Annotated in this window: 47 protein-coding genes and 1 tRNA gene; 19 read left to right on the forward strand and 29 right to left on the reverse strand. The window is 72.2% G+C overall.

Going from position 1 to position 55,829, the window contains the following annotated elements:
- The first annotated feature begins 381 nt into the window (after positions 1–381).
- Positions 382–2,406 carry a M23 family metallopeptidase gene (locus ACLBXO_RS15795; protein ID WP_331318290.1) on the forward strand — a complete coding sequence of 675 codons (2,025 nt, stop codon included), beginning with the start codon at positions 382–384 and terminating at the stop codon, positions 2,404–2,406.
- A 16-nt stretch (positions 2,407–2,422) separates the two neighbouring features.
- Here the strand turns inward: ACLBXO_RS15795 and gluQRS are convergent, their stop codons facing one another.
- Genes gluQRS through ACLBXO_RS15810 form a run of 3 tightly spaced genes read right to left on the reverse strand, consistent with a single transcriptional unit; the run spans position 2,423 to position 5,661 of the window.
- Positions 2,423–3,286 (reverse strand): tRNA glutamyl-Q(34) synthetase GluQRS, encoded by an 864-nt coding sequence (gluQRS, locus tag ACLBXO_RS15800; protein WP_447685928.1) that lies wholly within the window; start codon positions 3,284–3,286, stop codon positions 2,423–2,425.
- Between the two features lie 16 nt (positions 3,287–3,302).
- A complete protein-coding gene (locus tag ACLBXO_RS15805; protein ID WP_447685929.1) occupies positions 3,303–3,584 on the reverse strand; it encodes a hypothetical protein in 282 nt (93 codons plus the stop codon).
- Positions 3,585–3,630: 46 nt separating this feature from the next.
- Entirely contained in the window at positions 3,631–5,661 is a 2,031-nt protein-coding gene (locus ACLBXO_RS15810) for an ATP-binding protein (RefSeq protein WP_447685930.1), read from the reverse strand.
- A gap of 209 nt (positions 5,662–5,870) precedes the next feature.
- Between ACLBXO_RS15810 and ACLBXO_RS15815 the strand changes: the two genes are divergently transcribed.
- Entirely contained in the window at positions 5,871–7,514 is a 1,644-nt protein-coding gene (locus ACLBXO_RS15815) for a GMC oxidoreductase (protein ID WP_447685931.1), read from the forward strand.
- Positions 7,515–7,728: 214 nt separating this feature from the next.
- Positions 7,729–8,667, forward strand: a complete 939-nt coding sequence (locus ACLBXO_RS15820) for a LysR family transcriptional regulator (protein ID WP_331318285.1) — start codon at positions 7,729–7,731, stop codon at positions 8,665–8,667.
- A 9-nt stretch (positions 8,668–8,676) separates the two neighbouring features.
- On the opposite strand, the gene ACLBXO_RS15825 is transcribed toward ACLBXO_RS15820, so the two are convergent.
- Positions 8,677–10,164 carry a DUF2252 domain-containing protein gene (locus tag ACLBXO_RS15825; RefSeq protein ID WP_447685932.1) on the reverse strand — a complete coding sequence of 496 codons (1,488 nt, stop codon included), beginning with the start codon at positions 10,162–10,164 and terminating at the stop codon, positions 8,677–8,679.
- Between the two features lie 228 nt (positions 10,165–10,392).
- Here ACLBXO_RS15825 and ACLBXO_RS15830 point away from each other — a divergent pair, with 228 nt between their 5' ends.
- From ACLBXO_RS15830 to ACLBXO_RS15855, 6 genes are all read left to right on the forward strand, one after another.
- Positions 10,393–12,045 carry an acetolactate synthase large subunit gene (locus ACLBXO_RS15830; protein WP_331318283.1) on the forward strand — a complete coding sequence of 551 codons (1,653 nt, stop codon included), beginning with the start codon at positions 10,393–10,395 and terminating at the stop codon, positions 12,043–12,045.
- A 43-nt stretch (positions 12,046–12,088) separates the two neighbouring features.
- Positions 12,089–13,264: an iron-containing alcohol dehydrogenase gene (locus ACLBXO_RS15835; RefSeq protein WP_447685933.1), complete on the forward strand. Its 1,176-nt coding sequence runs from the start codon at positions 12,089–12,091 to the stop codon at positions 13,262–13,264.
- 154 nt (positions 13,265–13,418) lie between these two features.
- A complete protein-coding gene (locus ACLBXO_RS15840) occupies positions 13,419–14,243 on the forward strand; it encodes a poly(R)-hydroxyalkanoic acid synthase subunit PhaE (protein WP_447685934.1) in 825 nt (274 codons plus the stop codon).
- Entirely contained in the window at positions 14,236–15,366 is a 1,131-nt protein-coding gene (gene phaC / locus ACLBXO_RS15845) for a class III poly(R)-hydroxyalkanoic acid synthase subunit PhaC (protein WP_331318279.1), read from the forward strand. Before ACLBXO_RS15840 ends, phaC begins: the two co-directional genes overlap by 8 nt.
- 24 nt (positions 15,367–15,390) lie before the next feature.
- Positions 15,391–17,403, forward strand: a complete 2,013-nt coding sequence (locus ACLBXO_RS15850; protein ID WP_447685935.1) for an acyl CoA:acetate/3-ketoacid CoA transferase — start codon at positions 15,391–15,393, stop codon at positions 17,401–17,403.
- A complete protein-coding gene (locus ACLBXO_RS15855; RefSeq protein WP_447685936.1) occupies positions 17,396–18,868 on the forward strand; it encodes an NAD-dependent succinate-semialdehyde dehydrogenase in 1,473 nt (490 codons plus the stop codon). The genes ACLBXO_RS15850 and ACLBXO_RS15855 overlap by 8 nt, the downstream gene beginning before the upstream one ends.
- Before the next feature lie 82 nt (positions 18,869–18,950).
- On the opposite strand, the gene ACLBXO_RS15860 is transcribed toward ACLBXO_RS15855, so the two are convergent.
- The 9 genes from ACLBXO_RS15860 to pedF all read right to left on the reverse strand — a co-directional run bounded on the left by ACLBXO_RS15860 (position 18,951) and on the right by pedF (position 27,513).
- Complete coding sequence (locus ACLBXO_RS15860) at positions 18,951–19,241, reverse strand: hypothetical protein (RefSeq protein ID WP_331318276.1); 291 nt, start codon at positions 19,239–19,241, stop codon at positions 18,951–18,953.
- Positions 19,242–19,316: 75 nt separating this feature from the next.
- Positions 19,317–20,243, reverse strand: coding sequence for an HlyD family secretion protein (locus tag ACLBXO_RS15865; protein WP_331318275.1), 927 nt, complete (start codon positions 20,241–20,243; stop codon positions 19,317–19,319).
- A complete protein-coding gene (locus ACLBXO_RS15870; protein ID WP_210033710.1) occupies positions 20,240–20,449 on the reverse strand; it encodes a DUF1656 domain-containing protein in 210 nt (69 codons plus the stop codon). Before ACLBXO_RS15870 ends, ACLBXO_RS15865 begins: the two co-directional genes overlap by 4 nt.
- Complete coding sequence (locus ACLBXO_RS15875) at positions 20,446–22,506, reverse strand: FUSC family protein (protein ID WP_447685937.1); 2,061 nt, start codon at positions 22,504–22,506, stop codon at positions 20,446–20,448. Before ACLBXO_RS15875 ends, ACLBXO_RS15870 begins: the two co-directional genes overlap by 4 nt.
- Positions 22,503–23,006, reverse strand: coding sequence for a MarR family winged helix-turn-helix transcriptional regulator (locus ACLBXO_RS15880; protein WP_331318270.1), 504 nt, complete (start codon positions 23,004–23,006; stop codon positions 22,503–22,505). The genes ACLBXO_RS15875 and ACLBXO_RS15880 overlap by 4 nt, the downstream gene beginning before the upstream one ends.
- Before the next feature lie 275 nt (positions 23,007–23,281).
- On the reverse strand, positions 23,282–23,941 hold the full coding sequence (locus ACLBXO_RS15885) for a response regulator (protein ID WP_447685938.1): 660 nt from the start codon (positions 23,939–23,941) through the stop codon (positions 23,282–23,284).
- A 175-nt stretch (positions 23,942–24,116) separates the two neighbouring features.
- On the reverse strand, positions 24,117–25,886 hold the full coding sequence (locus ACLBXO_RS15890) for a PQQ-dependent methanol/ethanol family dehydrogenase (protein WP_447685939.1): 1,770 nt from the start codon (positions 25,884–25,886) through the stop codon (positions 24,117–24,119).
- A 348-nt stretch (positions 25,887–26,234) separates the two neighbouring features.
- Entirely contained in the window at positions 26,235–27,095 is an 861-nt protein-coding gene (locus tag ACLBXO_RS15895) for a substrate-binding periplasmic protein (RefSeq protein ID WP_447685940.1), read from the reverse strand.
- Complete coding sequence (gene pedF, locus ACLBXO_RS15900) at positions 27,085–27,513, reverse strand: cytochrome c-550 PedF (RefSeq protein ID WP_447685941.1); 429 nt, start codon at positions 27,511–27,513, stop codon at positions 27,085–27,087. The genes ACLBXO_RS15895 and pedF overlap by 11 nt, the downstream gene beginning before the upstream one ends.
- Positions 27,514–27,730: 217 nt before the next feature.
- Here pedF and ACLBXO_RS15905 point away from each other — a divergent pair, with 217 nt between their 5' ends.
- The 4 genes from ACLBXO_RS15905 to ACLBXO_RS15920 all read left to right on the forward strand — a co-directional run bounded on the left by ACLBXO_RS15905 (position 27,731) and on the right by ACLBXO_RS15920 (position 33,385).
- Positions 27,731–28,975, forward strand: coding sequence for an ABC transporter substrate-binding protein (locus ACLBXO_RS15905; RefSeq protein WP_331318262.1), 1,245 nt, complete (start codon positions 27,731–27,733; stop codon positions 28,973–28,975).
- Positions 28,972–29,979 (forward strand): YVTN family beta-propeller repeat protein, encoded by a 1,008-nt coding sequence (locus tag ACLBXO_RS15910; RefSeq protein ID WP_447685942.1) that lies wholly within the window; start codon positions 28,972–28,974, stop codon positions 29,977–29,979. The genes ACLBXO_RS15905 and ACLBXO_RS15910 overlap by 4 nt, the downstream gene beginning before the upstream one ends.
- Before the next feature lie 299 nt (positions 29,980–30,278).
- Entirely contained in the window at positions 30,279–32,396 is a 2,118-nt protein-coding gene (locus ACLBXO_RS15915; protein ID WP_447685943.1) for a 4Fe-4S binding protein, read from the forward strand.
- Positions 32,393–33,385, forward strand: coding sequence for an FAD:protein FMN transferase (locus ACLBXO_RS15920; protein ID WP_447685944.1), 993 nt, complete (start codon positions 32,393–32,395; stop codon positions 33,383–33,385). The genes ACLBXO_RS15915 and ACLBXO_RS15920 overlap by 4 nt, the downstream gene beginning before the upstream one ends.
- Here the strand turns inward: ACLBXO_RS15920 and ACLBXO_RS15925 are convergent, their stop codons facing one another.
- Positions 33,386–34,852, reverse strand: a complete 1,467-nt coding sequence (locus ACLBXO_RS15925) for a methyl-accepting chemotaxis protein (protein WP_447685945.1) — start codon at positions 34,850–34,852, stop codon at positions 33,386–33,388.
- Positions 34,849–35,253 carry a hypothetical protein gene (locus tag ACLBXO_RS15930; RefSeq protein WP_447685946.1) on the reverse strand — a complete coding sequence of 135 codons (405 nt, stop codon included), beginning with the start codon at positions 35,251–35,253 and terminating at the stop codon, positions 34,849–34,851. The genes ACLBXO_RS15925 and ACLBXO_RS15930 overlap by 4 nt, the downstream gene beginning before the upstream one ends.
- A 426-nt stretch (positions 35,254–35,679) precedes the next feature.
- Here ACLBXO_RS15930 and ACLBXO_RS15935 point away from each other — a divergent pair, with 426 nt between their 5' ends.
- Positions 35,680–36,810, forward strand: coding sequence for a serine hydrolase domain-containing protein (locus tag ACLBXO_RS15935; protein ID WP_447685947.1), 1,131 nt, complete (start codon positions 35,680–35,682; stop codon positions 36,808–36,810).
- A gap of 153 nt (positions 36,811–36,963) precedes the next feature.
- Here the strand turns inward: ACLBXO_RS15935 and ACLBXO_RS15940 are convergent, their stop codons facing one another.
- From ACLBXO_RS15940 to rpoN, 4 genes are all read right to left on the reverse strand, one after another.
- On the reverse strand, positions 36,964–38,115 hold the full coding sequence (locus ACLBXO_RS15940) for a M20 family metallopeptidase (RefSeq protein WP_331318256.1): 1,152 nt from the start codon (positions 38,113–38,115) through the stop codon (positions 36,964–36,966).
- A 168-nt stretch (positions 38,116–38,283) separates the two neighbouring features.
- On the reverse strand, positions 38,284–40,110 hold the full coding sequence (gene glmS / locus ACLBXO_RS15945) for a glutamine--fructose-6-phosphate transaminase (isomerizing) (RefSeq protein ID WP_447685948.1): 1,827 nt from the start codon (positions 40,108–40,110) through the stop codon (positions 38,284–38,286).
- Positions 40,111–40,256: 146 nt separating this feature from the next.
- Positions 40,257–41,633, reverse strand: a complete 1,377-nt coding sequence (gene glmU, locus ACLBXO_RS15950) for a bifunctional UDP-N-acetylglucosamine diphosphorylase/glucosamine-1-phosphate N-acetyltransferase GlmU (RefSeq protein WP_447685949.1) — start codon at positions 41,631–41,633, stop codon at positions 40,257–40,259.
- 75 nt (positions 41,634–41,708) lie between these two features.
- Complete coding sequence (gene rpoN / locus ACLBXO_RS15955) at positions 41,709–43,283, reverse strand: RNA polymerase factor sigma-54 (protein WP_447685950.1); 1,575 nt, start codon at positions 43,281–43,283, stop codon at positions 41,709–41,711.
- A gap of 424 nt (positions 43,284–43,707) precedes the next feature.
- On the opposite strand from rpoN, the gene ACLBXO_RS15960 reads away from it, so the two are divergent.
- A complete protein-coding gene (locus tag ACLBXO_RS15960; protein WP_331318252.1) occupies positions 43,708–44,427 on the forward strand; it encodes a Crp/Fnr family transcriptional regulator in 720 nt (239 codons plus the stop codon).
- Here the strand turns inward: ACLBXO_RS15960 and ACLBXO_RS15965 are convergent.
- Positions 44,355–44,696, reverse strand: coding sequence for a DUF6894 family protein (locus tag ACLBXO_RS15965; RefSeq protein ID WP_331318250.1), 342 nt, complete (start codon positions 44,694–44,696; stop codon positions 44,355–44,357). The genes ACLBXO_RS15960 and ACLBXO_RS15965 overlap by 73 nt on opposite strands.
- Positions 44,697–45,127: 431 nt before the next feature.
- Here ACLBXO_RS15965 and ACLBXO_RS15970 point away from each other — a divergent pair, with 431 nt between their 5' ends.
- The gene (locus ACLBXO_RS15970) at positions 45,128–45,394 is read left to right on the forward strand and encodes a DUF6894 family protein (protein WP_447685951.1); all 267 of its coding nucleotides are present in this window, start codon (positions 45,128–45,130) and stop codon (positions 45,392–45,394) included.
- Positions 45,395–45,403: 9 nt separating this feature from the next.
- Here the strand turns inward: ACLBXO_RS15970 and ACLBXO_RS15975 are convergent, their stop codons facing one another.
- From ACLBXO_RS15975 to ACLBXO_RS15990, 4 genes are all read right to left on the reverse strand, one after another.
- Entirely contained in the window at positions 45,404–45,787 is a 384-nt protein-coding gene (locus tag ACLBXO_RS15975; RefSeq protein WP_331318248.1) for a hypothetical protein, read from the reverse strand.
- 4 nt (positions 45,788–45,791) lie between these two features.
- Positions 45,792–46,022, reverse strand: a complete 231-nt coding sequence (locus tag ACLBXO_RS15980; RefSeq protein ID WP_331318247.1) for a hypothetical protein — start codon at positions 46,020–46,022, stop codon at positions 45,792–45,794.
- A 94-nt stretch (positions 46,023–46,116) separates the two neighbouring features.
- Positions 46,117–47,706, reverse strand: coding sequence for a glucan biosynthesis protein (locus ACLBXO_RS15985; protein ID WP_447685952.1), 1,590 nt, complete (start codon positions 47,704–47,706; stop codon positions 46,117–46,119).
- Positions 47,707–47,794: 88 nt separating this feature from the next.
- Complete coding sequence (locus ACLBXO_RS15990) at positions 47,795–48,460, reverse strand: SCO family protein (protein ID WP_447685953.1); 666 nt, start codon at positions 48,458–48,460, stop codon at positions 47,795–47,797.
- Between the two features lie 297 nt (positions 48,461–48,757).
- Between ACLBXO_RS15990 and ACLBXO_RS15995 the strand changes: the two genes are divergently transcribed.
- Complete coding sequence (locus ACLBXO_RS15995) at positions 48,758–49,660, forward strand: MBL fold metallo-hydrolase (RefSeq protein WP_447685954.1); 903 nt, start codon at positions 48,758–48,760, stop codon at positions 49,658–49,660.
- A 23-nt stretch (positions 49,661–49,683) separates the two neighbouring features.
- Here the strand turns inward: ACLBXO_RS15995 and ACLBXO_RS16000 are convergent, their stop codons facing one another.
- Both ACLBXO_RS16000 and ACLBXO_RS16005 read right to left on the reverse strand, forming a co-directional pair.
- Positions 49,684–51,291: a putative bifunctional diguanylate cyclase/phosphodiesterase gene (locus tag ACLBXO_RS16000; protein ID WP_447685955.1), complete on the reverse strand. Its 1,608-nt coding sequence runs from the start codon at positions 51,289–51,291 to the stop codon at positions 49,684–49,686.
- Between the two features lie 207 nt (positions 51,292–51,498).
- On the reverse strand, positions 51,499–51,930 hold the full coding sequence (locus ACLBXO_RS16005; protein WP_447685956.1) for a helix-turn-helix domain-containing protein: 432 nt from the start codon (positions 51,928–51,930) through the stop codon (positions 51,499–51,501).
- Between the two features lie 569 nt (positions 51,931–52,499).
- Here ACLBXO_RS16005 and ACLBXO_RS16010 point away from each other — a divergent pair.
- Entirely contained in the window at positions 52,500–52,646 is a 147-nt protein-coding gene (locus ACLBXO_RS16010; protein ID WP_331318239.1) for a hypothetical protein, read from the forward strand.
- A gap of 215 nt (positions 52,647–52,861) precedes the next feature.
- Here ACLBXO_RS16010 and ACLBXO_RS16015 read toward each other — a convergent pair whose 3' ends face one another.
- Positions 52,862–53,944: a Gfo/Idh/MocA family protein gene (locus tag ACLBXO_RS16015; RefSeq protein WP_447685957.1), complete on the reverse strand. Its 1,083-nt coding sequence runs from the start codon at positions 53,942–53,944 to the stop codon at positions 52,862–52,864.
- 2 nt (positions 53,945–53,946) lie between these two features.
- Positions 53,947–55,074: a Gfo/Idh/MocA family protein gene (locus tag ACLBXO_RS16020; RefSeq protein ID WP_447685958.1), complete on the reverse strand. Its 1,128-nt coding sequence runs from the start codon at positions 55,072–55,074 to the stop codon at positions 53,947–53,949.
- A gap of 259 nt (positions 55,075–55,333) precedes the next feature.
- Between ACLBXO_RS16020 and ACLBXO_RS16025 the strand changes: the two genes are divergently transcribed.
- Positions 55,334–55,498, forward strand: a complete 165-nt coding sequence (locus ACLBXO_RS16025; protein ID WP_447685959.1) for a hypothetical protein — start codon at positions 55,334–55,336, stop codon at positions 55,496–55,498.
- A 160-nt stretch (positions 55,499–55,658) separates the two neighbouring features.
- On the opposite strand, the gene ACLBXO_RS16030 is transcribed toward ACLBXO_RS16025, so the two are convergent.
- A tRNA-Pro gene (locus ACLBXO_RS16030) sits at positions 55,659–55,736 on the reverse strand.
- Positions 55,737–55,829: the final 93 nt, after the last annotated feature.

Consider the following 55,829-nt stretch of genomic DNA (forward strand, 5'->3'; position numbering starts at 1 on the left):
CCCGAGGCTCATCAGAGGCAAACAGAAGACCGCCCGGCAATCCCGCCGGCCAATCCCGCCGCTTGTCAGAAGATGGCTCAGCGCCCGGTCCACTTCCGCGGCCGGCGCCGATGAGCCGGGGTATAGAGCCCGCCGATTCCCACGTCAACACCCTTTTTGCCGGCCGGCGCGGCGGGACTGTCCGGAAGCTTGGCGTGGATGATCGCGGTCTCTACCGTCCCGGGGCTGGCGCTCGAGAGCGGCACGCCTCAATCTCGACACGCTGGGTCGTGAGATGAGACCGCCGGGCGCGGATGTCGCCTCCGGTATGGTCGAGCCCGGCCTCAGCGCCGCGGGTCCCGCGGGAATGCCCGTTCGCCATCGTCTTCTCAGGGCCTTCGAGTGAAGCGCGAGCGACTCAAGATCGGCGACGTGGCCGCCCTCCCCCCGGCTCAGGGGGTGCACGAGCCGCTCGACCATCTCGGCGCGACCGCGACCCAGATCGACCGGCGCGCTGTCAATCTCCGCTGGCTCTGCGCCAGCAGCCTCACCGGCCTGACCGGTGCCGGCCTGATCGCGGCGGCGCTTCACGTCTCCCTCCAGGGCGACGTCTCCTTCGCGGCCATTCCCGAGAAGGCGACGATCATGCCCCGCCCCCAGCCGAGCGAGAGCGGTGCCAACATCGCCCGCAAGGGCGACCGGCTGGTGCGCAACCTCATGATCGCCTCGGCCAAGCAGAGCTTCAAGGCGCCGGTCACGGTCCGCCTCGGCGACCGCGAGATCATCAAGGCCAAGGCCTTCGTGCGGCTGACCACGCCCCTGTCGATGACGACGGGCGTCTACGCCGCGGAGCCGCCGCGCTTCGACCCCATGAAGTTCGTCTCCGACGAACCGCTGGAGCGCGCGCCCGATGCGTCCGCCGACGCGCCGAGCGCCGAAGTCACCGTGGTCAAGCGGGATCTGGCCGACGCCGCCGTCGACGCCGGCGCGCCCGCCCTCACCGACGACGACGTCACCGCGCAGGTCGAGGAGGAGCGCCGCATCGCCGCCGAGGCGGGGCGCCGCGCCGCCATCCCGATCGCGCCGCAGATCATGCTGTCGCGGACGCTCCAGCAGGGTGCCGCCGGGGACGGCGACGGCGCGGCGCCGAAGGACGCGAACCCGTTCAAGTCCATCGAGGTGCTGGTCGTCCCCGAGAACGTCACCAAGGTTGCCAAGGTCGAGCTGAAGGCCAACGAGGCGCCCCTCGTGGAGGAGCGCGATCTCGCGCTGAAGCGCGGCGAGACCCTGGAGACCACGCTGAAGGCGACCGGTCTCGCGAGCGACGACGCCATCCGCGGCATCGTCGCCGCGCTCGGGGGCAAGACCCGCACGGCCGCCCTCAACGAGGGTCAGCCGCTGCGCGTCCAGGTCGCCCCCGGGCCCCGGCCCGGCGATCCCCGCCAGGTCACGCGCGTGGTGCTCTACGGCGAGAACGGCATCGAGGGCATCGCGGCCCTGAACGACCGCGGCGCCTTCGTCTCGGTGGCGCCCCCCGCCGAGGAGGCCCCCTCCCCCAAGGCGCAGCCCCAGGCAGAGGCCGGCGAGGACGAGGACGAGGATTCCGGCTCCGGGCCGCGCCTGTATCAGAGCCTCTACGAGACGGCCGCGCGGCACGACCTTCCGCGGGCCACCGTCGAGGACATCGTCCGCGTCTTCAGCTACGACCTCGACTTCCAGCGCCGCATCGGCAGCGGCGACGGGCTCGACGTCTTCTACAGCACCGACGACGAGGCCAGCGCCGATCGCCCGGACCTGCTCTACGCGGCGCTGACGCTCGGCGGCGAGACCCGCAAGGTCTACCGCTTCCAGTCCCCGGACGACGGCACGATCGACTACCTCGACGAGCAGGGCCGGTCGCTGAAGAAGTTCCTGCTGCGCAAGCCGATCGCCGACGGGATCATGCGCTCCGGCTTCGGCTACCGCCGCCACCCGGTTCTGGGCTACGCCAAGCTGCACACGGGCGTCGACTGGTCGAACCCGATCGGCACCCCGATCATGGCGGCCGGAAACGGCGTGGTGATCCGCGCGGAGATGACCTCGGGATACGGCAACCGGGTCGAACTCCAGCACGTCAACGGCTACGTGACGACCTACAACCACATGTCGCGGTTCGGCCGCGGCATCCGCGAGGGCGTCAAAGTCCGTCAGGGTCAGATCGTCGGCTATGTCGGCTCGACCGGCCTGTCGACCGGCGCGCACCTCCACTACGAGGTGATCATCAACGGCCACTTCGTCGACCCGATGAAGATCCGCGTCCCCCGTGGCCGGGAGCTCGACGGCCGCCTGCTCGCCGAGTTCAAGCGCCAGCGCGAGCAGATCGACGCCACCATGCAGAAGTCGAAGAGCGCCACCGCCCTCGCCCAGCGCGACGCTGCGGTTCGCTGAGAGCGCGCGCGGCCGCTCAGGCGAAGCCGAGCCGGGCGCGGACAGCCCCGGGTGTCTCGCCGGCCTGCCGGAGGTCGGCGAGGGATCGCGAGCCGCGCGACTTGGCCAGCTTCTCGCCCCCGGCGTCGAGCAGCAGCGGGTGGTGGCGGTAGCGCGGGACCGGAAGGCCGAGCAGGGCCTGCAGGAGCACGTGCAGGTCGGTGGCCGTCTCAAGGTCGCGGCCGCGCACCACGTGGGTGATTCCCTCCACCGCGTCGTCGTGGACCACGGCGAGATGGTAGCTCGTCGGCACGTCGCGCCGAGCGATCACGGCGTCCCCCCAGCGTGCCGGCGCGGCCGCGACCCGGCGCGCGCCGGCCTCGTCGAACGCGACGTAGCCGTGCGTCGGCCCCGCGCACCGCATCGCGGCCGCCATGGCGAGCCGCCAGGTGTGCGGGTCGCCGCGGGCGATCCGGTCCGCCGCCGCCGCCGGGTCCAGGCGGCGGCAGGTGCCGGGATAGAGCGGCACGCCGTCCGGATCGCGGGGGCTGTCGCCGCCGGACGCGACGCGCGCCCGGATCTGGCCGCGCGAGCAGAAGCACGGATAGGCGAGGCCGCGGTCGATCAGCCCGTCGAGGGCGACCCGGTAGGCCGCCATGTGCCGGGACTGGTGCCGCACCGGTTCGGGATAAGTCAGCCCGAGCCAAGCGAGGTCGGTGACGATGCCCTCGACGAACTCCGGTTTCGAGCGCGCGGGATCGATGTCCTCGATCCGCAGGCGGCACAGGCCGCCCATCCGGGCGGCGAGGTCCGCGTTGAGCAGCGCCGAGTAGGCGTGGCCGAGGTGCAGCCGCCCGTTCGGGCTCGGTGCGAAGCGCAGCACCGGTGCCCCGGCGGTCACGGGCCGGACCGCCGGATCAGCCGTCGCGGCGGTGCAGGCACTGCAGCGCGCCGGGCTGGCAGGCGATCCCGGGCAGCGAGCAGGCCGGCCCCTCGGCGAGGCGCTGGCAGACCTTGCACCCGTCGGTCCACTCGAGGCAGCCCGGGTCGTCGGCCGCCGAGACCGCCGGCGCCGCGTGCCGCGCGGGCGCGAGCGCGCCGATCAGCACGGTGGCGATCACGAGGAATGCGGTGCCCCAGGCGGCGAGCGCGCCGCTCGACGAGCGCTGTGCGGGCGACGGAGGGCTGGCTGTCGACATGGGGCTCCTGTTGGCGCGGGACCCGCCCGCGTGTCAACGCGCGCCCTCAGGCGGCCCGCGCGGACCGGCGCTCCAGGAGCGGCGGGAGCAGCTTCAGATTGAGCGGCTTGGCCAGGAACCCGTCGAAGCCGGCCGCCCGGGCGGCGGCCTCGTCGTCCCGGCCGGCATTCGCGGTCAGCGCCACGAGGTGGAGCCGGTGCGCGCCGCCCGCCTCGGCGGCCCGGATCCGACGGGCGGTCTCGTGCCCGTCGAGGCGGGGCATCCGCACGTCGATCAGCGCGAGATCGAAGGGACCGTCCGCCTCCAGCCGCGCGAGGGCCTCGACGCCGTCGACGGCATGGATCACCGTGGCGCCGAGCCGCTCCAGGGCCCGGGTCGCCAGCAGGGCGTTGATCGGATTGTCCTCGGCCAGCAGGATCCGCAGGCCGGGGCTGACGCGCGTCGGCGCCGCCGGTGGCGCAATCGCGGCCTCGACCGGGCCCGACGGCGCGAGCAGGCGCTCGAACAGGGAGCGCGGCCGGACCGGTTTGATCAGGTAGCCGTCGAAGCCCGCCGCGCCGGGGGACCCGAAGCCGCGCCTGTCGAACGGCGAGAGCAGCACGAGGCTGGTGCGGACGCCGCAGGCGCGGGCCGCGTCGGCGATCTGCCGCACCGCCGCGTCGCCCAGCGCCCGGTCGGCCAGCACCGCGTCGAAGGCCGCGCCCGACAGGGCGTCGAGGCCCGATTCCAGGCTGTCGACGATCACGGTGGCGGCCCCCGCCCGCGACAGGCTGCGGGCGAGGTACGGGGCCTGGAACGGCGAGTCGGCGACGATCAGGCAGCGCCGCGGAGAGAGCGTCGGCAGCGGCGCGCGCCCGCCGCCCGCGGCCCCGGCGACCTCGGCGAGCGGCAGCAGGACCCGGAAGGTCGAGCCCCGGCCGACGCGCGAATCCGCCTCGATCCGCCCGCCCATGCGGGTCACCAGCCGCCGCGTGATGGCGAGTCCCAGGCCGGTGCCCTCGTGGCTGCGGCTCGCGCTGCCGTCGCCCTGCTCGAACTCCTCGAACAGGATGGGCAGCCGCTCCTCCGGGATGCCGGGCCCGGTATCCGCCACGGCGAGCGCGACCTCGCCGCCGGTCCCGGCCCGCGCGAAGCTCAGGCTGACGCCGACGCCGCCGCGCTCGGTGAACTTGATGGCGTTGCCGGCGAGGTTGAGCAGGATCTGCCGCACCCGGTCGGCGTCGCCCAGGATCGCGGCCGGGAAGTCCTCGGCCACGTCGAGGGCGATCTCGATGCCCTTGTCCTGGGCGCGGGGCGCCAGCAGCTCGACGACCCCCTCGGAGAGGGCCGGCAGGTCGAAGGGCTCGACCGCGAGGTCGAGGCGGCCGGCCTCGATCCGCGAGAAGTCGAGGACCCCGTCGATCAGGCCGAGCAGCGCCTGACCGCTGGTGCGCACCGCCTCCACGTAGGTGCGCTGCTCGGGGTTCAATTCGGTCCCGAGCACGAGGTCGGCCATGCCCAGGATGCCGTTGAGCGGCGTCCGCATCTCGTGGCTCACCGTCGCCAGGAAGCGGGATTTCGCGACGCTCGCCGCCTCGGCGCGCTCCAGGGCCGCGTCGCGGCTGCGGATCGCCTCGACGCGCGCGGTCACGTCCCGGCCCGCGCGCAGCCAGTGCGTCGCGTCGCCGTGCGCCACCGGCATCTCCACGAAGGCGAACCAGCGCGCCCGCCCGTCCGCCGTCCGGACCTGCGCCTCCAGGCGGCGGACCCCGTCCGGCCCGATCTCCACGGCGTTCCGGTCGAGGATCTCGAGATCGTCCTGGGAGCCGATCAGCGCGATCGGCTCGCGGCCGAGCAGGCGGGCGAAATCCTCGTTGGCGTAGGTGATGCGCCCGCGGGCATCCCGCTGGACGATGATCTCGGTGGTGGCGGCGACCAGGGCGCGGTAGCGGTCCTCGCTCTCGCTGATCCGCCAGATGCGGTCCTGCAGCCGCTCGGCCTCGCGCTCGGCGCGCCGCGCTCCGAGCCGGCGCCAGAGGCCGAAGGCCAGTGCGGCCGCGGTCAGGAGCGCCAGGACAGGCGCCATCGTGTCGATCATTCCGGCCTCCCCGGCGTCGGGCCGGTTCGCCGCAGGATCGCAGCCGAAGCTGAAGGCGGCGTTGGGAAAGGCCCTTAACCGCCGGTTGCGAACTTCGCGGATTACTGGGCGGAGTCCGCGACGCGGCAGGGCTTAACGGAACCGTGCGGTGATCCGAAAAGCGGCTCGCGAGTTGCCTGCCAGGACGCAGGTCCGGACGGAGACGGCACATGCCCGGTGAGCACTACGACGTCATCATTGTCGGGTCCGGTCCCGGCGGCGGCACGGTGGCGTGGCGCCTCGCCCAGACGGGCAAGCGCATCCTCCTGATCGAGCGCGGCGACTACCTGCTGCGCGAGCCGCGGAACTGGGACAGTCAGGCGGTGATCGTCGACGGCTACTACCAGGCCAAGGAGACGTGGTACTCGTCCGACGGCAAGAGTTTCCACCCGGGCCTGCACTATTACGTCGGCGGGAACTCGAAGTTCTACGGCTCGGTCCTGTTCCGCCTCCGCGAGAAGGACTTCCTCGAGATCCGCCACCAGGACGGCGTCGCGCCGGCCTGGCCGGTCGGCTACGACGTCTTCGAGCCGTACTACCAAGCGGCCGAGGAGCTGTTTCACGTCCACGGCCTGCGCGGCGAGGACCCGACCGAGCCCTGGTCGAGCAGGCCCTACGCCCATCCGCCGGTGGCGCACGAGCCGCGTATCCAGGAGCTGTTCGACAACCTGAAGCGGGCGGGCCACCACCCGTTCCACCTGCCGGTGGGCGTGCGGCTGGTGGAGAAGGACGGCCGCGCCGTGCCGACCTCGCCCTGCATCAAGTGCGAATCGTTCGACGGATTCCCCTGCCCCACCAACGGCAAGTCCGACGCGCAGACCATGGTGGTGGATCCCGCCCTGCGCGACTGCCCGAACCTGACGCTGCTCACCCGCACCTACGTCGAGCGCCTCGTCACCGACGCCTCCGGCCGGACCGTCACGGGCGTCGTCGGGACCCGCGACGGCGCGCCGTTCGAGGCCTCGGCCGACCTCGTGGTGGTGGCCTGCGGCGCCCTCTCGTCGGCGCTGCTGCTGCTGCGCTCGGCCAGCGACCGGCACCCGAACGGCCTCGCCAACGGGTCGGACCAGGTCGGGCGCAACTACATGCGCCACAACAACTCGACGGTTCTGGCGATCTCGAAGGTCCCGAACCCGACCCGGTTCCAGAAGACGCTCGGCCTCAACGACTTCTACTTCGGCGATCCGGACCCCGAGGACGGCTGGGACTTCCCCCTCGGCCACATCCAGATGGTCGGCAAGTCGGACGGGGCTCAGATCCACGGCGAGGGGCTGCCGGGCTTCCTGCAATGGTTCCCCGACAAGCCCTTCGAATGGATCGCCAAGCACTCCGTCGACTTCTGGCTGACCTCCGAGGACGTGCCGCTGCCGCAGAACCGGATCTTCTACAGGGACGGCAAGGTCCATCTCGACCTCACCGAGACCAACGTCGAGGCGCACAAGCGGCTCCGGCACAAGCTGCGCGAGATCTGCAGCTTCACCGACATCCACCCGCACCTGTTCGACCGGTCGCTCTACCTCGGCAAGAACGTCCCGATCGGCGGGACGGCCCACCAGGCGGGGACCCTGCGGTTCGGCACGGATCCGAGGACGTCGGTGCTCGACCCGGACTGCAAGGCGCACGAGCTGGACAACCTCTACGTGACCGACGCCAGCTTCTTCCCGTCGATCGGCGCCGTGAACCCGACGCTGACGATCATCGCCAACGCCTTGCGGGTCGCGGACCATCTCGCGGCGCGGATGGGCGCCAAGGACTCGATCGCGCCGCCCCGGCTCTTCGACCACACCGAGCCGCGGGAGCCGCTGCCGGCCTGAGGAGCGGCGCGTCCCAGAGTGCCGGCGCCGGCGCGCCATCGTCCCCGCGCACCTCTGGGCGGTGCGCCGTGAGTTTGTCTCGACCCGCGCGGGCGTCCCGACCGACGCCGTCTGAGCGGGATCCTGGCCCATCGGCGCGCGGATCCCCGGGATGACGGGCACGCCGTCGCGTCTGCTATGTCGGGCGTCCGAATCCCCATCGAACGCGGCGCCCGTGGCCATTGACCATATCGATCTCAGCCGGATCGACCTGAATCTGCTGGTCGCGCTCGACGCGCTGCTCGACGAGCGCAGCGTCACGCGGGCCGCCGCGCGGGTCGGGATCGGCCAGTCGGCGATGAGCTCGAGCCTCGCCCGCCTGCGCCGCCTGTTCGACGACGAGCTCCTGACCCGGGCTCCCGACGGGATGCGGCCGACGCCACGCGCCCTGAAGATCGCCGAGCCGCTGCGCGCCACCCTCCGGCAGGTGCAGGCGCTGGTGCACCGGGAGGAGCGGTTCGACCCGGCCACCGTCGAGCGCACCTTCACGGTGAGCCTGCCCGACAGCGTCGAGGCGCTCCTCGGGCCGCGGCTGATCGCGCAGCTCCGGCGGGACGCGCCCGGCATCCGGCTGCTGCTGCGCTCGGTCGACCGGACCCGGATCCTGGACGAGCTCGACGCCGACCGGGTCGACCTCGCCATCGGCCTGTTCTCGGAGGGACAGCTCCACCACAAGCAGCGCCTCCTCTACCGGGACAGCTACGTGGTGCTGTTCAACGCCGCGCTGATCGGCCTGGAGCCGCCGATCGGGCTCGACGATTACCTGCGCTTCCCACACGTGCTGACGTCCCTGCGCGAGACCGCCCACGGGGTCGTCGACGACGCCCTCGCGCTGATCGGGCGCTCGCGCATCCTGGCGGTGACGACCCCGCGCTTCCTCGTGGTCCCGTTCATGGTCCGGGCGGCGCCGGTGATCGCGACGATGCACGCCCGGCTCGCCACCTCCTTCGCCAGCGCCCTGGCGCTCAGCGTCAGCCCGGTGCCGGTGCCCCTCGACGACGTGCCCGTGTCGATGCTGTGGCACGCCTCCTACGACCACGACCCGGCCCACCGCTGGCTGCGGGACCTCCTGGTCCGGCTGGCCCACGAGCCGCCGGCGCCGGGCATCATCTGAGCCCGGGGCTCAGAGGCAGGGATCGTCCGCGGCCTCCAGGCGGCCGCGCGCGATCGCCGCGCGGAACAGGGCGAAGTCGGCCGCATTGCGCTCCGCGTAGGCCGCGGCCCAGTCGGCGATCGCCACGCTCAGGTCGTGGTGCTTGCCGCTGCCGCAGTAGCCGGCGATCGCCGCCGCGTCGCCGGTCCGCGCGTGGGCACGCGCCAGCAGCGTCCCGTAGGCGTACGAGAAGGTCAGGAGCGGCGCTCCGGTCATCCGCGCCAGCGGGATCGCGCCCTTCAGGTTCTTCATCTGGCGGACGTAGAACGGACGGCCCGCGATGCTGGTCCAGCCGAGCAGCGGGTCGCCCACCGCCTGGAGCAGGCGCTGGCCGTAGATCACCCGCTCGCCCTCGTGCCCGGAGAACGGCGCCGGCACGCTCGGCAGGTACGGCGCGTGCGCCGGGCGGACCGCCTCCTTGACCTGGAGGAAGAGCGCGTCGGCGTCGGAATTGCCGAACAGCAGCGCGAGGTAGGCGCGGGTCCCGACGCTGCCGACGCCGACGACCCGGTGGGCGACGTCGACCACGTGGTAGCGGTCGAGCATGAAGCGCCGCTCCCGCGGCAGGGTCTCGGCGTAGTGCTCCAGGCCGGTGACGACGCCCTCGCGGGTCGCCGCGTCCACGGGCGTCAGGATCGGCGGATCGGTCTGCAACTGCCAGGTCCCGTCGGTGCGCCGCTCGGCCACCTGGTCGAGGAGGCTGCGGTTATTCCGCCGCCGGGCCTTGTCGACCGCCCGCCGCACCACGGCCCGGGCCTCCGCGTCCATGTGCAGCCCGGCGATGTGCGGGCCGTCGGCGCGCGTGGTCTGGTACCAGACGTCGAGGGAGCCCTGCGGCGCGAGGCGGCGCATCGTGTGCTGGTAGCCGGAGACCGCCTCCATGACGGCCGCGCGCCGCTCGGCGGCCGGCACGCCTGCGTCGTCGGTGGCGACCGCCAGCCCGGCCGCGAGGCGCTTGAGGTCCCATTCCCACGGGCCGATCGTGACCTCGTCGAAATCGTTGAGGTCGAGGACGATGTCCCGCTGCGGCGTGCCGAACAGGCCGAAATTGTCGGTGTGCGCGTCGCCGTTCATCACGACGTCGACGCCGCTGCGCGGCCCGCGCGACAGGTCCCAGGCCATGACGTGCGCGGCGCCGCGCAGGAACGCGAAGGGCGAGCTCGCCATCCGGGCGACCCGGAGCGGGATCAGGTGCGGCTGGCGGCCTTCGTGGGCGGCCTCGATCAGGGCGACCGGGTCGGGCCGGTCGGGATCGTGGGCCAGCGTCGCCTGGGCCGCGTGGGGCACCTCGGCGCGCAGCCGCTTGCCGGCCTTGCGGCGCTTGTCCCAGGCCTCGACGCCCGCGCGGAGGTCGATCCGCGGGAACTCCGCGACCGGCGCCAGCACCGAGTCCACGCCGGGGGCGTCGGCCGCCCGGTCCTCGGGCGGCGCCGTCTTGTCGGTCTCGATGCGATCCATCGCTGTCCCATCGCGGAAGGCGGGGTGGTCCCGTCCGCACGTTAGCATCCGGCCGGCTCTGTGACGTCGCGGGCCCGGCCGGCCCTTGACCACTCTACAGGGGGGCCCTCTAACGAACCGAATATTCGGGGGGTGTTCCTCCGTCTCGTGTCGTTCACGGCCTCGCGATCAAAGTGCCGGGAGCGACCTGGACGGCCGGGGGACACCGTTGCTTCAGCGAGACGTCGCATGCCCAAGGGTTCAGATCTCCTCGTCGCCGCTCTCGAGAACGAGGGTGTCGACCGCATCTTCGGAATTCCCGGGGAGGAGAATCTCGACGTCGTTGAATCCCTGCGGAACTCCAAGATCGAGCTGGTCCTGACCCGCCACGAGCAGGCGGCGAGCTTCATGGCCGCAACCCACGGCCGCCTCACCGGCCGGCCGGGCGTCTGCCTCTCGACGCTGGGCCCGGGCGCCCTGAACTTCTCCACCGGCGCGGCCTACGCGCATCTCGGCGCGATGCCGATGATCATCATCACCGGCCAGAAGGGCATCCTGTCCTCCCGGCAGGCGAAGTTCCAGATCGTCGACGTGATCAGCTCCATGAAGCCGATCACCAAGATGGCCCGGCAGATCGTCTCGGCCTCCTCGATCCCCACCATCGTGCGCGACGCTTTCCGGGTCGCCACAGAGGAGCGGCCCGGCCCGGTGCTGCTGGAACTGCCGGAGGACATCGCCGCCGAGGAAGCCGAGGCCGACCTCGTGCCCTCGCACCCGATCGACATCCCGGTCGCCCACCCGGCCGCGATCGACCGCGCCGCCGCCATGATCCTGGGGGCCAAGCGCCCGCTGGTCATGCTGGGCGCCGCCGCGAGCCGGCCCCGCGCCACGGGCGAGCTCGGCGGCTTCGTGCAGCGCACCGGCATCCCGTTCTTCACCACCCAGATGGGCAAGGGCACGGTGGCGGGCGGGACCGACCTCTACATGGGGACCGCGGCGCTCTCGGAGCGCGACTACGTCCACGAGGCGATCGACAAGGCCGACCTGATCATCGCCATCGGCCACGACACGATCGAGAAGCCGCCCTTCTTCATGGGTCAGGCCGACCAGAAGGTGCTGCACATCAGCTACATGCCGGCCAACGTCGAGCAGGTCTACTACCCCGACGCCGAGGTGGTCGGCGATCTCGGCCCGACGCTCAAGCTCCTGGCCGACAAGCTCGACGGCAAGCTCCCGAACGCCGGCGCGCTGCTGCACCTGCGCGAGCACATCCTCAGCCATATCGGCGACCGGGCCGGCGAGGACCGCTTCCCGGTGACGCCGCAGCGCCTCGTGCGCGACGTGCGCCGGGTGATCCCGGAGGACGGGATCGTCTGCCTCGACAACGGCATGTACAAGATCTGGTTCGCCCGGAACTACCGCACCTACGTCGCCAACACGCTGCTCCTCGACAACGCGCTGGCCACGATGGGCGCCGGCCTGCCCTCGGCCATGATGGCGGCGATGCTCTACCCGAAGCGGCGCGTCATGGCCGTGTGCGGCGACGGCGGCTTCATGATGAACAGCCAGGAGATGGAGACCGCCGTCCGGCTGAAGCTCAACCTCGTGGTGCTGGTGCTCGACGACTCGGCCTACGGGATGATCCGCTGGAAGCAGGCGGTCGACAAGTTCGCCGATTACGGCATGACCTTCAGCAACCCGGACTTCGTGCTCTACGCCAAGTCGTACGGGGCGACCGGCCACCGGGTCGAGTCGGTCAACGACCTCGTGCCTACCCTGGACCGCGCCTTCGCGGCGGGCGGGGTGCACCTCGTGGCGGTGCCGATCGACTACTCGGAGAACACCCGCGTGCTGGTCGACGAGCTGCGCGCCAAGGTGAAGGATTTCGAGCCGGCCGAGTGATCTCGGCCCCGCAGACGAATCGGCACGACAACAGGGCAGCGCGATGAACCCGTTCACCTTCCAGACCACGCCGAACGTGCTGTTCGAGGCCGGCGCCGCGAAGAAGCTGCCGGAGATTGTCGGCAGCTTCGGCGCCAAGCGCGTCCTGCTGGTCACCGACAAGGGCGTGCGCAGCGCCGGCCTCACCAGATCCGCCGAGGCGGCTCTGGCCGCCGCGGGCGTCACCCTCGACGTCTACGAGGACGTGGTCGCCGACCCGCCCTCGACGGTGATCGAGGCGGCGGCCAAGCGCGCTCGCGAGCTCGGGACCGACCTCGTCCTGTCGATCGGCGGCGGCTCGGCGCTCGATACCGCCAAGCTCGTGGCCTACCTCGCCAAGTCCGACGAGCCGCTCGACGCGATCTACGGCGTCGGCCTCGCCAAGGGCGACCGCCTGCCGCTGATCCTGGTGCCGACCACCGCCGGCACCGGCTCGGAGGTGACGCCGATCTCGATCGTCACGACGCCGACCACCGAGAAGAAGGGCGTAGTCGCCCCGAAGCTCCTGCCCGACTGGGCGGTGCTCGACCCGGAGCTGACGCTGGGGCTCCCGTCCCACGTGACGGCCGCCACCGGCATCGACGCCATGGTCCACGCCATCGAGGCCTTCACCAGCAAGAACAAGAAGAACCCGATCTCCGACCAGCTCGCCAAGCAGGCGCTGGCGCTGCTCTCGGCCAACATCCGCACCGCCTGCACGGACGGGACGAATCTCGAGGCGCGCTCCGGCATGCTGCTCGGCTCGATGCTGGCCGGCATGGCCTTCGCCAACGCGCCGGTGGCGGCGGTGCACGCCCTGGCCTACCCGGTCGGCGCGATCTTCCACGTGCCGCACGGGCTCTCGAACGCGCTCGTGCTGATGGGGGTGATGCGCTTCAACCTCTCGCACGCGGAAGGGCTCTACGCGGAGCTCGCGCCGATCCTCGACCCCGCGGCCGCGGACCTGCCGCAGCCCGAGGCCGCCAAGCGCTTCGTCGAGAGCCTCGACGCGATCTGCCGCGACTGCAAGGTCCCGGCCTCGCTCGCCGAGGTCGGCGTCGCCCGGCAGGACCTGGAGCGCATGGCCTCCGACGCGATGAAGCAGACGCGGCTCCTCGTGAACAACCCGCGCGAGGTCACCTACGACGACGCCTTCGCGATCTACGCCGAGGCGCTGGGCGAGGCGCGGCCGGCGGCGTGAACACCAGCCGCCGGCTCCGTCATCGCGAGCGCAGCGCAGCGACCCAGGGCGGCGCGCCCTCGCCGAGCATGGCGCTGCTGGATCGCTCCGCTTCGCTCGCGAAGACGGCGGGTTCGAAGTCTTCAGCCCGGGGGCTGTGAAGAGGAACGCCAGCATGGACCAGTTCGACGCGTTCCGGGCGATGAGCGAGTTCTGGACCCGGGCCGGCGCGGGCTTCCTCACCCCGGGCGCCGGGCAGGCCGCGCCCGGCTTCGGCTGGCCGACCTTTCCGACGGCCGACCTCGCCGGCATGGCCGCCGCGCAGGCCAAGCTCGCGGAGGCCTGGACCGCCGCCACCGCCCTCTCGCAGACGCTGACGCGGTCGCTCCAGGGCGGCCCCGGCGCGCCGGACCCGACCGCCGGCGCGGTGCTGGCCCGGATCCTCGATCCGCAGGCCTGGCTCGGCGGCTCGGCCGAGTTCGACGCGGCGCTGACCCGCATGGCGGAGGGGCCGCAGCTCGCCGACCTGTGGCAGACCGAGCGGCGCTACGCCGCGCTGTTCACCGCCTGGGCCACGCTCCGGCGGGCGCAGAGCGAGCATCAGGCCGTGATGCTCGACGCCTGGACCCGCGCCGCCGGGACCTTCGCCCAGGAGGCCAACGCCCGCGCCGAGCGCGGCGAGAGCTTCGCCTCGGCCCGCGCGATGATGACGAGCTGGATCGAGACCGCCAACGCGGTCCTGCTGGAGGTCCAGCGCTCTGACAAATTCCTGGCCTCGCAGCGCGCGGTGCTCCGGGCCTCGACCGATCTCCGCCTCGCCCAGCAGGACGTCGCGGCCTTCCTGTCGGAGTTCTACGGCCAGCCGACCCGGGCCGAGCTCGACGACGTCCACAAGAGCCTGACCGAGCTTCGCCGCGAGGTCCGGGCGCTCCGCCGCGAGCGCCGCGCGGCCCGGGCGAAGGCGGAGGGCGCCCGCGCCGCGGAGGAAGCCCATGGCTGACCAGGAGAGTCCCAGAACACCGGCCGCGCCGCTCGCCCTCACCCCGGCGGAGATCCTGGCCGAGGTCGGCACGCTCGGCCAGCGCATCAGCGCCGGCGCCAAGCTGTTCGCGGAGGTGAGCGACGCGGACGTCGAGATCGCCACCACGCCGAAGGATCTGGTCTGGAGCCAGGACAAGGTCCGCCTCTACCGCTACCGGCCGCTCGCCGAGAGCAAGGGCCTGCCGCCGGTGCTGATCGTCTACGGGCTGATCGGCCGCTACACGATGGCCGACCTGCAGGAGGACCGCTCGCTGGTCCGCAACCTGCTGAATCTCGGCCTCGACCTCTACGTGGTCGACTGGGGCAATCCGGGCCGGGCCGACCGCTACGTCACCATCGACGACTACGTGGACGGCTACCTCGCCGAGTGCGTCGCCTTCATCCAGGAGGCGGCCGGGCGCGAGAAGGTCAGCCTGCTCGGCATCTGCGAGGGCGGCGTCTTCACCACCTGCTACGCGGCGCTCTACCCCGAGACCGTCAACGCGATGGTGCTGACCATCACGCCGATCGACTTTCACGCCGACACCCGGGAGAACCGGGCCGGCCACGGCTTCATCAATGTCTGGACGCGCTCGCTCACGCCGGAGGATGTCGACCGCCTGATCGACGCGCAGGGCTCGCTGCCCGGCGCCTTCATGGGCTCGGTGTTCTCGATGATGACGCCGATGCGCACCATGACGAAGTACAACCTCGACCTGCTCGACGCCCTCGACGACAAGAAGAAGTTCCTGAACTTCCTCCGCATGGAGAAGTGGATCGCCGACCGGCCGGACCATCCCGGCGAGGCCGCCAAGCAGTGGTTGAAGGACCTCTACCAGGACAACAAGCTGGTCGAGAGCGCCTTCGAGCTCGGCGGCCGGCGGGTCGACCTGAAGGCCATCACCTGCCCGGTGCTGAACGTCTTCGCGCAGGACGATCACATCATCCCGCCGGCCACCTCGCAGGCGCTGAAGGACAGGATCGGCACCACCGACTACACCGAGATGGGCCTGCCCGGCGGCCACGTGGGCGTGTTCGTCGGCGGCAAGGCACAGAAGCTGCTGGGCTCCGGCATCGCCGACTGGCTCGGCAAGCGGGGATAGCGTGCAGGCTCGGGGGAGTGCCGCATGGGCAGCCTGAAGAACAAGATCGTCAGCGCCGACGAGGCCGCCGCCATCCTGCAGGACGGCGACATGGTCGCGGTCTCGGGCTTCGTCGGGATCGGCACGCCGGACGAGCTGATCCTGGCGCTCGCCCGCCGCTTCGAGGCCGGCAACGGCCCGCACGGGATCGGCCTGATGTTCGCGGCCGCCCCCGGCGACGGCAAGGAGCGCGGCCTCAACAAGCTCGCGATCCCGGGCCTCGTCCGGCGCGTCGTCGGCGGCCACTGGGCGCTCGTGCCGAAGCTCGGCGCCATGGCGGTGGCGGGCGCGATCGAGGCCTACAACCTGCCGCTCGGCGTGGTCTCCCATCTCTACCGGGAGATCGCCGCCCACACGCCGGGCCACATCACCAAGGTCGGGCTCAACACCTTCGTCGACCCGCGCCTGGAGGGCGGCAAGCTGAACGCCGTCACGACGGAAGACCTCGTCAGCGTGGTCGAGCTCGGCGGCGAATCCTGGCTCCACTACAAGGCCTTCCCGGTCAACGTCGCGCTGATCCGCGGCACGACGGCCGACCCCGCCGGCAACATCACCATGGAGCGCGAGGCGCTCACCCTCGACAACCTCGCCGCCGCCATGGCGGCGAAGAATTCCGGCGGCTTCGTCATCGCCCAGGTGGAGCGGCTCGCCGAGGCCGGCTCGCTCAACCCGCGCGAGGTGCAGGTGCCCGGCGTGCTGGTGGATTGCGTGGTGCTCAGCAGCCCCGAGAACCACCGCCAGACCTACGGCACGCCCTACAACCACGCCTTCACGGGCCGCCAGCGGGTGCCGCTCGACCGGATCGCCCCGATGGCGCTCGACACCCGCAAGGTCATCGCCCGGCGCTGCGCCTTCGAGCTGCCGCCGGGCGGCGTGGTCAATCTCGGCATCGGCATGCCCGAGGGCGTCGCGGCGGTCGCCGCCGAGGAGCGGGTGCTCAAGTACCTGACGCTGACCGCCGAGCCGGGCGTGATCGGCGGCCTGCCGCAGGGCGGGCTGGATTTCGGTGCCGCCCTGAACCCGGCCGCGGTGCTGCACCAGAACCAGCAGTTCGACTTCTACGACGGCGGCGGCCTCGATCTCGCCTGCCTGGGCCTCGCTCAGTGCGACGCCGAGGGCAACGTCAACGTCAGCCGCTTCGGCACGCGGCTCGCGGGCGCGGGCGGGTTCATCAACATCTCGCAGAACGCCAAGAGCCTCGTCTTCGCCGGGACCTTCACGGCCGACGGTCTGAAGGTCGCGGTCGAGGACGGCGGCATCCGGATCCTCAGCGAGGGCCGCTCGCGGAAGTTCATCGCCGCGGTGGAGCAGGTGACCTTCTCGGGGGCCTACGCGGCCGAGCGCGGCCAGCCGGTGCTCTACGTGACCGAGCGCTGCGTGTTCCGGCGGACGCGGGCCGGCATGGAGCTGGTCGAGGTCGCGCCGGGAATCGACATCGCGCGCGACATTCTCGGGCAGATGGGCTTCACCCCGATCGTGCAGGACCCGAAGCCGATGGATCCGCGCCTGTTCCGCGAGGCCGTGATGGCCCTGGAGCCCTGGCTTCTAGGCCTCTCTCTCGCGGAGCGGATCAGCTACGACCCGGAGCGCAACATCCTGTTCTCGAACCTCGAAGGGTTCCAGGTGCGCACCATCGACGACGTCGAGCTGGTGCGCCGCGAGTACGAGCGCGCCTGCCAGGAGATCGGTCGCAAGGTCCACCTGATCGCCAACTACGACGGGTTCGAGATCGACCCGACGGTGAGCGACGCCTACTTCTCGGCGATCGCCTATCTCGAAAACCGCTATTACGAGACCGCGTCCCGGTATACCACGAGCGCGTTCTTGCGATTGAAACTCGGCGCCTCGTTGGCGAGCCGCGACCTGGCTCCCCATGTCTTCGAGACAAAAGCCGAGGCGCAGGCGAGGAATACGGCCCAGAGCGTGCCTCTCAAGCCGCGGCCCGGCATGTCCCAGCCCGACATGCCGCGGCCGCCGAAGGAACCGTTGGATGCCTGAGTTCGAGACCCCCGCCCTGAAGGACCGGGCCCTGCTGGTCGATGCCTGCCTGATCGGCGGCGCATGGTCGAAGGCCGGTTCCGGCAGCATCGACGTCACCAACCCGGCGACCGGCGCGCTGATCGCCAAGGTGCCGAATGCCGGCGCCGAGGAGACGCGGGCTGCGATCAAGGCGGCGCATGAGGCCTACCCGGCCTGGCGCGCCAAGACCGCCAACGAGCGTGCCGTTCTTCTGCGCAAGCTCGCGGCGCTGGTGACGGAGCATCAGGAGGATCTCGCGCAGATCCTCACCGCCGAGCAGGGCAAGTCGCTGACGGAGTCCCGCGGCGAGGTCGCCATGTCGGCGGCCTACGTGCTGTGGTTCGCGGAAGAGGCGCGCCGCGTCTACGGCGACGTGGTCCCCTCCCCCTGGGGCGACCGCAAGATCCTCGTCACCAAGGAGCCGGTCGGCGTGGTGGCGGCGATCACGCCGTGGAACTTCCCGTCCTCGATGATCGCCCGCAAGATCGCCCCGGCGCTCGCCGCCGGCTGCCCGATCGTGATCAAGCCTGCCTCGCAGACCCCGCTCTCGGGCCTCGCCTGGGGCGTGCTGTGCGAGCGCGCCGGCTTCCCGGCCGGCACGGTCTCGATCCTCACCGGCTCGGCCCGCGCCATCGGCGCCGAGATGACCGGCAACCCGCTCGTCAAGAAGATCACCTTCACCGGCTCCACCGAGGTCGGCAAGGTGCTGCTGGAGCAGGCGGCAGGCACTGTGAAGAAGGTCTCGATGGAGCTCGGCGGCAACGCGCCGTTCATCGTGTTCGACGACGCCGATCTCGACCGGGCGGTGGCCGGCGCGATGCTCGCCAAGTACCGCAATTCCGGCCAGACCTGCATCTGCACCAACCGCTTCCTGGTGCAGGACGGGATCTACGACGCCTTCGCGGAGAAGATGGCGGAAGCCGCCAACCGCCTGAAGGTCGGCAACGGCGTCGAGGACGGCGTCGCCCAGGGGCCGCTGATCGACATGGCCGCCGTGGAGAAGACCGAGGCGCATATCCGCGACGCCGTCGAGAAGGGCGGCCGGGTGGTGGCGGGCGGCCACCGCCACGCGCTGGGCGGCCAGTTCTTCGAGCCGACGGTGATCACCGGCGCCACCTCCGCCATGGCGGTGGCCCGGGAGGAGACCTTCGGGCCGCTGGCACCGCTGTTCCGCTTCCGCGACGAGGCGGAGGCGATCCGCATGGCCAACGACACGGAGTACGGGCTCGCCTGCTACTTCTACACCCGCGACCTCGGCCGGACCTTCCGGGTCGCCGAGGCGCTGGAATACGGCATGGTCGGGATCAACGAGGGGATCATCACCACCGAGGTGGCGCCCTTCGGCGGCGTGAAGGAATCCGGCCTCGGCCGCGAGGGCTCGTACCAGGGCATCGAGGATTACCTGAACACCAAGTACCTGTGCGTGGGCGGCCTCAGCGCGTAGGGCCGGGGCAGAAGCCGGTCCGGATCGGGACCCGACGGGTTCTCCCTCCCCCCGAGGAGGCGGGAGGGAGAACCGGCGGGGGCTACTTCCCGCTCGGCGCCGCGCCGCTGCCCGTCGTCCCGTTGCCGGAGCTGCTGCCGGCGGGGGCACCCGGGGTGCTGACGCGCGGGCCACCGCTGGTGCCGGGCGCCATGCCGGCGCCGGTGGAGCCGGTGCTGTCCGCGGAGCCGGCCCCCGTCCCGGTCCCGCCCACCGCGCCGGACTTGTTGACGTTGCCCTGGTTGGCGCCGCCGGTCTGCGGCGCCTGGGCCAGCGCCGCTCCGGACGTGGCGAGGACGACGGACGCGGTGAGGGCGAGGAGCGTCTTCGACATGGGGCCTCCTGACAGGACGTTCGGCTGCAGTGTCAGGCCAACCCCGGTGCGCCGGGATGGTTCGGTGTCGCGCCTTCAGCGGGCTAGCGCCTCGCGCCACGCCGTCCAGGGCCAGCGCAGGGCCTCCCCGCCGGCCGCCGGGGCGATCGAGACCGTCGCGGTCCGGCCGCTGACCAGCCGCGGATCCGCCGTGCCGCCGTCGAGGGTGATCCGCACCGGGATCCGCTGGGCGAGCCGCACCCACGAGAAGGTCGGGTTCACGTTCGCGAGCAGGTTGGTGGCGTCGCTGCGGCCGGTCTCGCCGATGCCGCCGGCGATGCTGGCGACGTGGCCGCTGAGCACCCCGTCCTCGCCCATGAGCTGGACGGTCACGGGGGCGCCGACGCGGATCCGCGGCAGCTTGGTCTCCTCGAAGTAGCCCTCGATCCGGACGGTGTCGCGGTCGATCAGCGCCATGACCCCGCGGCCCGTGGTGACGTAGGCGCCCGGCCGCAGCTCCATGTTGGTGATCCGGCCGTTGACCGAGGCCCGCACCGCCGAGCGCTCCAGATTGAGCTTGGCGAGGTCGCGATCCGCCAGGGCCTGCTCGTAGGCGGCCTCCGCCGAGAGATCGGCGGCCTTCGCGGCCTCGACCTTCTGCTGCGACACCGCCGCGTCGGAGAGCTTGCTGTAGCGCGCGTAGTCGGCCGCGGTCTGCTCGGCGGTGGCCTTGCGGCCCTCCACCATCGCCTCCGCCTGTCGGAGCCCGAGGCGGAACCGGTCCGGATCGATCCGGAACAGGACGTCGCCCTTCCGGACGAGCTGGTTGTCCTCCACCAGCACCTCGGTGACGAGCCCGGAGACGTCGGGCGCCACCGCCACCACGTCGGCGCGCACCCGCCCGTCCCGGGTCCAGGGCGCGTCCATGTAGTAGTCCCACAGGCCGAGGCCGACGATCAGCGCCGCGGCGACCATGCCGAGGGTGACGAGGAGGCGGCCGAGGGCGGAGAACAGGGCGGTCATTGCAGGGTCCGGTGGGCGAGGGTCACGACGCCGCCGAGCAGGACGACGTAGAGGGCGAGGTCGAAGAGCGGCCGGTGCCAGACGAGGCGGTAGAAGCCGGTCGCCGCGAGGAGGCGGCGCAGGGGCAGGCTGAGCGCGAAGGCGGCGGCCATCCAGAGCGCGAGGCCCGGCACGAACACGCCGTAGAGGTCGATCTCACCCATCATGCCGCCATCTCCCGGTGGTCCGGCGCGGGCGCCGCCCGGTAGGCCGGCGCGTCGGGGAAGAGCCCGCGGCGCAGGCCGGTGAGGCCGATCAGGGCGGCGCGCCGCTCCGGCGACGGGGCCGCGCCCGCGACGGTGTCGAGCCCGTCGTCCAGGGCCGCCAGGAGATCGACGTCCGGCTCCCCGCCCGGCCTGCGCAGCCGGCGCGCCGCCAGGGCCAGGGCGCGGTCGACCGACACGCGCGCCGTGCCGGCAAGCCGCCGGCGCACCCGGCGGACCTCCACGAGGTTGATGCCAACCCGGACATCGGCCAGCAGGTCGCCCACGGCGGCGGACGTGTCCGCGGGCAGGCTCGCCAGCCGCGGCGCGATCAGGCCGACGCGGTCGAGCATCAGGGCCGCGAGTTCGAGCCCGTGGCCGGTGCCGCGCCCGGCCGCGGCGGCCGCGAGGCTCTGCCGGTTGATCCGCACGAGCCGCCGGGCGCTCCAGCCGGCGCCGACCGAGCGGATCAGCCGTGTCACCACCGCGCCGACCCACATGCCGACCACCGAGGCGATCACCCCGTTGGCGAAGGGCGCGAAGTCGCCGCTGTAGCCGTTCTGGAGCGCCAGCAGGGTCGCGCCGTTCAGCGCAGCGCCCATGCCCATCGGGGCGGTGCGCGGCTGCGTCATCATCAGGCCGCACAGGATCAGGGCCGGCGCGAGCGCCAGGGCCAGCATCTCGATGGAGGTGGCGAGCGGCAGCACGGCGAACAGGTAGAGGCCCGCGCCGAGGGCGCCGACGATCGCCGAGTTGGTGAAGCTCAGGATCTGCGGCGCGGGATCGTCCTGCGCGGCGAACAGGCAGCAGGCGACCGCGCCCATCATCGGCGCCGCGGACCCGTCGGGCCAGCCGGTGGCGATCCAGATCGCGCAGCAGACCAGCAGGCCCACGAACACCCCGAAGGCGGAGAACGCCGCCAGCCCGTGGTCCCGGTGGCGGATCGACCGGACCCGGGCCGTGTAGGCGAAGGCGAGCGGCGCTCGGGGCGCGGTCCCGGCGGCGATGTGGCCGCGGAGCGCCCGCAGATCCTGGCGCAGGTCGATGACGTCGCGCAGGCGCGCCGCGAGGCTCGCGAGCAGGAGCGTCGTAAAGTCCGGAGCCCGGCCGAGGGCCGGCTCGAAGCCGTCGATCCGTTCGCGCAGCTGCGCGGCGCGATCCGGGTCCAAGGTCCCATCCTCGGCGCCATCGGCGAGCCAGACGGCGAGGTCCGACAGGACGGTTCGCACCGGCGCCGGCAGCGCCCCGGCCTGCTCGAGGGCGGCGACGCGGTCCGCCACGGCGGCGACGATCGGCAGGACCATCAGCATGTGCTGCCGGAGCGGCGCGAAGGCCTCCGCGGCCCGCTCCGCGCCCGTCGCCTCGTTGCGCAGGGCGAGGCCGAGGGCGTCGAGGCCGATCGCGTCCGAGGCGAGGCGCAGGCGTCGCCCCTGGCTCGGCCCGGCGGCCGCCGGCGCGCGGGCGGCCGCGAGGGCGCTCCGGATCCAGGCCCGGGCCTCGGCCGACCAGTGGTCCAGCCGCGCGACGATCATCGGCGCCGCCGATTGCGGCAGCACCAGCGTGGCGACGAGGCTGGCGCACAGGATCCCGAGCGAGATCTCCTCGGCCCGCGCCACCGCGGTGTCGAAGATCGCCCCGGGATCGTCCACGGCTGGGAAGCCGATCAGCGCCGCGGTGTAGCCGGCGAGCATCGGCAGGTAGCTCGCGGGGGTGCGGTCGAGGAGCGAGACGTAGAGGCAGAGCGCGACCCAGAGCGCCACCGCGAGGCTCAGCAGGATCGGCTCGTTCACGAGGTTGGGGACCAGCACGACGCTGATCGCGGCCCCGAGAACGGTGCCGCCGACCCGGTAGAGGGCCTTCGAGCGCGTCGCGCCGGAGAGGACCTGACTGGTGATGTAGACCGTGCCGAGCGCCCAGTAGGGCCGCGGCAGGTCGATCCAGAGCGCGAGGAACAGGGCGAGCATCGCCGCCGCGTAGGTCTTCAGCGCGAAGGCCCAAGCGCGCCATCCGGGCAGGGTCACGACACCGGCTCCGGCTCGCGCGCGGCCGCGGCGGCCTCCCGCCCGTAGCGCTGGAGGGCCGCGAAGACCCGGAGGCTCGCCTCGAGATCCGCGCCGTCGATCTCCGCGAAGACGCGGGCGCGCAGGGTGGAGAGCTCGGCCTCGATCTGCTCGAAGACTTGGCGGCCGCGCGGGGTCAGGCCCAGGACCTTGGCCCGGCGGTCGGACGGGTCCTCGCGGCGGACCACGAACCCGGCCATGGCGAGCTGGTCGATGAGGCGGACCAGCGAGGGTCCCTCGATGCCGACGGCCTCCGCCAGGACGTTCTGCCGGGGCTCCTCCGCCATCCGGCCGATGATGATCAGCGGGTGCGCGGTGGCGTCGGACAGCCCGTGCGCCTCCGCGACCATGTTGGCCGCGCGGCGCCAGTGGCGGCCGGTCGTCAGGAGGGCGTGGGTGAAGGCCTGCTGCAGCCGCTCGCGCGTCCTCGGATCGTCGATGCCGGTCACGACCTGTTCCATCGCCGCGAGGATCCGGTGCAGAGTCCGGTTCAATCAGCTCGCATACTGATAGATAGCATCATATCGATTTGGTGGAGGCGGCCTCCGGGAGAGAGCAGGGTTGCGGTTGACGAATGGGCGCCGCCTTTCCCGTGGCGCGTGCAGCGCCAGCGGAACGCGATCCGGAAACCAGCACGCGATGGCGCGAAGCGCCCGTCTGCCCCCGTTTCCGGCTGAGCGGTTCAGTCGGTGCGGCCCGCCTCGTCATCGCGAGCGCGGCGAAGCGACCCCGCCCGTCAGGCCGGATGCGCGTTGTGGATCTGGTCGAAGTCGAGCGACGCCGTATCGATCACGATCTGCGTCCGGCTGATCACCTCGAGCTTGCGCAGGATCTCCGAGACATGCGCCTTCACGGTCGAGTCGCCGACCTGGAGTTCGTGGGCGATCTGCTTGTTGAGCTTGCCCTGACGGATCATCATCAGCACCCGCAATTGCTGCGGCGTCAGCCGGGCGAGGCGCTCGGGCAGCGGCGCCTTCTTGTTCCGGGCCGGCGGCGCGCTGGCCTCGGCGAGCCCCGGCGGCAGGAACAGCGCCCCGCTCATGACCTCGGTGATCGCCCGGGTGAGCGTGGCCTTGTCCATGGCCTTCGGGACGAAGCCCGCAGCCCCGTGCTGCAGGGCCTCGCGGACGATGCGCGGATCTTCGTGGCCGGAGACGATGAGGATCGGGATGCGCGGGAAGCTCGCCCGGATGGTGATCAGCCCGTCGAAGCCGGTCACGCCGCGCATGGAGAGGTCGAGGAGCGTCAGGTCGATGCCGCGGTTCGCGGCCAGCACCGCGCAGGCCGCCTCGATCCCGTCGGCCTCATGCAGGACCGCGTCCGGGTGCGCGAGCCGGATCGTGGCCGCCAGGGCGTCGCGGAATAGGGGATGGTCGTCGACGATCAGGAGTTGCACGGAGACCTCGGTCCTTCGCTCGAGATCCTCACAGGATCCGCCGAACACGCGGGCGGGAGGTCCGAAGGTGATCGATGCGGCCCCGGGGCGCAAGCGCGTGTTGAGACGACCGCCCTGCCCCGGGACCTGAGCGTGCCGGCCCGCGGGGGGCCGGCACGCTGTCGGTTGAGGGTCTTCAGCGCGACGCCACCGTCTTCGGCAGCTTGAACGCCCAGAAGCTGCCGCCCTGGTTGATCCCGGCCGTGGACTTGGCGACCTCGCCGCCCCAGAGCGGCACCGCGCCGCCCCAGCCGGCCGCGACGCCGACCCACTGCTCGCCGTCCTGCTCCCAGGTGATCGGCGAGGAGACCACGCCGGTCCCGACCTGGAACTTCCACACCTCCTCGCCGGTCTTGGCGTCGAAGGCCTTCAGGAAGCCCTCCGGGGTGCCCGTGAAGACGAGGTTGCCCGCGGTGGTGAGCACGCCGGCCCAGAGCGGGGCCTTGTTCTTGTACTCCCACACGACCTTGCCGGAGGCCGGGTCGATCGCCTTGAGCGAGCCGATGTGGTCGTCGAAGACCGGCTTGATCGTGAAGCCGGCGCCGAGATAGGCGGCGCCCTTCTTGTAGTTCACCGGCTCGTTCCAGATATCCATGCCCCACTCGTTGGAGGGCACGTAGAACAGCTTGGTGTCGGGGCTGTAGCCGATCGGCATCCAGTTCTTGCCGCCGAGGAAGCTCGGCACCGCGAAGACCGACTTGCCCTTCTTGTCGTCGCCGGTCGCCTTGCTCGGGTCGCCGGGCCGGTTCTCCTCGTTGTAGATCGGGCGGCCGTTCTCATCGATGCCCTTGGCCCAGTTGATCTTCTCGACGAACGGCGTCGCCGAGATGAACTTCCCGTTGGTCCGGTCGAGGACGTAGAAGAAGCCGTTGCGGTCGGCGGTGGCGCCGGCCTTGATGGTCTTGCCGCCCTTGTTGAGGTCGAACGGCACGAACTCGTTGACGCCGTCGAAGTCCCAGCCGTCGTGCGGGGTTGTCTGGAAGCCCCAGACGATCTCGCCGTTGTCGGGGTTGAGGGCGAGGCGCGAGGACGTCCACTTGTTGTCGCCGGGCCGCAGCCAGGAGTTCCACGGGCCGGGGTTGCCGGTACCGAAGTAGATCAGGTTGGTCTCGGGGTCGTAGGTGCCGCCGAGCCAGGTGGCGCCACCGCCGAACTTCCACATGTCGCCGGGCCAGCTCTCGTTGACCTTGCCGGTCATGGTCGAGGGCTTGCCGTTGAGCTCGCCCATGTGGCCCTCGATGACGGGCCGCTTCCACACGACCTCGCCGGTCTCGGCGTCGCGGGCCTCAATCCGCCCGATCACCCCGAACTCGCCGCCCGACACGCCGGTGATGATCTTGCCCTTCACGATGATCGGGGCGGCCGTGTAGCTGTAGCCGGCCTTGAAGTCGTCGATGTCCTTGCGCCAGACCACCTTGCCGGTCTTGGTGTTCAGGGCGACGAGCTTGGCGTCGAGCGTGCCGAAGTAGACGTTGTCCTTGTAGAGGGCGGCGCCGCGGTTCACCACGTCGCAGCAGGGCAGGATGCCCTCCGGCAGGCGGGCGTCGTACTCCCACTTCTTCTCGCCGCTGCGGGAATCGATCGCGTACATGCGCGAGTACGAGCCCGTCACGTAGATGATGCCGTCCTTGACCAGCGCTTGGCTCTCCTGGCCGCGCTGCTTCTCGCCGCCGAACGAGAACGACCACGCCGGGACGAGGCCCTTGATGTTGTCGCGGTTGAGGGTCTTCAGCGGGCTGAAGCGCTGGGCTTGCGGGCCGAGGCCGTAGGTGACGACGTCGCCCGGCGTCTTGGCGTCGTTGATGATGTCCTGTTCGGTGACCCCCTGGGCCATGGCCGGCAGGGCGCCGCCCGCCACGAGGGCGGCGACGCCCACCGCGGCGAGGAACCGGGTCCGCATTCTCATGACGTGTCCTCCGTGGTCGGCCCCGGTCCGTGTGGCCGGGGCATCCGGGTTTCGACGCGGGCCGCACGAGTCGCGGGGCGCCCCCCTTGGAGGACGAAGCTATCGACGTTCTCAGAGAAGTCTTATTGGCCATTGGTCCAATGAGTCCACTCTGGGGGCCGGCGAATGCAATGTATTCGTCGAGATTGGCGCTCAGATTGGCGCGATTCCGAGCGAGATCTCGTTCGGAATTTCTGATGTTCGCTCTTGCCGTCATCGCGAGCGCAGCGAAGCGACCCAGGACGGCGCAGCATCCCAAGATGGCGCGCTGTCTGGATCGCTTCACTCCGCTCGCGATGACGAACGCGCTCAGTACCCCTTCGGTGGCGTGTAGGTGACGCCGTAGGTCTCGCAGATCGCCCGGAGCCGGCCATCCGCGTTCAGCGCCGCGACCGCGTCCCCGACCGCGTAGGCGAGGTCGCGGGAATCGGTCCTGACCGCGCCGCCGATTTCCCAGCGGGTCTTCACCAGCCCCGTCGAGGGGATCGTGGCGATCGGGTTCTCGTCCTTCGGGGCCTTCGCGGCCGACAGCGCCGCCTCGATCGCCGCGCGGGTTCCGGCCAGGATCGGAGCCTCGCCGGCGAGGTAGGCCTTCGCGGCCTCCTCGAAGCTCCTGTAGTGCTTCAGGTTCGGGCGGAAGCGGCCGCCCTGGGCGGTCAGCAGCATCAGGTCGGCGGCGCCCGTGCCCTCCAGCGCGACGCTCCGGTCGCCGATGTCGTCGAGGCTGTCGAAGCCGTCCAGCGCGCCCTTGCGGTACGCGAAGGCGATCTCCTGCTCGAAGTACGGCGCCGTGAAGAACACCTGCTCGTTGCGCAGGGCGAGCTGCCGGTCGGTGGGCACGTGCAGCATCAGGTCGGCGAGCGGCGTGCCGGCGAGGTCGCCGCGCCACAGGGTCAGGCGCAGGTCGCCGTCGACGTTCTCGCCGGCATCGACCACGCGCAGGTCGAGCTTCACCTTCAGCTGCTCGGCGATCGCGCGGGCGAGATCGACGTCGATTCCGCGAGGCCTGCCCCTCTCCTCCTCGGAGAACGGCGCGTTGTCGCCGTAGACCGCCACCCGCAGCGTCCCGTCGGCCGTGACCTGGTCGAGCGGCCGCGCGGCCGCCTCCGGCTGGAACCGGAGGGCCATCAGCAGGCCGCAGGCGAGAAGGAGCCGAGCGCTACTCCTCATGCTTCGACTCGATGTAGCTCCGGATCGCCCACAGGCCCTCCTGCGAGATCACCCCGTCGAAGGCCGGCATCTTGGTCACGCCGTTGATGACGGCGCCGTGCTTCATGCGCTCGACGAAGTACTCGTCGCCCTCCTTGCCCTGCGGCAGGTAGCGCAGGTCCGGGGCGAGGCCGCCGGAGATCATCTCCAGGCCGTGGCAGCGGGCGCAGTTCTGGTTGAAGCCCGATGCGCCGATCGCGATGGCGTGCTTGTCGCCCTTGTAGGGGTTCTCGGCGAGCCACTCGGCGCCCAGCGGCTTCAGGCCGTCGGTGTTGACCGGCTGGGGCTGCACGTCGCCGTGCCCGAGGGCGCTGCCGGCGGCCAGGGCCAGGCCCAGCGCCGCGAGCACGCCGCCCGCCGCCGTCTTCATCGTGCGCATCCGCCCCTCCCGTCCTCGTTGCACGACGGTTAGCAAGTACCGGGCGGCAGACCCATTATGCTTTGGTACGGATCAGCCAGATGATCGCCGATTACGACTTGTGCTGCACTGCATCAAAATGAGTCTGTGCACCTTGGTCCAATATCCGAGGGCACAACTGGGCTCCTAGACTCCCGGTCAACGACGAGACGCGCGGGGCTGGAGGAGACGGGCGGGGATGGTGTCCTCCGGTGCGCGGCGGCCCGGGATGCGCGGCGGGCCATGGGCCGGTCTGCGGCGCGCCGTCGTCCTGGCGGCGCTGGCGGCCCTGGCACCGGTCGCGCAGGTGCGGGCCGCCCCCGCGCCGGCGGGCCCGCCCCTGACGATCCGCTACCTGGAGCGGCGGGTCGAGCGACCAGTGCCGCTGAACAACGAGGATCCCGTCCCCGACGACGAGGGGGCGAAGGGCGCGGAACTCGGCCTGCGGGATTCCAACGCCACCGGCCGCTTCCTCGGCCTCGGCTTCGACCTCGGCACCACGGTCGTCGCGCCGGGCGACGACATCCGCGAGGCCTTCCGGAATCTCCCCGACCGCGGCTTCGTGGTGCTCAACGCGCCGGCCGCCGACGTCCTCGCCCTCGCCGACCTGCCGGAGGCGAAGGGCAGTGTGCTCCTCAACATCGGCGCCCCGGACACGCGCCTGCGCGACGCCGATTGCCGGAGGAACCTGCTCCACGTCCTGCCGTCCCGCGCCATGCTGGCCGACGCGCTGGCGCAGTTCCTGGCGTTCAAGCGCTGGTCCCGGATCCTGCTGGTCACCGGTCCTGAACCGGGGGACGCGCTCTTCGCCGAGGCGCTGCGGCGCAGCGCGCGGAAGTTCGGCGCGCGGATCGTTTCCGAGACGCGCTACGACCCGCAGGGCGGCGACGTCCGCGACACGGCCCTGCGCGAGTTCGCCCTGCCGACCCGCGGGCCCGAGCACGACGTGGTCGCGGTGGCCGACGAGGCCGGCGCGTTCGGCGCGAGCCTCAACTACAACACCGCCTCGCCCCGGCCCCTCGTCGGCACGCAGGGCCTCGTGCCGGCGGCCTGGGGGCGGCCCGTCGAGGCCTGGGCCGCCGTGCAGCTCCAGGGCCGGTTCCGCAAGCTCGCCGGCCGGGCCATGCGGCCCGTCGACTGGGCCGGCTGGATGGCGGTGCACGCCGTCGGCGAGGCGGCCGTGAAGGCGCGCAGCACCGACCCCGCGACGGTCCGCGCCGCCCTGACGGCGCCCGGCTTCGAGATCGGCGGCTTCAAGGGCCGCCCGCTGAGCTTCCGCGCCTGGGACGGGCAGCTGCGCCAGCCGGTCTTCCTGCTCTGGCCCGGGGCCGTCACCGCGACGGCACCGATCGAGGGCTTCCTCCACCACCGCACGGAACTCGATACCCTCGGCCTCGACGAGCCCGAGAGTGCCTGCCGCGCCTTCACGGGGACATCCGGATGAGCCGGCCCGCCGCCCTCGCGCTGCTCCTCTGCCTCGCGGGCCCCGCGCGGGCCGAGGAGATTTTCGTCACGAACGAGCGCGACAACACCGTCTCGGTGATCGACGGCGACGGCCTGGAGGTGCTGCGCACCTTCCCGGTCGGCCGTCGGCCCCGCGGGCTGACCTTCTCGCGGGACGGGCGGTCGCTCTACGTCTGCGCCAGCGATTCCGACGCCGTGCAGGTGATCGACCCGGAGACCGGGCAGGTCCGGCACGACCTGCCCTCGGGCGAAGACCCGGAGCAGTTCGCCCTGGCGCCGGACGGGCGCACGCTGTTCATCGCCAACGAGGAGAACGCCACCACCACGGTGGTGGACGCGCAGACCCGCAAGGTGCTGGCGCAGATCGACGTCGGCATCGAGCCGGAGGGCGTCGCGGTGAGCCCGGACGGGCGCACGGCGGTCACGACCTCCGAGACGACCAACATGGTCCACTGGATCGACACGCGGTCCCTCGCGGCCGTGGACGCGACGCCGGTCGGGCAGCGGCCGCGCTTCGCCGCCTTCACGGCGGACGGGTCCCGGCTCTGGGCCTCCTCGGAGATCGGCGGCACCGTGTCGGTCATCGACGTCGCGACCCGCACGGTGATCGCGACCATCGCATTCGCCGTGAAGGGGGTCGCGGCCGACCGGATCCAGCCGGTGGGCATCCAGATGTCGAAGGACGGGCGCCACGCCTTCGTGGCGCTGGGGCCGTCCGACCGGGTCGCCGTGGTGGACACGACGACCTACCGGGTGGAGAGCTACATCCTGGTCGGCCGGCGGGTCTGGCAGCTCGCGCTCAACGCGGCGGGCACGCGGCTCTTCACCACCAACGGCGTCTCCGGCGACGTGACGGTGATCGACGCCGCGACGTTCCGGCCGATCAAGACCGTGAAGGTCGGCCGCTTCCCCTGGGGCGCGGCGGCGCGGCCGATGCCTTCGGCGCAGGCGACGGACGCTCGCGCCGCCGGTGCGGTGCCGTGACTCGTCCGCAGTCCGGAGCGCGGGTCCCCTCTCCCGTGCGGGAGAGGGACAGGGTGAGGGACCTGCGGCATCGGGAGAAGGCTCTCCCGGTCCGCACGTCGACAGCGTCCTCAATCCTGAACGTCCCGATCCCTCACCCCGACCCTCTCCCGCACGGGAGAGGGGGCCCGTCGCGCTCGGCCGCCGGCCTCCGCCGTCGACCCGGTTGCGTGACCGACGCGGCCCGGGGCGGAGGCACGGATAAGGCGCGGTCGCTGCGGAGCGGGGTGTCTCTCAGCCCGCGCGCGCGCCGAGCCGCGGTGAGCCTGGGCGCCGGCACGCTCCTCCGCGCCGTGCTGCTCCTTCTCGTCCTCCTCGTACCGACCCGGCCAGTCCAGGCGGGCCAGCTCGACCGCGCCGGCCTCGAACGTCACTTCCCGCCCCCGCTGGTGGTCGGCGAGAAGGACGACAGGCTCCCGGTCTGGCCGATCCTGAAGCAGCAGGCCGGGTCCTACGAGGTCTTCGCCTACGCCTTCGAATCCGTGGACCTCGCGCCGATCCCCGGCTTCGGGGGCACGCCGCCCGACCTGCTGATCGCGCTCGCCCCGGACGGCACCTTCCGGGACGTGACGGTGCTCTCGCACCACGAGCCGGTCTTCCTCGAGGGGCTCGGCCCGGAGCCGCTCCTCGCCTTCGTCGAGCAGTATGCCGGCCTCTCGGCCCGGCAGGCGATCCGGGTCGGGCGGCCGAACGCGCGGGCCGCCGGCGCCGCGCCCCAGACCACCGTCGACGGCATCTCCATGGCCACCGCCTCGACCCGGGTGATCAACCAGTCGATCCTGGCCTCGGCGCTGGCGGTCGCCCGCGTGAAACTCGGCTTCGGGGCGGCCAATGTCGGGCTGAAGGTCGAGGCGAAGCCGGACCGCTACGAGCCGCTCACCCTGGCCGACCTCCTCGCCCGCGGTTGGGTCCGGCGGCTGACGGTGACGAACGCCGACGCCGCGGCGGCCTTCAGAGGCACCGGCGCGGCGGACCCCTACGAGGGACCACCCGACGCCGCGCTGACCGACCTGTACGCCGCCGCCCTGGACCCGCCCTCGATCGGCCGCAACCTGCTGGGGCCGTCGCGCTACGACGCGCTGATGCGCGAGCTCGGCCCCGGCAACCACGCCGTGATGGTGGTCAGCGCCGGGCCCGACGACGCGCCCGAGAACCCGGTTGGCGACCGGTTCGTGCTCGGCGCGGTCCCCGACCGGCTGGCGATCGGCCAGGGGGGGCTGATCGTGAATGCCCGGGACATGGCGGTGGAGCGCCGCGGGGCCGGCCTCGCCGAGGGCCTGCCGCCCGGCTCCTGGACGATCCTTCGGATCGACCAGGCCGCCGGCTTCGACCCGTCCGCCCCCTGGGTGCTCACCGAGACGATCGTCCGCGAGCGCGGTCAGATCCTGTCGGAGAAGATCGCCCGGACCTTCACGGTCGAGACCGCGCTGCCCGCCGACCTGTTCACGCGGGTCCGGCCGGATGACGGGCCGAGCTGGACCGACCCCTGGCGCGCCCGGGCGCCCGAACTCGCCCTGATCGGGCTGATGCTCGCGGTGCTGGTTGCGGTCCTGAGCCGCCAGCGGGGGCTGGTGGCGGACGGGCGCCGCTTCACCCTCTTCCGCCTCGGCTTCCTGGCGCTGACCCTCGGCTTCGTCGGCTGGTACGCGCAGGCGCAACTGTCGATCGTGACCCTCGTCGGCCTCGTGCGGGCCGCGACGGTCACCCACGACCTCGCCTTCCTGCTCTACGACCCGCCCTCGCTGGTGCTCTGGGCCTTCGCGTTCGCCGCCCTGGTCGCCTGGGGCCGCGGCACGTTCTGCGGCTGGCTCTGCCCGTTCGGCGCGCTGCAGGAACTCGTGGCACTGATCGCCCGGCCGCTGCGCATCCGCCCGGTCGCGGTGCCGCCGGGCCTCGACCGGGTGCTGCGGTCGCTGAAATACGTCGTTCTCGCCGGTATCCTCGGCGCCGCCGCCGCGGGGTCGCCGCTCGCCGACAGCTTCTCAGAGGTCGAGCCGTTCAAGACCGCCATCACCCTGTACTTCGTCCGGGCGTGGCCGTTCGTCGCCTACGCGGCCGGGCTGCTGGTGCTCAACCTGTTCGTCTACAAGGGCTTCTGCCGCTACCTGTGCCCGCTCGGCGCCGCCCTCGCCCTCCTCGGGCGGGTCCGGGTCCTCGACTGGATCCCGCGCCGGGCGGAGTGCGGCTCGCCCTGCCAGCTCTGCAAGGTCCGCTGCCGCTACGGCGCCATCGCGCCCTCCGGCCGGGTCGACTACGCCGAGTGCTTCCAGTGCATGGAATGCGTGACGATCATCCACGATCCCGGGCAGTGCGTGCCGCAGGTCGTGGCGCGCAAGCGGGGCCGCCGCGCCGCGCCCCGGCCGGTGACCGTCGGATGAGCGCGCCGGTCCGCTTCGCGCCCGCTCGCTTCGCGCCGGCCCGGCGCCGGATCCTGGTCGGGGCCGCGGGGCTGGCCGCGCTCGGCGGCGTCGCGGCGTTCCGCGCCTCCGCGGCGTCGCGGGGGCTGGTGCTGCGCACCCGCGCCGGCCTCGCATTCGGCACCACCGTGGCGCTGACCGCCGCCGGGACCGACCCGTCGGCGATCGAGGCCGCGCTCGGCGACGGGTTCGCGGCGATGCGCGCCGTGGAGGCGGCCGCCAGCCTGTTCCGGACCGACAGCGCCCTGGCCCGCCTCAATCGGGACGGGTCCCTCGAGGCGCCCGACCCGCACCTGCTCACCCTGCTGCGCTTCGCGCTCGCCCTCGCGGCCGAGACCGGCGGCGCCTTCGACCCGACCGTCCAGCCGCTCTGGCCGGTCTGGGCCCAGGCCGCCGCCCGCGGCGCGCGGCCCGGCGCGGAGGATTTGCGCGCGGCCCTGGCGCGGGTCGGCTGGCGGCGCGTGCGGGTCGGGACGGACCGCATCGTCCTGGAACCCGGGACGGCCCTGACGCTGAACGCCCTGATCCAGGGCTACGCGGCCGACCAGGTCATGGCGGCGCTCCGGGCGCGCGGCATCTACGACGCCTTCGTCGATACCGGCGAGTTCGGTGCCGCCGGCGCGCATCCCGACGGCGCGGCCTGGCGCCTCGGGCTGGCCGATCCCCGCCATCCCGGGGAAGTCGCCGCGATCATCGCGCCGTTCACGGGCTTCGCCGCGACCTCGGGCGACTACAACATGAGCTTCTCGGACGACCGCGCCGATCACCACATCTTCGATCCGGCGACCGGCCGGTCGCCGCGCGCCCTGTCGTCGGTGACGGTCACCGCGCCGACGGGGCTCGTCGCCGACGGCCTGTCGACCGCCTGCATGGTCCTCGGCCCCGCGCGCGGCGCGGATCTCGTCGCGGCCCGTCCGGGCTGCACCGTGCGCTTCACCGGGAAGGCCTGATCAGGCGGCGCGGACGGAGGCCAGGAAGCCGTCCACCTCCCGGCCCAGGCGGTCGAACTCGTCCGACAGCGCCGAGGCCGAGGCCAGCACGCTGCCGGCGGTCGCGCCGGTCGCCTCCACGGTGCTGGCCGCCGCCGCGATGGTGGTGCTGACCGCGCCAGTGCCGGCCGCGACCTCCGCGACGGTGCGCACGATGTCGGCCGCGGTGGCGCCCTGGTCGCGCACCGAGGCCGCGATCTGCGTGGCGCGGTCGTTCATGTCGCGGATGCGGCCGGTGATGCCGTTCACGGCGGTCACGGCGCGCTGGGTCGAGGCCTGGATCCGCTCCACCTGGGCGCCGATCTCGGCGGTGGCCCGGGCGGTCTGGCCCGCGAGGTCCTTGACCTCGGCGGCGACGACCGCGAAGCCGCGCCCGGCCTCGCCGGCCCGCGCGGCCTCGATCGTGGCGTTGAGGGCCAGGAGGTTGGTCTGGCCGGCCACGGTGGCGATCATCGCCACGACGCCGCCGATGCGCTCGGCCGCGGCGCTCAGGTCCTGGACGAGGGGTACGGCGTCGGCGGCCTCCGCGGCGGCGGCGCGGGCGAGGTCGGCGGAGCCCTCCACCTCGCGCCCGATCTCCGCGAGCGAGGCCCCGAGCCGATCCGTCGCCGCCGCGGCCGCGCGGACGTTGTGCGCCGCCGTCCCGGCCGCCTCGGCGGCGTCCGCGGAGCGGCCGGCCGATTCGGAGGCGGTGCCGGCCATCTCGGCCGCGCTGGCCCGCAGCGCGCCCGCGGACGCCGCCACTTCCGCGAGGATCCCGCCGACCGTCGTCTCGAAGGTCCGGGCGAGCTGCTCGGTCGCGCTCCGCCGCGCCGCCTCGACGGCGGCGCGCGCCTCCGCGTTCTCCTGCTCCAGCGCGCCGGCGCGGGCGAGCTGCGCCTGGGCCGCGCGCTCCGAGTCGGACAGCGCCGCGAAGGAGTGCGCCGTCCTCCGGCAGATCCAGATCAGGATCGCGGCCTCCATCACCACGATGACCGCGTGCAGCGCGACGCGGTCGAGCTCGGTGCTGCGTGCCGGGAAGACCAGTTCGGGCATCGCCACGTCGAGGGCGAGGTGGTGGACGGCCGTGGCCGCGGTCGCCGCCAGGATCACCCGCCAGTCGCACCAGCCGACGAGCACCGCCAAGCAGGCGAAGAAGTACATGTGCATGTCGATCTGCCAGGGGTGGCCGGCGAAGACGATGAGCAGGATCGCCGCCATGCCGATCAGGGCCAGCCCGCTGACGATGCGGGTGCCCGCCCCGATCGGGTCCTTCAACCACAGGATTGTCGCGGTCCCGGCCAGGATCGCCGCGGCGGCGATCGGGGCCAGGGGCGGCAGACCCCCGGCGAGCAGCGCCTCGGTGCCGGCGATGGCGGGCAGGTGGGCCCAGAGGATCGGGATGAGGCAGCGGCCGAAGCTTTGCCGGATCGCGTCGAGGTGGTTCATGGGGCGGGCCTTCCGAGGCCCGGACCGGGCCGAGACGTGAGGTCGGCGCTCCCCGAGGAGCGGCCGCAGTATCGGGCGAGGCGCCCGTCGAGGACGAGGCGGGCGCCCGCACCGTAGAGGCGCCGGGCGAATCCGCCGCCGTCGGCGCGGGCGACGACGATGGACGGCCGGCCGCCGAGGCTGAGGATCGTGCCGCCCGCCGCGGCGACGATCCGGGCGAGGTCGGGCGTGCCGGATCCGGGCGATCCGACCACGACGACGGACTCGGATTGTGGGACGACCAGCAGAGCGATGGGCACGACGAGGACGATCATTCCGCCGAGCAGGCCTTGCGCCGCCCGGATCAAGACCGGGGGCACGTCCCGCCGCTGCCCGCGTCCGACATCGATACTTCCTGCCATGTCTCTCGCAGCGCCGAACTCGGACTTGCAAATCCCATACGCCCGAATCACTTGACGGAAAGTTTCGAGGCATCTTCGTGCATTTGGACTGGTCGGCATACCGCACCGTCTGGTGGCGCGCGTCAGATCTTTATTCAGTGAAACGCTTGAGTTATTGTGTTGATATATCTGTGAGATCGCTAATAAATCCGGGTTTATTACCGATGATTGGCGCTGGATAGCGGTAGATTTGTCCGGGATCTGCGGTCGCGCTGGTCCCTGCCGGATCCTCGGCTTCCGACATCTTCGGCGGAGACGACGAGCGCCCCGGCGACGCGGCGATGGTGTCAAACCCTGCCGGTCCGGGATCACCGCCCTACCTGCCCGGTTCCCCCGGCCCGGCCCCTGCATGGGCCGCGATGGCGGGAGGCCGTCAGGAGAACGCGCGTGACCGAAGCGACCGGGCCGTACTGGCCGACGGATGTCTGGGCGGAGCAGGACCCGGGCGCGGCGGGGCTCGAGGCCGGCCGGCTCGCGGACGCGGTGGCCTTCGCGGAGGCGCACGAGAGCGCGTGGCCGCGCAGCCTGTACTATCCCGACGGGCGCTACGTCGGGATCGTCGAGTGGAACGAGACGGGGCCCTGGAGCGCCATCGACGGGCCGGTGCGCCCGCGCGGCGGCCCGGCGGGCGTGATCCTGAAGGGCGGCCGGCGCGTCGCCGCCTGGGGCGACACGGCCCGCCCCGACATGACCTTCTCGATCGCCAAGAGCTATCTCGCGGTGCTGGCCGGCCTCGCCCACGACGACGGCCTGATCCCCGACGTCGACGCGCCCGTGCGGGACAGCGTCCCCGACCCGCTCCTCGACGGGCCGCACAACGGCGCGATCACGTGGCGCCACCTCCTGCAGCAGTCGAGCGAGTGGCAGGGGACCCTGTTCGGCAAGTCCGATCAGGTCGATCATTTCCGGCAGATCGGCCCGGGTGCCGACAACAGCCGCAAGGGCGAGGCGCGGGCGCTGCGGCGCCCCGGTACCTACTACGAGTACAACGACGTGCGGGTGAACCTGCTCTCGTACTGCCTGATGCGCCGCTTCGGCCGGGGCCTCCCGGAGGTGCTCCGCGAGCGGATCATGGATCCGATCGGCGCCTCCCGCGACTGGGCGTGGCACGGCTACGACACGGCCTGGGTCGCGATCGCGGGCGGGCGGGTCCAGTCGGTCCCCGGCGGCGGCCACTGGGGAGGCGGCCTGTTCATCGGGGCCGACGACCATGCCCGCTTCGGCCTCCTCATGGCCCGCGGCGGCGCCTGGAACGGGCGGCAGCTCCTCTCGGAGCGCTGGATCCGCGCCATGCTGACGCCGTCCCCGACGCTCGACAGCTACGGCTACCTCTGGTGGCTGAACCGCGGCGCGGCCGCTAGGCCGCAGCTGCCGGCCTCGGCGTTCAGCGCCCTGGGGGCGGGCAACAACGTGATCTGGTGCGACCCCGAGCACGACCTCGTCGCGGTCCTGCGCTGGATCGACAAGGCGGCCCTCGACGGCTTCCTGCTGCGCCTCGTGGCGGCCCTGCGCCCCTAGGCGGGCCGGGCCCCGGACGTGATCGACGCAGCTCCCGAGCATCGGCCGCCGCCCGCGGCTCGGATAGACAGGTCAGTCCGGCGCCGTAGCGCCCGCCCGGGGACGGCGACCGCTACGGCGCGGCCGGGCCGGCGATGGTCGGCCTCAGAGCCGTCAGAGCGCCGCGATGGTCTCGGCCATCGCGCGCGCCCGCGGCACGAGGCTTCCCACCTCAAGGTACTCCTCGGGCGAGTGGGCCTTGCCGCCCACCGGGCCCACGGCGCAGAGCGTGGGGCAGCCGACGCTGGCGGTGAACCCCGAATCGGCGCAGCCGCCCGCGAACTCGCCGGTGACGGGGTTGCCGCCCCCCGCGCTCACCCTTGCGTAGGTCTCGAACAGCGCCCGCGAGGCCTCGTCCTGCACGAGCGGCAGGAACTCGCCCTTGATGGTGAGATGCGCGGTGGTGTCGGGGACCGTCGATCCCGCCACGATCGCGGCGATCCGGCCCATGGCGGTCTCGCGGTCGGGCGGGGTGACGTAGCGCAGGTCGATCTCGCAGGTCACCCGGGGCGCCACGGTGTTCACCGACTGGCCGCCGGAGATCAGGCCGACATTCACCGTGGTGCCGCGGTCGAGGTCGGTGAGCGCGTGGAGCGCGACCGTCTTGTGGGCGAGCTCCAGGATGGCGCTGCGCCCGTCGGCGTAGTTGCCGCCGGAATGCGCCGCCCTGCCGAGCACCTCGAGGTGCATGAACACCCCGCCCTTGCGACCGGTGACGACGTTGCCGGTCGGCCGCCCCGGCTCGGAATTCAGCACCGCGCGGGCGCCCCGGGCGGTCTCCTCGATGATCGGCCGGCAGGCCGGCGAGCCGATCTCCTCGTCGCTGGTGAACAGGCCGACGAGCGGGACCGGCGCGCCGCCGGCCCGGTGGTAGGCGGCCAGCACGAAGGCGTTCATCACGAGGCCCGCCTTCATGTCGGCGACGCCGGGCCCGTAGGCGCGGCCGTCGGCGACCCGGAACGGCCGCCGCGCCGGCTCCCCCTTCGGGAAGACGGTGTCGCGGTGGCCCATGAGCACGACCGGACGGTTGCCGCCGCCGGATCCGGCCACGCTCGCCTTCAGCGCGTCGCCGTAGCCGTCCACCGGGATCGTCGTGACCGGGATGCCGTGGCCGGCGAGGAACTCGGCGATCCGGGTGCCGACCGCGTCAACGCCCGGCTTGTCGTAGGAGCCGGAATCGATGTTCACGAGCTCCTCGAGGAGCGCCAGCATCGCGCCCTCCTGCCCGTCGAGCCAGCGGAGGACGTCGGTGTCATGGGCGGTCATGGGGGCCTCGTACCGGGATGAACGGGATTGCGGGGACCGTATTGGCGAGCGGAGCGAAGCAACCCAGGGTCGCGCGATCTCCGTGAACGTGGCGCCGAATGGATCGCTGCGCGCCGCTCGCGAGGGCGCCGCCGCTTCCGGACCGGACGGGGGTGCGATCGGCGGCGCCTATTCCACGGTCACCGACTTGGCCAGATTCCGCGGCTGGTCCACGTCTTTCCCCATGAACACCGCCGTGTGGTAGGCGAGCAGCTGGATCGGCACCGCGTAGACGATCGGCGCCACCGTCGGGTCGAGCGCCGGCATGGTGAAGGTCGCGAGCGTGTCGAGCCCGTGCTCGGCCGCGCCCTTGGCGTCGCCGATCAGCACGATGCGCCCGCCGCGGGCGGCCACCTCCTGCATGTTCGAGACGGTCTTCTCGAACACCGCGTCGTGCGGCGCGATCACGATCACCGGCACGCTCTCGTCGATCAGCGCGATCGGCCCGTGCTTCAGCTCGCCCGCCGCGTAGCCCTCGGCGTGGATGTAGCTGATCTCCTTGAGCTTCAGCGCGCCCTCCAGCGCCATCGGGTAGCTGGTGCCGCGGCCGAGATAGAGCACGTCCCGCGCCTTCGCGACCTCCCGGGCCAGGCCCTCGATCGCGGCCTCGTGGGTGAGCGCCTCGGCCATCAGGCCCGGCGCCTTGATCAGGCCGTCGATCAGCCGCCGCTCGCCCGCCGCGTCGAGGGTGCCGCGGGCCCGGCCCGCCGCGATGGCGAGGCACAGCAGCACGGTGAGCTGGCACGAGAACGCCTTGGTGGAGGCGACGCCGATCTCCGGCCCGGCCAGCGTCGGCATCACCACGGAGGATTCCCGCGCGATCGTCGAGGTCGGCACGTTGACCACGCTCAGCGTGTGCTGGCCCTTCGACGTCGCGTAGCGCAGGGAGGCCAGCGTGTCGGCGGTCTCGCCCGATTGCGAGATCACCAGCGTCAGCCCGTCCCTCTCGAGCGGCGCCTCGCGGTAGCGGGCCTCGGAGGCGACGTCGATCTCCACCGGCAGGCGCGCCACCTGCTCGAACCAGTACCGGGCCACGAGGCCCGCGTAGTAGGCCGTGCCGCAGGCGGTGATGTAGACGCGGCTGAGCTTGGCGAAATCGAAGGGCAACGCCTCGGGCAGCGCCACCCGCCCGTTCGCCATGTCGACGTAGTGGGCGAGCGTGCGGCCCACCACCTCGGGCTGCTCGTGGATCTCCTTGGCCATGAAGTGGCGGTACTCGCCCTTGTCGATCCGGTAGGCCTGCGTGGCGATCTTCTGCCGGGCGCGCTCGACCGTGGCGCCCGCCGCGTCGCGGATCTCGGCGCCGCCCCGGGTCAGGATCGCCCAGTCGCCCTCGTCGAGATACGTGATGGCGTCGGTGAACGGCGCCAGCGCCAGGGCGTCGGAGCCCAGATAGGTCTCGCCCTCGCCGAAGCCGATCGCCAGCGGCGCGCCGTGGCGGGCCCCGATCAGCAGGTTCTCCTCGCCGGAGAACAGGAAGCCCAGCGCGAAGGCGCCGCGGAGCCGCGGCAGGGCTGCGGCCACGGCCTCCACCGGTCCCATCTGCCGGTCCATGTTGCGGCTGACGAGCTGGGCGACGACCTCGGTGTCGGTCTCGGTCTCGAAGACGACGCCGTCGGCCTGCAGCTCCTGCTTGAGCTCGCGGAAATTCTCGATGATGCCGTTGTGCACGACGGCGAGGCGCTTGGTGGCGTGCGGGTGGGCGTTGGTCTCGTTGGGCCGGCCGTGGGTCGCCCAGCGGGTGTGGCCGATGCCGATCGTGCCGGTGAGCGGCTCCTGGGCGAGCCTGGCCTCCAGGTTGACCAGCTTGCCGGAGGCCCGCCGCCGCGCCAGCCGGCCGTGCTCCAGGGTGGCGATGCCGGCGGAATCGTAGCCGCGGTACTCGAGCCGCCGCAGGGCCTCGATCACCTGCCCCGCCACCGCGTCGCGCCCGACGATGCCGACGATGCCGCACATAGGAGTGTCTCTCGCTGTCGTGCCCGGAGGGCCGCGCGCAGGTCGTGCGCAAGGTCCGGGCCGCCCCGCGCCGTGCGGGGCCGAGCGGGACTTCTACCGGATCGGGACGGCGCAGGGCCAGCCCCGCTCGCGCGGCGTGCCCGGCCTCACGCCTTCCCGCGCCGCGCCTTCTCGGCCTGAAGCGCCGCGCGCTTCTCGCTGGCCCAGCCCGGCTTCACCGCCTGCCGGCCCCGGGCCACGGCCATGGCGTCCGCCGGCACGTCGTCGGTGATCACCGAGCCCGAGGCGACGTAGGCGCCCTCCCCCACCGAGACGGGGGCGACCAGGGCCGAGTTCGAGCCGATGAACGCGCCCGCACCGATCGTGGTCCGGTGCTTGAGCACGCCGTCGTAATTGCAGGTGATCGTGCCGGCCCCGATATTGGCCTTGGCGCCGACTTCCGCGTCGCCGAGATAGGTGAGGTGCGCGGCCTTGGCGCCGGCCCCCATCCGGGCGTTCTTCAGCTCGACGAAATTGCCGAGTTCCGCACCCGCCTCCAGCACGGCGTGGCCGCGCAGCCGCACGAACGGTCCGATCTTCACGCCCCGCTCCAGGCTGGTCTCGGTGAGATGCGCGAAGGCCCGCACGGTGCAGCCCTCCGCGACCCGCACGCCGGGACCGAACACCACGTTGGGCTCCACGATCACGTCGCGACCGAGCATCGTGTCGTGGCTGAGGAACACCGTCTCGGGGGCGATCAGAGTCGCGCCGCCCAGCATGGCGCTTCGGCGCAGCTGCGCCTGGATCGCGGCCTCCGCGACGCTGAGCTGCACCCGGTCGTTCACGCCCTGCGCCTCGGCCTCGTCCACGGGCACGACCGTGACGGGCAGCCCATCGGCGACCGCGAGAGCCACCGCGTCGGGCAGGTAGTACTCGCCGGCGGCGTTGTCGTTGCCGATGCGGTTGAGCAGCGCCAGGGCGTGCCGTCCGGCGAGCGCCATCAGCCCGGCATTGCACAGGGTCACGGCCCGCTCGGCGGCGCTCGCGTCCTTCTCCTCGCGGATGGCGAGCACGCGCTCGCCCTCGGTCAGCACCCGTCCGTAGCCGGTCGGCGTCGCCGTCTCGAAGGCCAGCACGGCCACCGCGGCGCCGTCGGCCAGGGGCGCGCGGAGGCGCAGGAAGGTGTCGGCCGAGACGAGCGGCGTGTCGCCGAAGGCGATCACCACGTCGTCGTCGGGGTCGGCCAGCATCTCCCGGGCGGCGAGGACGGCGTGGGCGGTGCCGAGGCGCTCGGCCTGCGGGAAGACCCGGGCGCCGGGGGCCGCCCGCGCGATCTCGACGGCGACGTCGTCGCGGCCGGGCTCGGCCACCACGGCGATCCGGCCCGCGCCCGCCGCCTGCACGGCGGCCAGGACGTGGCCGAGCATGCTGCGGCCGGCGATCCGGTGCAGCACCTTCGGCAGGTCCGAGCGCATCCGCGTGCCCTTCCCGGCCGCGAGCACGATGGCGGTGAGGCTGCGCGAGGGCGTTCCGGTCGGGGTCATCGCAGGTCCAGGCGTCGATCGAGGGCCACGACGGATGGGCCGGACGGGCGCTTGGCGCAACCCCGTCCGGGCCGATCAGCGCAGCGCCAGGGCGACGTGCTGGCCCGAGCCGTGGGCGAAGCGCTCCCGGCGGCGCTCGATCGAGCTCGGAATCCGCAGGGATTCCCGGTACTTCGCCACGGTGCGCCGGGCGATGTCGACGCCCTCCCCGCGCAGCTTCTGCACCAGGGCGTCGTCGGACAGCACGTCGTCCGGCGTCTCGCCGTCGACGAGCTGCTTGATGCGGTGGCGCACCGCCTCGGAGGAATGGGCGGCGGCGCCGGCCGCCCCGGGGATCGCCGCGGTGAAGAAGTACTTCATCTCCAGGGTCCCGCGGCTCGTGCCGATGGCCTTGTTGGAGGTGACCCGCGAGACGGTCGATTCGTGCATGCCGATCGCCTCGGCCACGGTCTTGAGGTTCAGCGGCCGGAGGTGGGTGACGCCGTGGACGAAGAACCCGTCCTGCTGGCGGACGATCTCGGTGGCGACCTTCAGGATCGTGCGGGCGCGCTGCTCCAGCGAGCGGGTCAGCCAGTTGGCGTTCTGCAGCGCCTCCGACAGGAAGGCCTTGTCGCCGTCCGCGGCGGCGTTGCGCGAGACGCGGGCGTAGTAGCTCTGGTTCACCAGGACCCGGGGCAGCGCCTCGCTGTTCAGCTCGACCAGCCAGGAGCCGTCCGGCGCGGCGCGCACGAACACGTCCGGGACCAGGACCTCGACAGCGCTCGACCCGAAGGCCCGGCCGGGCTTCGGATCCAGGCGCCGGATCTCGCCCAGCATGTCGACGAGGTCCTCGTCGTCGACGCCGCAGAGCCGGCGCAGGGCCGCGAAGTCGCGCTTGGCCACGAGGTCGAGCCGCGAGACCAGCGCCTGCATGGCCGGATCGTACCGGTCGCGCTCGCGGAGCTGGATCGCGAGGCACTCGGCGAGGTCGCGGGCCGCGATCCCGGGCGGGTCGAAGGTCTGGACCAGCGCCAGCATCCGGCCGACGAGGGCCGGGTCGGCGCCGAGCCGCTCGGCCACGCCCTCCACCGTCTCGCGCAGGTAGCCGGCCTCGTCGACGGCGTCGATCAGGAAGCCGCCGATCAGCCGCTCGGCCGGATCCCGGGTCGCGAGGTCGAGCTGGCCCGCGAGGTGCTCGCGCAGCGAGGTCTCGGCCGTGAGGGTCGCCTCGAAATCGGGCGCCTCGGAGTCGAAGCTCCCGCCGGTGCTGCCGTAGGGCGGCGGCGTCAGCGAGAGCATGTCGCCCCCGCCCGCCTCGCGCGCCTGGACGGGGATCTCGTCGGGGAAGACGTTGTCGAGGCGCGTGTCGAAGTCGCTCTCGATCTCGCCGCGGCTCGGGTTGAGGTCGGCCGAGAGCCACGATTCGGGCTCCGGCCCCTCGAAGCCGTCCGACCCCGCCTCCTCGCCGTGGCCGCTCGATTCGGCCGCCTCGCCCGCGCCCGGCAGGTCCGGCTCGGCGCGCTCCAGCAGCGGGTTGCGCTCCAGCTCGGCCTCGACGTACGCCGCGAGATCCAGTTGCGACAGCTGCAGAAGTTTGATCGCTTGCAGGAGCTGCGGCGTCATCACCAGGGCCTGGCCCTGACGCACTTCCAGCCGTTGCACCAAACTCATGCGAGGCCCCGATGCCCTTCCGGCGCGGTTCGCCAGCCGGAGCCACGCTGCTCACGGCATGGTTCTTGCTTGTTCCGTAGCGCTCTCTGTAGCCCGATCCGGCCCGCGCGTCAAAGCGCGCCCGCGCACGCAGGTGTTGGCAAGTGCGCGGCGCTGCCGAGCCCGTGGCGCACAGGCCACATCCGGATCGTCCACCCCGCAGTCTGAAGGCAGATCTTAAAGAAAGGTTTGCGCATTCGTCCGCGCCCGCTCGCCAGGACATCCGAAAATCGCCGGCATTCCTTTGTCTGGTTCCAGACCCTTCGCCAGCTAGCTGCAATATCCGCTCGCTATTGCGTGTTGATCCGAGCATGGCTCGGGGCGCGCCGCGGTTCCCGCACCAGACCCGCGGCGCGGATGTCGATTTCCGCGTACGCGTTTGCCGATGCCGCATCAGAACCGCCTCCTGGCTGCCCTATCCGAGGCGGATGGCGCGCTGCTCGGACCTCATCTCGAGGCGATCGATCTTCCCCTCGGCAAGGTGCTCGTCGAGCCGGCCGCCACGATCCCGCACGCGGTCTTCATCGACACCGGCCTGTGCTCCGTGGTGTCGACTCTCGCCCAGGGCGGCCGCATCGAGGTCGGGCTGTTCGGTCGCGACGGCATGGCCGCACCGGCGCTGCTGCTCGGAACCGACACGATTCCCTACCAGATCTTCATGCAGGTCGCCGGTCGGGGGCGCCGCATCTCCGTGCCGGCCCTGCGCGATGCCCTGAAATCCAGCCCGTCGCTGCGCAACCTGCTGCTGCGCTACGTCCAGACGTTCCTGGTCCAGGTCGCACAGACCGCGATCGCCAACGCGGGCGCGCCCGCCGAGGAGCGGCTCGCGCGGTGGCTCCTCATGTACCACGACCGGCAGGACGGCGACGACCTGGCCGTGACGCACGAGTTCCTGTCGATCATGCTCGGTGTGCGCCGGCCGACCGTGACGGTCGCGATCCACACCCTGGAGGGCGCCGGCCTGATCCGGGCCCGGCGCGGGCGGATCCGGGTCCTGAGCCGCGCGCGCCTGGAGCAGGCGGCCGGTCAGACCTACGGCCCGGCCGAGGCCGAGTACGAGCGCCTGATCGGCCCGCTGCGCCGCCCTCGGAGCGCGCTGGCGTAGGGCACCTCGGCCACGACGGTGCCGGCCTCGTCGGTGATCACGAAGGTGTCGGCGCGCCAGTCGCGCGGCGCGCCGTAGACGTGCGGCAGGCGCCGCATCTCGCGCAGGATGTCGTGGGCGAGATGCTCGGCCGCGGTGCGGTCGGGCAGTTCGTCGCCTTCCCGATCGGCGATCAGCGCGCCGCGGCGCCGGACGTTGAGGAAGAAGCGGGGCAGGTCACATCCCCTTCGAGGTTCGGCGGGCGCAGGGCCCCTCCGCCGGAGACGCATCGCCGGCGCCCACCGGGAACGGCGTCGCGGTCCCGTGCGGGTTGTCGGATCGGCGTGAACCACGCCGCGCGGGAGCCGCGCGGGACGCGGCCTCCGAGTGTCCGCCGGGAAAGGCAGGGCGCACGAGGTCCGGACGCGGCGTCCCGGCCGCCGACGCGTACGGGTTCGACGGTGCGGGCCATATCGTACTTTCGGGCAGGGTGCCGCTGGCCCGCACGGCGCCGGCCGCGCCCGCGACCGATGTCCGCGCGCATCCGTGTCGAACCGGCGCGGCCGGATCACGGGCCGGGTGACCGCGTTCTCCGTGCGGCCGCCGCGACACGGGGACCCGGCGGCCGGTCGCGCGAGGCGGAGTCGGTGTCCACACACAGGTTAACGACAGCGCTCAGGTCGCGGCGCACGCTCATCGTCTGGCCGTGAGGTTCTGCGCCGTGCGCTACTTCACCGACTTCACCGACGAAAGCGGTCTGTCCGTCGACGAAGAGGGTCTCTTCTTCGCCGACCGCCACGAGGCGTGCCTGTCGGCAACCGAGGCCCTGATCGAGGCCGTGCACGACCGGCTCCGCGTCCGGGCGACTCGGCCGGCCCCCGGCGATGCCGGCGTGGTGCTCGAGACGCGGGTCCGCGACGCCACCGGCAGCACGGTCTTCCGTGCCCGCCTCACCCTCGACCTGGATTGGCGAGGCTCCGGCGGCTGAGCGCGGGCCCTACCAGCCGCAATTCGGGATCGGCGGCTGCGCCTTGGCCATCGCCGACTTCTCGATCGGCACCATCGCGCCCCAGGCGTATTTCTGGGCGTGGGGCGTGACGTTGCCGAAGAGGCAGCCGAGCTGGAAGTGGGTCGCGCCCATCTCGCCGGCGAAGCCCATGCAGTCCAGGAAGGTCCAGGTCTTGGGCACCGGTGTCATGGACCGCCAGCGCGGCATCGCCACGGGCGAGCACACCTTGACCGCCCCGGTGCCGTCATCCGCGTTGAGCGCGTCGCCGGGGCTCTGCGCCGCGCCGGGCCGCAGGGCCGGGCCGAGCAGGAGGGCCGCCGCGAGAGTTGCCGCGCGGGCTGTTCGGCGGGGGATCAGGGCGTGTCGGCTCATCGGGTCAGCGCATCGTCCACCACAGGGCCGCGAGGATCGCGAAGCCGATGACGTTGTAGAGGATCGCCCAGATCCAGACACCCAGGACGGCGCGGCTCGGTTGCCGCGGTCGCGACCGGCCGGGCCGGAGGCGATTCCGATCCTCCGGCGTCGGCCAGATCGCCGCCCGGGGCGCCTTGAGGAGCCGCGTCAGCACTTCCGGGAGGTGCGGGCCGTGCGGTGTCTCGCCGGTCATGGCGGTCTCCGATGCGACGAGGGGCTGGTCCGAGGCGGAACCGCGCGGAGCCGGACGGATTTCGGGCGACCGGCCGTCCGGCGACGCCCGCCGCTCACAGCACCGTGCCGGGAGCCTCCGGATAGTACTGGTAGGCCCAGGTCTCCGAGAGCAGCCTTTCCCCGGATCTCAGCTGTAGACGCATCTCTACCGGATCCGGACCCTCGGCGTAGACCTTGAGAAAGACCCGCCAGGGGCTCGGCTTGCCGTAGGGCGCCCAGGTGGCGCCGACTTCCTCGACGCTGCCGCGCGACAGGGTGAGCGCGACCGTGGCCTTCTCGGGATCGAGGCCCGACAGCGCCGCGCCCTCGAATTCCAGCACGAACTGCCGCACGAGGTTGGCCCGGCCCGGGCGTCTGTCGGCATCCGCGAGCCACGCGGCCTTGGTGGCCCGGGTCGCGACGCACCGGGCGAGGTCGGTGGCGACCGGCTCCTTGACGGTCCAGCGCAGCCGGTAGGCGAAGCTGCAGTCCGACCCGGCCCGCGGCGCGTCGTCCGGCACCCAGAGAGCGACGATGTTGTCATCGGTCTCCTGATGGGTCGGGATCTCCACGAGCTGGACGCTGCCGCGGCCCCAGTCGCCCTGCGGCTCGACCCAGATGTCGGGACGGTTCTCCTCGAAGCCGTCGTCGATGTAGTTCTCGTAGGCGCGGTCGCGCTGGAGCAGGCCGAAGCCCTTCGGCGACCGGTCCGCGAAGGCGCTGACGCTGAGGCGTGGCGGGTTGTTGAGCGGCCGCCAGATCAGCTCGCCGGCCCCGGTCTGCATCAGCAGGCCGTCGGAATCGTGCACCTCGGGCCGCCAGTCGCTCGCGAGGAAGCGGCTCATGCCCTCCGAGTACCAGAGCATCGAGGTCAGGGGCGCCATGCCGAACCGCTCCACCGCCGCGCGCATATAGAGCGTGCAGGCGACGTCGATGACGACGTGCGGCTCCTTCCGGGCGACGAACCGATAGGCGCCGGTGAGGCTCCGGCCCTCCAGGAGCGCCAGCACGGTCACGGCGCCGTCCGAGGCCGGGCTCACGTAGAACCGGGTGAAGACCGGGAATTCCTCGGTCTTGCCGGGGCCCGGCGCCGTGTCGATCGCGATGCCCCGGGCCGAGGCGCCGTACTGGGCGCCGTCCCCGGCAGCGCGGAAATACGACGCGCCCAGGAAGGCCAGCCAGTCGCCGTCGTCGCCCGGCTGCCCGGCGGGCGCCTTCTGGAACCGGAACCCCGCGAAGCCCGCCCCGTCCGGAACGTCCTTGGCCGGGTTGCCCGGCGGGTAGGTGAACAGGTCGTGGCTGTAGAGCACCTCGCGGGCCTGCCCGCCCTCCAGGGCGTAGACCTTCACGGGATGGCGGAAGAAGTTGCCGAGGTGGAAGAAGGTCACCGGGTACGGGCTGTCGGCGAACAGGGCGTGGCCCGGCGGGTAGCGGATCTCCTGGAGCGGCCCGTAGGTCAGGGCGTCGAGGGCCGCCGAGGCGGGAGCCTCCGGCGGGGGCGCGTAGGGCCGATCCCGCAGCGCCCGGGCGAGATCCTTCAGCCGGTCGAGATCCATGGGCTCGGGCGACGCCAGGCGCGGCCCGCCGCCGGCGGCCCGGGCGAGGCCGGGATACGGCGCGAGGGCGAGGAGCCCGATGGCGGTGAGGACGCGGCGCGTGATCAAGCAGGAACCCCCGGTTTCGGCCGGGCCTCGCGACCCGCGCCGCCCTCTAGCCACGCCGGCGTTGCGGCGCAATTTCCCGGGCCGCGGCTCAGCTCCGCGGACCGCAGCTGCCGGTGCTGCCGTCGGTCGTCCAGAGATTGGCGCCGCCCCCCGGCGGGCACTGCCCCGGCAGCGCCAGGGTGATCAGCTTTGCGAAGGTGTTGGCCTCGTCCTCGCCGTAGCCGATCTCGCCGACCATGCGGCCGGTCCTGTCGAACAGCGCCACGGTGGCGGAATGCTCCATCGTGTAGTCGCCGTCCTTGGTCGGCACGCGCTTGTAGGCGACGTGGTAGGCGTCGGCCATGCGGGCGACCTGCTGCGGCGTGCCGACGAAGCCGCGGATCCGCGGGTCGAACGAGGCCAGGTACGCCCGCAGGGTGTCGGGCGTGTCCCGCTCCGGGTCGAGGGTGACGAAGACGACGTTGAGGCGGTCCGCGTCGCGGCCCATCCGGCCGAGGGCCGACGCCAGGGTCGCGAGCGTGGTCGGGCAGACGTCCGGGCAGTGGGTGAAGCCGAAGAACAGGACCGAAGGCTTGCCGCGGAGATCGGCCTCCGTCACCGGGCGGCCGTCGAGATCCGCCATCGTGAACGGCCCGCCGACCTTCCGGGGATGGCTGAACCGCGAGCCCTGCTGGAGGACGATCGCCCCGGTGCCGGTGGCGACCACGGCGATGAGGGCGGCGGAGGCGATGAGGGCGAGCGGGCTCGGTGCCATGCTGTGACCTGCGACGGCGCGTCGAAGCGGACGGTAGCGATGCGGCCAATATGGGGTCCGTGTCGACCGGCGTGAGGCCGCGGCGCGCCGGTCGGGGCCTAGAAGTAAGCCGGGACCAGCGCCGGGTTCGGCTTCAGGAACACGCCCGGCAAAGGCCGGTTGGCCACGATACGGGCGCTCGCGCAGTGCGGCGCCGGGACACGAGCGGCCGCGCCGGGATCGGGCGATCCCGTCGGGCTCCGGCCGGGCCGCGCGCCCGACCGCTCCTTCCGCAACCCAGTACGGGAGCCGCAGCCGATGGCCCAGCAGATCCCCGTCGACCCGCAGGCCCGGGCCGACGATCCCCGCCGCGACGCCGAGCGGGACGACGCCACCCACGCCATCGCCGACGACGTCGCCTACCAGCGCCACGTCCTGGTCAACGTCGTGTTCGTGGGCGCGCCCGGCGCGGGCGACCGGGGCTGGGTCCTGGTCGACGCCGGCGTGATGGGCGCCAAGCGCGGGATCCAGGCCGCCGCCGGGGCCCGCTTCGGCGCCGAGGCCCGGCCGGCCGCGATCGTCCTGACCCACGGCCATTTCGACCATGTCGGCGTTCTCGAGGACCTCGCGGAGGAATGGGACGCCCCGGTCTACGCGCATGCCCTGGAGCGACCCTACCTCGACGGCAGCGCCGCCTACCCCACGCCGGATCCGAGCGTCGGCGGCGGGCTCCTGGGCCGCCTCTCGCCGCTGTTCCCCACCCGCCCCGTCGACGTCTCCGGGCGGCTGCGCGTCCTGCCGGAGGACGGCTCGGTGCCGCCACTGCCCGGCTGGCGCTGGATCCACACGCCGGGCCACGCGCCCGGCCACGTCGCGCTCTGGCGCGCGGCCGACAGCACGCTGATCGCGGGCGACGCCTTCATCACCACGGCCCAGGAATCCGCCTACGCGGTCGCGACGCAGGCGCCGGAGCTGCACGGACCGCCGATGTACCTGACGATCGACTGGCCGGCGGCGCGCGCGTCCGTGCGGGCGCTCGCCGCGCTCGCCCCGGAGCGGGTCATCACCGGACACGGCCGGCCGCTCCAGGGACCCGAGATGCGCCGCGCCCTCGACGCCCTGGCGGGAAATTTCGACCGGGTCGCGGTCCCGGAGACGGGCCGGTTCGTGGAGCACCCGCTCGGTGCCGCCGACGGCTCCGCCTACCGGGCGCCGCGCTGACCGGCGCGGCCGCGCCCGACGCGTCACGAGGCCCGCGCGAGATCCTGGACCGGTGCCGGGACACGCGCGGCGGCGAGCACGCCGTCCATCTCGGCCTTGGGCATGGCGTGGCCGAACAGGTAGCCCTGGCCGAAATGGCAGCCCTGGTCGGAGAGCCAGTCGAGGCTGGCATCGGTCTCGATTCCCTCGGCGGTGGTGGAGAGGCCGAGGCTCGCCCCGAGCTTGATGATGGCGTCGACCAGCTTCGCCCGCTCATCGCTCATCGTGATGGCGTCGACGTAGCTGCGGTCAATCTTAAGCTTGTCGAACTTCAGTTCGCGCAGGTGGTACAGGCTGGAATAGCCGGTTCCAAAATCGTCCAGCGCGATGCGCACGCCGAGTTCGCGCAGCGACAGCAGGGTCGTCCGGGTCGCTTCCAGGTCCTGAATCAGGGCGCTCTCGGTGATCTCGACCTCCAGGCGCTGCGGCGGGAACCCGGTCTCGGTCAGGATCCCCAGGATCCGCTGTGCGAGCCACGCGTCCTGGAACTGCTGCGGCGCGATATTCACCGCGAGGATCAGGTGGGGCGGCCAGGCCCGGGCATCCAGGCAGGCGCGGCGGATCAGCGTATAGCTGAGATCCGCGATCATCCCGGTCTCCTCGGCCACCGGGATGAACTCGCTCGGGCCCACCAGCCCGCGCGTCGGGTGGCGCCAGCGTGCCAGGACCTCGACGCCGACGATCTCCTTCTCGGGGAGCGACACCACCGGCTGGTAGAAGGGCTCGATCGCGCCTGTCTCGATGGCGCCGCGGAGTTCCGTCTCCATGCGGGCGCGGGCGCGGAGCTCCGCGTCCATGGCGCTGCGGAAGAACCGGAAGTTGCCGCGCCCGTCCTTCTTGCCCTGGTACATGGCGAGGTCGGCCGCGTGCAGGATCGCGTCCGCATCCCCGTGCTCGGCCGACACCGCGGCGACGCCGACCGTCGCGCCGACCTTGAGGTCGGTCTGGTTCCACGTCACCGGCTCGGCGATGCGGGCGATGACCGCCTGGGCGAGGCGCGTCAGCGCCTCGCTCTCGTAGCGGAGCGGGACCAGCATGGCGAACTCGTCGCCGCCCAGACGGGCCGCCAGGCCACCCGCCGGCACGAGCTGCTGGAGGCGCTCGGCCACGGCGCACAGGACCGCGTTCCCGGCCGCGTGGCCGTAGAGATCGTTGACCGGCTTGAACCGGTCGAGATCGATGAGGAGCACCGCCGCGTCCGCGGCGCCCGGCGCGTGCGCCCGCTCCACGGCGTCGATGAAGCGGCGGCGGTTGGCCAGGCCGGTCAGGCCGTCGTGCCGGGCGATCGCTTCGGCCTGCGCGGCGGCGGCGGCGCGCTCGAGCATGAGCCGCCGGAGGATGATCGACTTGCGGATGCTGGCGCCCCACTGCGCCACGCCCATGCAGGCGGCGAGCAGCAGGAGATCCGTGAGATTGTAGGTGGCGACGAAGGAGTTGAGGGACGCGAAGGTCCCGAGCGTGACGCCGACGAACCAGATGCCGACGCCGATCACGAGCAGGCACAGGGTCTCGTACAGCTCGCCGCGGCCCCAAGCTTTCGACGTCTCGATCGGCATGGTCAGGACCCGGTTTCCAACGTCAGCGCGAAACATGCAGTCCGCTCACGCGCTGTAAAACAGCTCCCGGACGCGGCAGCCTGTCTACATCTTTACCGGTCTTTGTCTTGGTTTAATTTGGATTAAGGCGCGCCCCAACGCTGCCGCCCGCGGATCGACGGCGTCCGCCCGGCCCGGAAGGGGTGGAACGTGCGCAGGCCGCGACGTCGATACCTTCCGCATCCCGGCACTGGACCTGCGCCCTCACGCCTCGTCGACGGCGTCCGGACGCCCGGCGGCCGTGCGGCTCTCCTGGAGGGCGGCGGCCGCCTTGACGATCGACAGGATCCCGCCGCGGGTCGTCTCGTCGGTGATGCTGGTGAAGGCCAGCACGAGTTCCAGGACCTTCGGATCCTCGAACAGGGCCGCCGGTCCGACACGCCCGCCGCCGCTGTCCCGCGGGTCGGCGAAGAACGTGTCCACCGGCACCTTCAGCAGGTCGGCGATGGCCTGGAGTCGCCCGGCGCCGATGCGGTTGCGCCCCTTCTCGTACTTCTGGACCTGCTGGAAGCTGACGCCGATGGCCTGACCGAGGTCGGTCTGGCTCAGGCCCTGGGCAACGCGCAGCGCCGCGATGCGGCCGCCGATCGAGCGATCGGTCTCGGTGGCGGATTTGGGCTTCGGAGAGGACGACATCGGACGGAGACCTTCAGCACGCTGGATCAAGGCGACTTACTCAGAGTCGCGGCAAAAAACACAACCAAAAACTGCTTAGTGCACCAACAGGTTGCGCAAGTCCTAGTTGCATCCCGCGCATGGCTTGGCTGTCGGTTGTATGCGCAGTCTCATAAAGATCGCAATCGTCAACTGTGTCCGTACCGGGGCGCACAAATAATTGTGACCCGGCGCCGGTCTTCGGCACTGATCGCGATCATGCAACGGCTGTACCGCGCGCTGCACCGGAGAAGGGACGCGGCGATGTAAAGTACCGAGCAGGCCGATGGTCCTCGCGGGCGCGCGTGGATGCGTGGAGTCGCGCCCGTTATGGTCGGATCGCGCCCGCCACCTCGCGTCAAGACATCGCCGACGCGCTCCGCCAGTCGGAATGTCGCGGTCGGCGGGGCATGGCCCCCTGTTCCGGCCACGATTCTGCATCTATGGTGCATCGCAACACTTTATGTTCCAATCAGGAAAATCTATGAAATGATGTATTCACCGGCCAAGCCCGACGGTAGGGTCGGTCCCTCAACACAGCGCCCGCGTCGATGACCGATCTTCTCACCACCCTCCAGGAGCCAGCGGACTCCGCCGGGCAGGCCGAGCCGGTGACCGAGACGTCGGCCCTGCGCGCGCACATCGCGCGGATCCTGCGCAGGCTACCGTCCCCGAAGGCGACAGGCGCGGCGCGGTGAGCAACTGCCCAGCGTCGCGCTGTCGCCGCCCCGGTGCATCGCGACGGGCGCCCTGCGCCTGAGCGCGGCCCACGCTCTCCGACGACACGGCGGCGCGGCCCGAGTCCCGCCATTGCGGACCTCCGACGCTCGGATTTGGCCGCGCCGGCGGTCCGCGGGGCCGCGCGTGTCAGGGGAAGCGGCACCCGGTCGCTGGCCTTCGAGGCCGTCCTCCCTCAGGCGACGGCCTCGAGGGCCTGCGGCCGGGCGCGCACCTGATCGAGGATGTCGAGCGTGCGGACGCTGTCCGCGAGCGGCATGATCGGGCTCTCGCGCTCGCCGGCGAGCAGGCAGCGATGGACCTCGTCGATCTGATGGCGCAGCCCAAAGCCCCGATACGGCGTCGGGATCAGCGCGACGCGACGGAAATCCAGCGGCTGCAGGAGGCGCTTCGCGAAGGCCAGCCGACCGACGGCCTGACGGCGCGGCGCGGCCCTGTCGGCGGGCGCGGGAGCGGGCTGCGTGCGCACGCGCGTCAGGAAGGGCGGGCACAGGAACTGCCGGTGCAGGTGTAGGCGGCCGCGCGTGCCGACGACGACGGCGGCGTTGTCCGCCTCACCGGTGGATCCGCAACTCAGGGTCGCGGTCCTGTCGGGCCAAGCGAGCGCGAGCGCCGCCTGCTCAGTCGCCGCGCCGCCGCGATCGAGGATGGTGCCGGAGACCTGCGACGGGGCGCCGAACAGGTGGAGCGCCAGCGACACGGGGTAGACACCGAGATCGAGGATCACGCCGCCCTCCGCCGGATCGTCCGTCCGTCCGTCCGGCGGCGGCGACCGGGGGAAGAACAGGCGGGCGTCGAGATGCAGGGGCGTGCCGATCTCACCCGCCTCCAGCATCGCCTTGGCCCGCACGACGCCGGGCGTGAAGCGCATCCACATCGCCTCCATGCAGAAGACGCCCTTGCGCCGCGCCGCCTCCGCGATGCGCCGCGCCTGCCCGCCCGAGAGTGCGATCGGCTTCTCGATCAGGACGGACTTGCCCGCCTCGATGCAGGCGAGCGCGCTGGCCATGTGGTCGCCGTTGGGCGTCGCGATGTAGACGACGTCGACATCCGGCCGCGCGGCCAGGGCCTCGGCGCCGGCCACGGCGGCCGGCGCGCCGGACGGGGCGGCGAAGGCTCGGGCGAAGGCGTGAGCGCTGCCGACGCTCCGCGCGCCGACGGCGGCGAGCCGCGCGTCGGGCAGCTCGAGAAGGTCGCTGACGAAGCGCTGGGCGATCATCCCGGTGCCGAGGACGCCCCACGAGACGGTCTGTGCCATGGCTAGAACCTGGACCTCAGCTGGATCACGGCGCCGCCGCCGGCATTCTGCATGGCGAGCGCGATCTCGGTGATGTGCAGCACGAACCGCGCCGGGAGCGGCGCCGGAACGCCCGTCCGGATCGCCTCGGCCTGGGCCGCGGGGCCGCGCGCGAAGTCCATCTGCGACGGGTAGCTGGGCAGCTTGCCCCCGAAGCGGGGGATCGGCAGCTTCCGGCCGAGGAAGATGCGGCCGGGCAGGTAGCGCTGGATCCGGTGCAGAAGCCGTCCGAACCGGCCGGGCGCGTCGCCGCTCGGCGACCGGAGGTAGACCGGGCCCTGGCTGGCCCAGGAATCCGTCACGGTCAGGACGCCCCGATCGCCGATGATGTGCAGGGATCGATCCTGCGGCGCGACGAGGCCGCAGGTGATCCGCGCGACGACGCCGGATCGGAATTCCAGGCACGCCGTCGAGAAGTCGTTGGCGACCGAATCCGGGGGTTGGCCGGTGCCCTTGTCCGGGTAGAGGCGCGACGCGAAGGCGGTCATGCGCGCGACCGGGCCGAACATCAGGCTCATCCAGGTCAGGTAGTAGCCGGCGTGCTCGAGGGTGCATCCGACCCGGTACTCGTCCTCCGCCGGCCAGGGGGCCCCGGTCACGCTCCGCCATTCGTGCACCGGCTCGCGGAACACCGGCCCGTCCTCCAGCTCCGCGTAGACGAGCCGGACCGCCCCGACTTGGCCGGACGCGACGGCCTCCCGCACGGTCGAGCCCGCCTCGCCGAGGATGCTCGCGGGCGCGCCGCTCAGCGACAGGCCCTTGGCCTCGGCGAGTTCCACCAGGGCTTCGGCCTGCGCGTACTCCATGGCGAGCGGCTTCTCGGAGTAGACGTGCTTGCCGGCTTCCAGGGCGGCCTTGGTCACGACGTAGTGACTGTGCGGGTTCGTCAGGTTGAGGATGAGGCCGATCTCGGGCTCGGCCAGCAGGGCCTCGAGGCTGTCGAAAGCGCGGGCGTTGTAATGCCGGCAGAAGACGGCGCGCCGTTCCGGGTCCCGATCGTACACGCCGGCGAGGCGCAGCTCGGGATGGTTGACGAGGGTCGTCATGTAGAAGTCGGCGACGTAGCCGCAGCCGACGATCCCGATCTGCATCTCTGTCCCTGAAGGTCGTCCACACCGGACTTGGGACGTAATGGCAGGGCTCCGTCCCCGGCCCTCATCAATTGGGCGTAGGATCGGCTCTCGGAGCGATCTTCGACTGGTCCGGGCTGGTTGAATTCAGCCTGAGCGACCCGACTCTACGGGGCGCGCACGCTACCAACGGCCACGCAAGTCAGTCGAACGCGCGTTTAACCCTTCGTTTACCGTGCCGGCCGACAGTTCCGGCTACGACCGGAGACCCTGTACAGCCATGCTTGATCTCGCCTTCTGGTGGTGCGTGGCCGTGGCGCTGACCGGATCGGTCGGCCTCATCGCCCTGGCCCTCTTCGCCGGACGGAGCGGCCGCTCGCAGCCGCGCGGCGTCAGGCTGCCCCGGACCGAGCCCCTCGTGCTGCGCCACTTCGGGCGCGCGTAGGCCGGCCGTCGGCGCCATGGATCAGGGACGCCTCCTAGATCTGCAGATTCGCGGCTTTGTCGATCCCGAACACGGAGGTCCGGTCGGCCCCGTGTGACGCGAAGAGCCGGGCGCGGTCGCCCGGGCCTTCTGCGGCCGATCGCCTGTCGCGGATGAAAGATGGTCGGAGTGGCGGGATTCGAACCCACGACCCCTAGTCCCCCAGACTAGTGCGCTAACCGGGCTGCGCTACACTCCGACGCCGCTAGGGCTCGCGGCTCTTAGCCTCCGCGCCGCGCCCGCGCAAGCCCTCCGTCGCGCGCGGCCCGCGCGGAGATGCTGGCCCTCGCGG

It is taken from the genome of Methylobacterium sp. C33D, assembly GCF_053345825.1.

What these genes read in the sequence shown, in the direction of transcription:
- phaC (WP_331318279.1), top strand. Translation starts at nt 14,236, where the DNA reads ATGGCTGACCAGGAGAGTCCCAGAACACCGGCCGCGCCGCTCGCCCTC.
- ACLBXO_RS15850 (WP_447685935.1), top strand. Translation starts at nt 15,391, where the DNA reads ATGGGCAGCCTGAAGAACAAGATCGTCAGCGCCGACGAGGCCGCCGCC.
- ACLBXO_RS15980 (WP_331318247.1), bottom strand. Translation starts at nt 46,022, where the DNA reads ATGACCGGCGAGACACCGCACGGCCCGCACCTCCCGGAAGTGCTGACG.
- ACLBXO_RS16025 (WP_447685959.1), top strand. Translation starts at nt 55,334, where the DNA reads ATGCTTGATCTCGCCTTCTGGTGGTGCGTGGCCGTGGCGCTGACCGGA.
- ACLBXO_RS15840 (WP_447685934.1), top strand. Translation starts at nt 13,419, where the DNA reads ATGGACCAGTTCGACGCGTTCCGGGCGATGAGCGAGTTCTGGACCCGG.
- ACLBXO_RS15890 (WP_447685939.1), bottom strand. Translation starts at nt 25,886, where the DNA reads ATGAGAATGCGGACCCGGTTCCTCGCCGCGGTGGGCGTCGCCGCCCTC.
- ACLBXO_RS16010 (WP_331318239.1), top strand. Translation starts at nt 52,500, where the DNA reads ATGACCGATCTTCTCACCACCCTCCAGGAGCCAGCGGACTCCGCCGGG.
- ACLBXO_RS15825 (WP_447685932.1), bottom strand. Translation starts at nt 10,164, where the DNA reads ATGGATCGCATCGAGACCGACAAGACGGCGCCGCCCGAGGACCGGGCG.
- ACLBXO_RS15960 (WP_331318252.1), top strand. Translation starts at nt 43,708, where the DNA reads ATGCCGCATCAGAACCGCCTCCTGGCTGCCCTATCCGAGGCGGATGGC.
- ACLBXO_RS15860 (WP_331318276.1), bottom strand. Translation starts at nt 19,241, where the DNA reads ATGTCGAAGACGCTCCTCGCCCTCACCGCGTCCGTCGTCCTCGCCACG.
- ACLBXO_RS15910 (WP_447685942.1), top strand. Translation starts at nt 28,972, where the DNA reads ATGAGCCGGCCCGCCGCCCTCGCGCTGCTCCTCTGCCTCGCGGGCCCC.
- ACLBXO_RS16000 (WP_447685955.1), bottom strand. Translation starts at nt 51,291, where the DNA reads ATGTTTCGCGCTGACGTTGGAAACCGGGTCCTGACCATGCCGATCGAG.
- ACLBXO_RS15975 (WP_331318248.1), bottom strand. Translation starts at nt 45,787, where the DNA reads ATGAGCCGACACGCCCTGATCCCCCGCCGAACAGCCCGCGCGGCAACT.
- glmS (WP_447685948.1), bottom strand. Translation starts at nt 40,110, where the DNA reads ATGTGCGGCATCGTCGGCATCGTCGGGCGCGACGCGGTGGCGGGGCAG.
- ACLBXO_RS15940 (WP_331318256.1), bottom strand. Translation starts at nt 38,115, where the DNA reads ATGACCGCCCATGACACCGACGTCCTCCGCTGGCTCGACGGGCAGGAG.
- ACLBXO_RS15805 (WP_447685929.1), bottom strand. Translation starts at nt 3,584, where the DNA reads ATGTCGACAGCCAGCCCTCCGTCGCCCGCACAGCGCTCGTCGAGCGGC.
- ACLBXO_RS16005 (WP_447685956.1), bottom strand. Translation starts at nt 51,930, where the DNA reads ATGTCGTCCTCTCCGAAGCCCAAATCCGCCACCGAGACCGATCGCTCG.
- ACLBXO_RS15995 (WP_447685954.1), top strand. Translation starts at nt 48,758, where the DNA reads ATGGCCCAGCAGATCCCCGTCGACCCGCAGGCCCGGGCCGACGATCCC.
- glmU (WP_447685949.1), bottom strand. Translation starts at nt 41,633, where the DNA reads ATGACCCCGACCGGAACGCCCTCGCGCAGCCTCACCGCCATCGTGCTC.
- ACLBXO_RS15925 (WP_447685945.1), bottom strand. Translation starts at nt 34,852, where the DNA reads ATGAACCACCTCGACGCGATCCGGCAAAGCTTCGGCCGCTGCCTCATC.
- ACLBXO_RS15830 (WP_331318283.1), top strand. Translation starts at nt 10,393, where the DNA reads ATGCCCAAGGGTTCAGATCTCCTCGTCGCCGCTCTCGAGAACGAGGGT.
- pedF (WP_447685941.1), bottom strand. Translation starts at nt 27,513, where the DNA reads ATGCGCACGATGAAGACGGCGGCGGGCGGCGTGCTCGCGGCGCTGGGC.
- ACLBXO_RS16015 (WP_447685957.1), bottom strand. Translation starts at nt 53,944, where the DNA reads ATGGCACAGACCGTCTCGTGGGGCGTCCTCGGCACCGGGATGATCGCC.
- rpoN (WP_447685950.1), bottom strand. Translation starts at nt 43,283, where the DNA reads ATGAGTTTGGTGCAACGGCTGGAAGTGCGTCAGGGCCAGGCCCTGGTG.
- ACLBXO_RS15815 (WP_447685931.1), top strand. Translation starts at nt 5,871, where the DNA reads ATGCCCGGTGAGCACTACGACGTCATCATTGTCGGGTCCGGTCCCGGC.
- ACLBXO_RS15920 (WP_447685944.1), top strand. Translation starts at nt 32,393, where the DNA reads ATGAGCGCGCCGGTCCGCTTCGCGCCCGCTCGCTTCGCGCCGGCCCGG.
- ACLBXO_RS15835 (WP_447685933.1), top strand. Translation starts at nt 12,089, where the DNA reads ATGAACCCGTTCACCTTCCAGACCACGCCGAACGTGCTGTTCGAGGCC.
- ACLBXO_RS15930 (WP_447685946.1), bottom strand. Translation starts at nt 35,253, where the DNA reads ATGGCAGGAAGTATCGATGTCGGACGCGGGCAGCGGCGGGACGTGCCC.
- ACLBXO_RS15905 (WP_331318262.1), top strand. Translation starts at nt 27,731, where the DNA reads ATGGTGTCCTCCGGTGCGCGGCGGCCCGGGATGCGCGGCGGGCCATGG.
- ACLBXO_RS15810 (WP_447685930.1), bottom strand. Translation starts at nt 5,661, where the DNA reads ATGATCGACACGATGGCGCCTGTCCTGGCGCTCCTGACCGCGGCCGCA.
- ACLBXO_RS15965 (WP_331318250.1), bottom strand. Translation starts at nt 44,696, where the DNA reads ATGCGTCTCCGGCGGAGGGGCCCTGCGCCCGCCGAACCTCGAAGGGGA.
- ACLBXO_RS15990 (WP_447685953.1), bottom strand. Translation starts at nt 48,460, where the DNA reads ATGGCACCGAGCCCGCTCGCCCTCATCGCCTCCGCCGCCCTCATCGCC.
- ACLBXO_RS15895 (WP_447685940.1), bottom strand. Translation starts at nt 27,095, where the DNA reads ATGAGGAGTAGCGCTCGGCTCCTTCTCGCCTGCGGCCTGCTGATGGCC.
- ACLBXO_RS15870 (WP_210033710.1), bottom strand. Translation starts at nt 20,449, where the DNA reads ATGATGGGTGAGATCGACCTCTACGGCGTGTTCGTGCCGGGCCTCGCG.
- ACLBXO_RS15855 (WP_447685936.1), top strand. Translation starts at nt 17,396, where the DNA reads ATGCCTGAGTTCGAGACCCCCGCCCTGAAGGACCGGGCCCTGCTGGTC.
- ACLBXO_RS16020 (WP_447685958.1), bottom strand. Translation starts at nt 55,074, where the DNA reads ATGCAGATCGGGATCGTCGGCTGCGGCTACGTCGCCGACTTCTACATG.
- ACLBXO_RS15865 (WP_331318275.1), bottom strand. Translation starts at nt 20,243, where the DNA reads ATGACCGCCCTGTTCTCCGCCCTCGGCCGCCTCCTCGTCACCCTCGGC.
- ACLBXO_RS15880 (WP_331318270.1), bottom strand. Translation starts at nt 23,006, where the DNA reads ATGGAACAGGTCGTGACCGGCATCGACGATCCGAGGACGCGCGAGCGG.